58 protein-coding genes, 3 tRNA genes and 1 other annotated feature (1 of these 62 running past the window's edge) are annotated in these 57671 nt (G+C 33.2%); of the genes, 37 read left to right on the forward strand and 24 right to left on the reverse strand.

What is annotated here, in order from left to right:
• Positions 1-25 precede the first annotated feature (25 nt).
• Both PQ462_RS21065 and hpt read right to left on the reverse strand, forming a co-directional pair.
• On the reverse strand, positions 26-598 hold the full coding sequence (locus PQ462_RS21065; protein WP_012022512.1) for an adenylate kinase: 573 nt from the start codon (positions 596-598) through the stop codon (positions 26-28).
• Between the two features lie 71 nt (positions 599-669).
• Positions 670-1200, reverse strand: a complete 531-nt coding sequence (hpt, locus tag PQ462_RS21070) for a hypoxanthine phosphoribosyltransferase (RefSeq protein ID WP_073409078.1) — start codon at positions 1198-1200, stop codon at positions 670-672.
• A 187-nt stretch (positions 1201-1387) separates the two neighbouring features.
• On the opposite strand from hpt, the gene PQ462_RS21075 reads away from it, so the two are divergent.
• The 9 genes from PQ462_RS21075 (at position 1388) to PQ462_RS21115 (ending at position 11061) form a co-directional block, all read left to right on the forward strand.
• Positions 1388-2659, forward strand: a complete 1272-nt coding sequence (locus PQ462_RS21075) for a PQQ-dependent sugar dehydrogenase (RefSeq protein WP_274251453.1) — start codon at positions 1388-1390, stop codon at positions 2657-2659.
• A 200-nt stretch (positions 2660-2859) separates the two neighbouring features.
• Positions 2860-4950: a TonB-dependent receptor gene (locus PQ462_RS21080; RefSeq protein WP_274251454.1), complete on the forward strand. Its 2091-nt coding sequence runs from the start codon at positions 2860-2862 to the stop codon at positions 4948-4950.
• A 24-nt stretch (positions 4951-4974) separates the two neighbouring features.
• The gene (locus PQ462_RS21085; RefSeq protein WP_274251455.1) at positions 4975-5532 is read left to right on the forward strand and encodes a hypothetical protein; all 558 of its coding nucleotides are present in this window, start codon (positions 4975-4977) and stop codon (positions 5530-5532) included.
• Between the two features lie 207 nt (positions 5533-5739).
• The gene (locus tag PQ462_RS21090; protein WP_274251456.1) at positions 5740-6894 is read left to right on the forward strand and encodes a 5-(carboxyamino)imidazole ribonucleotide synthase; all 1155 of its coding nucleotides are present in this window, start codon (positions 5740-5742) and stop codon (positions 6892-6894) included.
• Positions 6895-7010: 116 nt separating this feature from the next.
• Positions 7011-7496, forward strand: a complete 486-nt coding sequence (gene purE, locus PQ462_RS21095; protein WP_073418297.1) for a 5-(carboxyamino)imidazole ribonucleotide mutase — start codon at positions 7011-7013, stop codon at positions 7494-7496.
• Positions 7497-7657: 161 nt separating this feature from the next.
• Complete coding sequence (locus PQ462_RS21100) at positions 7658-7885, forward strand: hypothetical protein (RefSeq protein ID WP_274251457.1); 228 nt, start codon at positions 7658-7660, stop codon at positions 7883-7885.
• On the forward strand, positions 7885-8172 hold the full coding sequence (locus PQ462_RS21105; RefSeq protein WP_274251458.1) for a type II toxin-antitoxin system RelE/ParE family toxin: 288 nt from the start codon (positions 7885-7887) through the stop codon (positions 8170-8172). Before PQ462_RS21100 ends, PQ462_RS21105 begins: the two co-directional genes overlap by 1 nt.
• A 36-nt stretch (positions 8173-8208) precedes the next feature.
• Positions 8209-10236 (forward strand): M3 family metallopeptidase, encoded by a 2028-nt coding sequence (locus PQ462_RS21110; protein ID WP_274251459.1) that lies wholly within the window; start codon positions 8209-8211, stop codon positions 10234-10236.
• 165 nt (positions 10237-10401) lie between these two features.
• On the forward strand, positions 10402-11061 hold the full coding sequence (locus tag PQ462_RS21115; protein WP_274251460.1) for a SanA/YdcF family protein: 660 nt from the start codon (positions 10402-10404) through the stop codon (positions 11059-11061).
• A gap of 185 nt (positions 11062-11246) precedes the next feature.
• Here the strand turns inward: PQ462_RS21115 and PQ462_RS21120 are convergent, their stop codons facing one another.
• From PQ462_RS21120 to PQ462_RS21145, 6 genes are all read right to left on the reverse strand, one after another.
• Positions 11247-12509 (reverse strand): cation:proton antiporter, encoded by a 1263-nt coding sequence (locus PQ462_RS21120; protein ID WP_012022525.1) that lies wholly within the window; start codon positions 12507-12509, stop codon positions 11247-11249.
• 202 nt (positions 12510-12711) lie between these two features.
• Positions 12712-14184: a hypothetical protein gene (locus PQ462_RS21125; protein ID WP_274251461.1), complete on the reverse strand. Its 1473-nt coding sequence runs from the start codon at positions 14182-14184 to the stop codon at positions 12712-12714.
• A 156-nt stretch (positions 14185-14340) separates the two neighbouring features.
• Positions 14341-14754 carry a DUF1842 domain-containing protein gene (locus PQ462_RS21130; RefSeq protein ID WP_149206197.1) on the reverse strand — a complete coding sequence of 138 codons (414 nt, stop codon included), beginning with the start codon at positions 14752-14754 and terminating at the stop codon, positions 14341-14343.
• Between the two features lie 320 nt (positions 14755-15074).
• Positions 15075-15530 carry a hypothetical protein gene (locus tag PQ462_RS21135; protein WP_274251462.1) on the reverse strand — a complete coding sequence of 152 codons (456 nt, stop codon included), beginning with the start codon at positions 15528-15530 and terminating at the stop codon, positions 15075-15077.
• A gap of 135 nt (positions 15531-15665) precedes the next feature.
• Positions 15666-16136 (reverse strand): hypothetical protein, encoded by a 471-nt coding sequence (locus PQ462_RS21140; RefSeq protein ID WP_012022529.1) that lies wholly within the window; start codon positions 16134-16136, stop codon positions 15666-15668.
• Between the two features lie 22 nt (positions 16137-16158).
• Positions 16159-16575: a hypothetical protein gene (locus tag PQ462_RS21145; protein WP_274251463.1), complete on the reverse strand. Its 417-nt coding sequence runs from the start codon at positions 16573-16575 to the stop codon at positions 16159-16161.
• A gap of 304 nt (positions 16576-16879) precedes the next feature.
• Here PQ462_RS21145 and PQ462_RS21150 point away from each other — a divergent pair, with 304 nt between their 5' ends.
• From PQ462_RS21150 to PQ462_RS21180, 7 genes are all read left to right on the forward strand, one after another.
• Positions 16880-17383, forward strand: coding sequence for a GbsR/MarR family transcriptional regulator (locus PQ462_RS21150; protein WP_274251465.1), 504 nt, complete (start codon positions 16880-16882; stop codon positions 17381-17383).
• 59 nt (positions 17384-17442) lie between these two features.
• Positions 17443-18180 carry a YqjF family protein gene (locus PQ462_RS21155; protein ID WP_274251466.1) on the forward strand — a complete coding sequence of 246 codons (738 nt, stop codon included), beginning with the start codon at positions 17443-17445 and terminating at the stop codon, positions 18178-18180.
• Between the two features lie 20 nt (positions 18181-18200).
• Complete coding sequence (locus PQ462_RS21160) at positions 18201-18560, forward strand: hypothetical protein (RefSeq protein WP_073409088.1); 360 nt, start codon at positions 18201-18203, stop codon at positions 18558-18560.
• A gap of 5 nt (positions 18561-18565) precedes the next feature.
• Positions 18566-18952 (forward strand): hypothetical protein, encoded by a 387-nt coding sequence (locus PQ462_RS21165; protein WP_012022534.1) that lies wholly within the window; start codon positions 18566-18568, stop codon positions 18950-18952.
• Positions 18953-19032: 80 nt separating this feature from the next.
• Positions 19033-19938 (forward strand): TIGR01777 family oxidoreductase, encoded by a 906-nt coding sequence (locus tag PQ462_RS21170; RefSeq protein ID WP_274251468.1) that lies wholly within the window; start codon positions 19033-19035, stop codon positions 19936-19938.
• Between the two features lie 68 nt (positions 19939-20006).
• Entirely contained in the window at positions 20007-20462 is a 456-nt protein-coding gene (locus PQ462_RS21175) for an SRPBCC family protein (protein ID WP_274251469.1), read from the forward strand.
• A gap of 70 nt (positions 20463-20532) precedes the next feature.
• A complete protein-coding gene (locus PQ462_RS21180) occupies positions 20533-20928 on the forward strand; it encodes a DUF1090 family protein (RefSeq protein WP_274251470.1) in 396 nt (131 codons plus the stop codon).
• Between the two features lie 189 nt (positions 20929-21117).
• On the opposite strand, the gene PQ462_RS21185 is transcribed toward PQ462_RS21180, so the two are convergent.
• Positions 21118-21930: a hypothetical protein gene (locus PQ462_RS21185; protein ID WP_274251471.1), complete on the reverse strand. Its 813-nt coding sequence runs from the start codon at positions 21928-21930 to the stop codon at positions 21118-21120.
• A 223-nt stretch (positions 21931-22153) separates the two neighbouring features.
• Between PQ462_RS21185 and gcvP the strand changes: the two genes are divergently transcribed.
• The 6 genes from gcvP to PQ462_RS21215 all read left to right on the forward strand — a co-directional run bounded on the left by gcvP (position 22154) and on the right by PQ462_RS21215 (position 29677).
• A complete protein-coding gene (gene gcvP, locus PQ462_RS21190) occupies positions 22154-25003 on the forward strand; it encodes an aminomethyl-transferring glycine dehydrogenase (RefSeq protein ID WP_274251473.1) in 2850 nt (949 codons plus the stop codon).
• Positions 25004-25390: 387 nt separating this feature from the next.
• On the forward strand, positions 25391-26449 hold the full coding sequence (locus tag PQ462_RS21195) for a 3-oxoacyl-ACP synthase III family protein (protein WP_274251474.1): 1059 nt from the start codon (positions 25391-25393) through the stop codon (positions 26447-26449).
• Positions 26447-26558: a sequence feature (Thr leader region), on the forward strand. Its footprint overlaps the gene before it by 3 nt.
• A 58-nt stretch (positions 26559-26616) precedes the next feature.
• Positions 26617-27144, forward strand: a complete 528-nt coding sequence (locus PQ462_RS21200; protein ID WP_121360057.1) for a methyltransferase — start codon at positions 26617-26619, stop codon at positions 27142-27144.
• 94 nt (positions 27145-27238) lie between these two features.
• Complete coding sequence (locus PQ462_RS21205; RefSeq protein ID WP_274251475.1) at positions 27239-28087, forward strand: glycosyltransferase; 849 nt, start codon at positions 27239-27241, stop codon at positions 28085-28087.
• Between the two features lie 79 nt (positions 28088-28166).
• A complete protein-coding gene (locus tag PQ462_RS21210) occupies positions 28167-28913 on the forward strand; it encodes an MlaE family ABC transporter permease (RefSeq protein ID WP_012022541.1) in 747 nt (248 codons plus the stop codon).
• Entirely contained in the window at positions 28913-29677 is a 765-nt protein-coding gene (locus PQ462_RS21215) for an ABC transporter ATP-binding protein (RefSeq protein ID WP_274251476.1), read from the forward strand. Before PQ462_RS21210 ends, PQ462_RS21215 begins: the two co-directional genes overlap by 1 nt.
• Positions 29678-29773: 96 nt before the next feature.
• Here the strand turns inward: PQ462_RS21215 and PQ462_RS21220 are convergent, their stop codons facing one another.
• The 5 genes from PQ462_RS21220 to PQ462_RS21240 form a co-directional block, all read right to left on the reverse strand.
• On the reverse strand, positions 29774-30370 hold the full coding sequence (locus PQ462_RS21220; protein ID WP_274251477.1) for a SprT-like domain-containing protein: 597 nt from the start codon (positions 30368-30370) through the stop codon (positions 29774-29776).
• A 12-nt stretch (positions 30371-30382) separates the two neighbouring features.
• Positions 30383-30751, reverse strand: coding sequence for a four helix bundle protein (locus tag PQ462_RS21225; protein WP_274251478.1), 369 nt, complete (start codon positions 30749-30751; stop codon positions 30383-30385).
• Positions 30752-30778: 27 nt separating this feature from the next.
• Entirely contained in the window at positions 30779-31456 is a 678-nt protein-coding gene (locus PQ462_RS21230) for an SDR family NAD(P)-dependent oxidoreductase (RefSeq protein ID WP_274251479.1), read from the reverse strand.
• 38 nt (positions 31457-31494) lie between these two features.
• Positions 31495-32469, reverse strand: coding sequence for a M20/M25/M40 family metallo-hydrolase (locus PQ462_RS21235; RefSeq protein WP_274251480.1), 975 nt, complete (start codon positions 32467-32469; stop codon positions 31495-31497).
• Between the two features lie 141 nt (positions 32470-32610).
• Complete coding sequence (locus tag PQ462_RS21240) at positions 32611-33753, reverse strand: acyl-CoA dehydrogenase (RefSeq protein WP_121360051.1); 1143 nt, start codon at positions 33751-33753, stop codon at positions 32611-32613.
• A gap of 474 nt (positions 33754-34227) precedes the next feature.
• Here PQ462_RS21240 and PQ462_RS21245 point away from each other — a divergent pair, with 474 nt between their 5' ends.
• The 3 genes from PQ462_RS21245 to PQ462_RS21255 all read left to right on the forward strand — a co-directional run bounded on the left by PQ462_RS21245 (position 34228) and on the right by PQ462_RS21255 (position 37389).
• Complete coding sequence (locus PQ462_RS21245) at positions 34228-34803, forward strand: chalcone isomerase family protein (protein ID WP_274251481.1); 576 nt, start codon at positions 34228-34230, stop codon at positions 34801-34803.
• A gap of 143 nt (positions 34804-34946) precedes the next feature.
• Complete coding sequence (locus tag PQ462_RS21250; protein WP_121360049.1) at positions 34947-36173, forward strand: Glu/Leu/Phe/Val dehydrogenase dimerization domain-containing protein; 1227 nt, start codon at positions 34947-34949, stop codon at positions 36171-36173.
• 313 nt (positions 36174-36486) lie between these two features.
• The gene (locus tag PQ462_RS21255) at positions 36487-37389 is read left to right on the forward strand and encodes a hypothetical protein (protein ID WP_012022550.1); all 903 of its coding nucleotides are present in this window, start codon (positions 36487-36489) and stop codon (positions 37387-37389) included.
• Between the two features lie 182 nt (positions 37390-37571).
• Here the strand turns inward: PQ462_RS21255 and PQ462_RS21260 are convergent, their stop codons facing one another.
• The gene (locus PQ462_RS21260) at positions 37572-37967 is read right to left on the reverse strand and encodes an ExbD/TolR family protein (RefSeq protein ID WP_044047417.1); all 396 of its coding nucleotides are present in this window, start codon (positions 37965-37967) and stop codon (positions 37572-37574) included.
• Between the two features lie 3 nt (positions 37968-37970).
• Positions 37971-38663, reverse strand: coding sequence for a MotA/TolQ/ExbB proton channel family protein (locus PQ462_RS21265; protein ID WP_012022552.1), 693 nt, complete (start codon positions 38661-38663; stop codon positions 37971-37973).
• A gap of 131 nt (positions 38664-38794) precedes the next feature.
• Between PQ462_RS21265 and PQ462_RS21270 the strand changes: the two genes are divergently transcribed.
• From PQ462_RS21270 to PQ462_RS21310, 9 genes are all read left to right on the forward strand, one after another.
• On the forward strand, positions 38795-40021 hold the full coding sequence (locus PQ462_RS21270) for a bifunctional folylpolyglutamate synthase/dihydrofolate synthase (RefSeq protein WP_274251483.1): 1227 nt from the start codon (positions 38795-38797) through the stop codon (positions 40019-40021).
• A 178-nt stretch (positions 40022-40199) separates the two neighbouring features.
• Positions 40200-40274, forward strand: a tRNA-Val gene (locus tag PQ462_RS21275).
• Between the two features lie 60 nt (positions 40275-40334).
• Positions 40335-40586, forward strand: a complete 252-nt coding sequence (locus PQ462_RS21280; protein ID WP_274251484.1) for a GIY-YIG nuclease family protein — start codon at positions 40335-40337, stop codon at positions 40584-40586.
• A tRNA-Lys gene (locus tag PQ462_RS21285) sits at positions 40585-40646 on the forward strand. The genes PQ462_RS21280 and PQ462_RS21285 overlap by 2 nt, the downstream gene beginning before the upstream one ends.
• A gap of 113 nt (positions 40647-40759) precedes the next feature.
• A tRNA-Tyr gene (locus PQ462_RS21290) sits at positions 40760-40839 on the forward strand.
• A gap of 258 nt (positions 40840-41097) precedes the next feature.
• Positions 41098-41676, forward strand: a complete 579-nt coding sequence (locus PQ462_RS21295; protein WP_274251485.1) for a hypothetical protein — start codon at positions 41098-41100, stop codon at positions 41674-41676.
• 362 nt (positions 41677-42038) lie between these two features.
• Positions 42039-42398, forward strand: coding sequence for a VOC family protein (locus tag PQ462_RS21300; protein WP_274251486.1), 360 nt, complete (start codon positions 42039-42041; stop codon positions 42396-42398).
• 90 nt (positions 42399-42488) lie between these two features.
• The gene (locus tag PQ462_RS21305; RefSeq protein WP_012022556.1) at positions 42489-42950 is read left to right on the forward strand and encodes a MarR family winged helix-turn-helix transcriptional regulator; all 462 of its coding nucleotides are present in this window, start codon (positions 42489-42491) and stop codon (positions 42948-42950) included.
• A 135-nt stretch (positions 42951-43085) separates the two neighbouring features.
• Complete coding sequence (locus tag PQ462_RS21310) at positions 43086-43502, forward strand: helix-turn-helix domain-containing protein (RefSeq protein WP_274251488.1); 417 nt, start codon at positions 43086-43088, stop codon at positions 43500-43502.
• 60 nt (positions 43503-43562) lie between these two features.
• Here PQ462_RS21310 and PQ462_RS21315 read toward each other — a convergent pair whose 3' ends face one another.
• The 6 genes from PQ462_RS21315 to PQ462_RS21340 all read right to left on the reverse strand — a co-directional run bounded on the left by PQ462_RS21315 (position 43563) and on the right by PQ462_RS21340 (position 50690).
• Positions 43563-44270, reverse strand: a complete 708-nt coding sequence (locus PQ462_RS21315) for a DUF6090 family protein (RefSeq protein ID WP_274251489.1) — start codon at positions 44268-44270, stop codon at positions 43563-43565.
• A gap of 215 nt (positions 44271-44485) precedes the next feature.
• Positions 44486-44848, reverse strand: a complete 363-nt coding sequence (locus PQ462_RS21320) for a MerR family transcriptional regulator (RefSeq protein WP_274251490.1) — start codon at positions 44846-44848, stop codon at positions 44486-44488.
• A 94-nt stretch (positions 44849-44942) separates the two neighbouring features.
• Positions 44943-46505: a serine hydrolase gene (locus PQ462_RS21325; RefSeq protein ID WP_274251491.1), complete on the reverse strand. Its 1563-nt coding sequence runs from the start codon at positions 46503-46505 to the stop codon at positions 44943-44945.
• On the reverse strand, positions 46502-47872 hold the full coding sequence (locus tag PQ462_RS21330; RefSeq protein ID WP_274251492.1) for a hypothetical protein: 1371 nt from the start codon (positions 47870-47872) through the stop codon (positions 46502-46504). Before PQ462_RS21330 ends, PQ462_RS21325 begins: the two co-directional genes overlap by 4 nt.
• Positions 47873-48004: 132 nt before the next feature.
• Positions 48005-49339 carry a sensor histidine kinase gene (locus PQ462_RS21335; protein ID WP_274251493.1) on the reverse strand — a complete coding sequence of 445 codons (1335 nt, stop codon included), beginning with the start codon at positions 49337-49339 and terminating at the stop codon, positions 48005-48007.
• A gap of 1 nt (position 49340) precedes the next feature.
• On the reverse strand, positions 49341-50690 hold the full coding sequence (locus PQ462_RS21340) for a sigma-54-dependent transcriptional regulator (RefSeq protein WP_121360039.1): 1350 nt from the start codon (positions 50688-50690) through the stop codon (positions 49341-49343).
• 278 nt (positions 50691-50968) lie between these two features.
• On the opposite strand from PQ462_RS21340, the gene PQ462_RS21345 reads away from it, so the two are divergent.
• From PQ462_RS21345 to PQ462_RS21355, 3 genes are read left to right on the forward strand one after another with little or no spacing between them, the layout of a single operon-like run.
• Positions 50969-51679, forward strand: coding sequence for an ABC transporter ATP-binding protein (locus tag PQ462_RS21345; protein WP_274251495.1), 711 nt, complete (start codon positions 50969-50971; stop codon positions 51677-51679).
• A gap of 5 nt (positions 51680-51684) precedes the next feature.
• A complete protein-coding gene (locus PQ462_RS21350; protein ID WP_274251496.1) occupies positions 51685-54108 on the forward strand; it encodes an ABC transporter permease in 2424 nt (807 codons plus the stop codon).
• Between the two features lie 47 nt (positions 54109-54155).
• A complete protein-coding gene (locus tag PQ462_RS21355) occupies positions 54156-56579 on the forward strand; it encodes an ABC transporter permease (RefSeq protein WP_274251497.1) in 2424 nt (807 codons plus the stop codon).
• Positions 56580-56683: 104 nt separating this feature from the next.
• Here PQ462_RS21355 and PQ462_RS21360 read toward each other — a convergent pair whose 3' ends face one another.
• A complete protein-coding gene (locus tag PQ462_RS21360) occupies positions 56684-57424 on the reverse strand; it encodes an SDR family oxidoreductase (RefSeq protein WP_274251499.1) in 741 nt (246 codons plus the stop codon).
• Between the two features lie 78 nt (positions 57425-57502).
• Positions 57503-57671 carry the 3' end of a Crp/Fnr family transcriptional regulator gene (locus PQ462_RS21365; protein WP_012022567.1) on the reverse strand. 401 nt of this gene lie beyond the right edge of the window, so 169 of the gene's 570 nt are visible here — the last part of the coding sequence; its start codon lies off the right edge, out of view; its stop codon occupies positions 57503-57505.

The raw sequence follows: 57671 nt of genomic DNA on the forward strand, positions 1-57671 counted from the left end.
CAACAGGGCTATTTTAATCCGTTTGTTACAAATTATCTATAACTGATGTTAAACGCTCTGTGATTTGTTCGATAGTTCCGATACCATCAACTGCGTAAAATTTGTTTTGATCTTTGTAATATCCAATTAAAGGAGCTGTTTTTTCGTTGTATTCCTGATATCTCACACGAATTTTTTCTTCGTCCTGATCGTCAGCTCTTCCGCTTGTTTTTCCTCTTTCAAGTAAGCGTTTTACCAAAATTTCGTCATCAGCTTCTAAAGCAATTGTAGCTGTTACGCTGGAACCAATTGTTGGTAAAAATTTATCTAATGCTTCTGCCTGATCTAAAGTTCTTGGATATCCGTCGAATAAAAATCCTGCACTATCCGGGTGTTTTTTTACTTCGTCAATTAACATTGCAGTTGTTACTTCACAAGGAACTAATTCTCCATTGTCCATAAAAACTCTTGCTTGTTTTCCTAGTTCAGTATCATTTTTTAAATTGAAACGAAAAATATCTCCTGTAGAAAGGTGAGTTAGATTGTATTTTTCTTTTAAAAATTCTGCCTGAGTTCCTTTTCCTGCACCAGGCTTTCCAAATAAAACGATGTTAATCATAATGAATGTACGTGTTGTTACTTCTTATTTTTCAAGAAGTTTTAAATGAATATATAGTTGTGTTTTGTTTATTATTCTGCTAATTTGTAAACTTCAGTCAGGTTTCTTCCTAAACCGTCATAGTCAAGTCCGTAACCTACAATGAATTTATTTGGGATTCTGATTCCCACATAATCAATTTTCATGTCTTTTTTATAAGCCTCTGGTTTAAAGAACAAAGCTGCTACTTTAAAATGCTTTACATTTTGTGCTTTAAATAAATGCTTCAACTCTTCGATTGTATTTCCTGTATCGACAATATCTTCTATAATGACAACACTTCGGCCTGACAAATCCTGATTAATTCCAATTAATTCTTTAACTGAATTTGTTGTTTCAGTTCCTTCATAAGAAGCCATTTTTATAAATGAAACTTCGCATGGTTTTTTATACTTTTTTAAAAAATCGGAAACCACCATAAAGGCACCGTTTAAAACTCCAATAAAAATAGGAGTATCATCTCCAAAATCATCTTCTACCTGAGCCGCTAATTTGGTTAAAGCAAAATCAATTTCTTTAGCCGAAATAAACGGAACAAATTGTTTATCGTGAAGTTGTATCATTATTTTTCTTTTTAAAATAATGGACAAAGATACAGAATTAGAACTTAACAGTTTATATCAAAATAAGCAGTCCAAGTATATTTTTTTACGAATGTTAAAGATCAGTTAATATTTACAAATCCCTTCTTGTCGCTATTTTTAATTTTATTAAATTGTTCTTATATAATTATTTAACTCCAAAAAACCAATGAAAAAATCCTTAATATTATTTTCAATACAACTATTGGCACTAATGACTGCCTGCAACGGGCAGGTGAAAAAAGAAGAAAAAGAAGCTTTAGCGAAACAGCCGGGCAATGTTGTTAAAACCGCGGTTGGAGACATTACGCTTCCTCCTCCTTATGCAACCGAATCTAAAACAAACAACAGCAAAGTTATTGGCTGGCCAAAAGATAAAACTCCTAAAGCACCGGAAGGTTTTACAGTAACAAAATTCGCAGATGGATTCGAAAATCCGCGTTGGACTTATATTGCTCCTAATCAGGATATTTTTGTAGTTGAAAGCGGAACAAGATCCAGTAAAAATCAAATTACGGTTTTACGCGATAAAGACAAAGATGGAAAATTTGAAACTCGTGAGGTTTTTATTTCTGGTTTAAACAAACCTTTTGGAATGCTGGTTTTAAAAGACTTTTTCTACATCGCAAATACTGACGGATTATACCGTTATCCTTATAAAAACAACCAGCTGAAATTAGAAACAAAAGGCGAAAAAATACTTGAACTTCCTGCCGGAGGTTATAACAATCACTGGACACGAAATTTATTAGCAAGTCCAGACGGAAGCAAAATTTATGTTTCTGTAGGTTCAGGAAGTAATAATGCTGAACATGGTGTAGACAAAGAAGTTCGCCGAGCCGGTATTTTGGAAATTAACCCTGACGGAACTGGTGAAAAAATCTACGCTTCGGGACTTCGAAATCCGGTTGGAATGGACTGGAATCCTGTTAATAAAGAACTTTGGACTGCGGTAAACGAACGTGATGAATTAGGCGATGACTTAGTTCCGGATTATATTACAAGTGTAAAAAGAGATGGCTTTTATGGATGGCCTTATTCTTATTTTGGAAGTATTCCTGATCCAAGAATGAAAGGCGAAAGAAAAGATTTAGTTGAAAAAGCAATTGTTCCGGATGTTCCGGTTGGTGCTCATACAGCATCGTTAGGATTAGCTTTTTACACAAAAGATGCTTTTCCTGCAAAATATAAAAATGGTGTTTTCGTTGGACAGCACGGATCTTGGAACCGCTCCAAAATTTCGGGTTACAAAGTTTTATTCGTTCCTTTTAAAGATGGAAAACCTTCGGGAAAACCAGAAGATTTTTTAACAGGTTTTATTTCTGATGAAAATAAAGCAGAAGTTTACGGGCGTCCGGTTGCCGTGACGGTTATGAACGATGGGACGCTTTTAGTAAATGACGACAGCAGTAACACCATTTGGAAAGTGACAGCCAAATAAATATTTTAAATTCCAAATTCTAAAACCCAAATTCAAATCTGGATAGGGATTAGAACCAACTATAAAGAAAATTTTAAACACATAGAGACATAGATTTTTGCTTAAAAAGAAGTTGTTAAATACATGAAACGCCTTTTTTGCCTCAATCAATGCTGTGTTTCTATGTGTTTTAAAAAAACGCTGCCCTTTAATTTTATCTTATGATTTTAAAAAAATATTGTTTTCTTCTTTTTGTTCTTTTTGTTTTTCAAAACATAGCAGCACAAAAAAAGGGAAGCAAAACTATTGATTCTCTTAAAACTGAAAAGCTTAAAGAAGTTGTTATCAGTTCACTGCACATTAATAATAGTTTATTAAATACTCCCGCTTCGATAGGTGTTCTTTCAAAAAAAGATTTACTGCAAAATAATACCACAGATATTACAACGGTAATCAATACAATTCCAGGTGTATTTATGCAGTCTTCTAATTTTACAACAAGCCGAATTTCCATTCGCGGTATTGGTGCAAGAACTACCTACGGAACCAATAAAATCAGAGCTTTTTATGGCAGTATTCCATTAACATCCGGAAACAGCGAAACGGTTATTGATGATATTGATCTCGAAAACCTTAATCAAATCGAAATTATTAAAGGACCGCTTTCGAGTGTTTATGGCGCAGGTTTGGGCGGTGCAATTTTAATTTCACCTCAACTTTCTAACAACGGAAATCAAAGTGCCGGAATAAGTACTGTTTTCGGTTCTTTTGGATTATTAAAAAACAGCCTGAATTTTGGTTCAGATGAAAAATCAGGAAGTTTGAACATCAGCTACCACAATTTAAAAACGGATGGCTGGCGGGAAAACAGCTCCTATAATCGCGAAGGAATTACACTTGCCGGAGAATTATTCCGAAAAGAAAACAGCAAACTTACCTACTTTTCAAATTATACTTATTTAAAGGCTTTTATTCCGAGTTCGATTAGTAAAGAAGTTTTTAATACAAATCCAAAAGCCGGAGCGCCAACCTGGGTTGCCTCAAAAGGATATAAAGAATACAAATCGGTTTTGGGCGGACTTGCTTATGATTTTAAGATTAATGAAAATTTGAAGAATTCAACTTCAGTTTTTATCAATTATAAAGACAGCAACGAACCTCGTCCGTTTGATATTCTTCGTCAATATACATTTGCTACAGGTGCAAGAACTCAGTTTTCAGGAAATTTTAAAATTGGAAGAGTCGAAAATCAGTTTATTGCCGGTGCAGAATATTTTACAGATACTTATAATGGGAATACTTTTCAAAATCTTTATCAGCAAAATAATGGTTTAGGAAGTCTGCAGGGAAATCAACTTACAGAAACGGATCAAAAAAGACATTTCTACAATATATTTTCCCAATTAAGAACTTTATTATCTGATCAATTAGAAATTCAGGCAGGTTTAAATTATAATAAAACCAGATTTGACCTCAACAATTATACAGAAAACATCAATGAAGAATATAGTTATGATGGCATTTTCTCGCCGCAAATTTCATTTCTATACAAACCAAATTCTTTAAAAACACTTTATTTTTCTGTAAGCCGGGGATTTTCACTTCCTGCAACAGAAGAAACACTTACAAGTGAAGGCAAAATCAATCCTGACATAAAACCTGAAAACGGATATAATTTTGAAGTCGGTGGAAAATTCTACTTTTTCAACAAAAGACTTTATACCGAAATGTCTTTGTACCGAATGGAGATTAAAGACTTACTAGTTGCCAAAAGAGTCGGCGATGACCAATATGTGGGCACAAATGCGGGAAAAACATTTCATGAAGGAATCGAAATTACTTTAAATCACAATTGGCCCATTAATCGTTTTTTGGCGTTGAACTCTTATTTAGCAGGATCTATAGGGAATTACAAATTCAAGGAATTTATTGACAGCGGTAATGATTTTTCTGGAAACAAACTAACAGGAGTTGCCCCTCAAAAAATTAATGCAGGCATAACATTAAATACCAATATTGGCGTTTACTTTAGTACTGATTATCAATTTGTGGGAGAAATTCAGTTAAATGATGCCAACACAGCATATTCAGATTCATACACTATTCTAAATTTAAAAACAGGTTATCGATTTGAAATTTTACGAGATTTAACGAGCCATATTTCTGCCGGGGTAAACAATGTAACCAATGAGAAATATGCTTCGCTGATTCTGCCAAATGCAGTGCCTACAGGAAACTCATCTCCACGATATTATTATCCGGGACTTCCTGTAAATTATTACGGAGCCGTATCCTTAAATTATTTATTTTAGATGCTTGAAACCAAAACAAATTCAATGACCGTACTTTCTGAATTACAGGAAAAACTGGATTATGTAAGCGCTTATCGGGAAAACCGTTTAAAGTGCGCACAGGATGTTCTCGAAAATCCATATTTGTTTAATGAATTAATTTCGATTTGTTTTTCTCCCGAAGACAAAAACAATCACAAAGCCTGCTGGATTTTAGAATTTGTATCGTATGAAGAATTGCTTTGGCTGCAGCCTCATCTCGATTTTTTCTTTTCGAATCTAAAAGTTTTAAAAGATGAAAGTTCTATTCGCCCTATTGCAAAAGTCGTACAGCTCTTAGTAAAATCGCATTATAAAAAAGACGAAAATAGTATTCATCTATCAGAAAAAAATCTTCAGGACTGCATAGAGACAAGTTTTGACTGGCTTATTAACGACGTAAAAGTTGCGACAAAAGCGTATTCTATAAGAACATTATATGTTTTAGGAAACCACTACGACTGGATTCATCCAGAATTACAAATCATCCTGAATAAAGATTACGGAGATCATTCGGCAGCTTACAAAGCCGTTGCACGTGAAGTTTTAAAAAAAATTGAATAGTTTTAATAGCCACGAATTCACGAATTATTTTTAAACATAGATTTAATAAAAATTCGAGAATTCGTGGCAAAAACAAAAAGTAGAAAATCATTTTAATCCTTTTAATCTGTGGCGAGACTTAAAAATAATTCGTGCAGTTCGGGGCAGAAAAACTAAATTTTGGCTGAAAAAAGATTAAAAAGTATCTTTGCAAAAACACAACTCAAAATGAATTATTTTTCTTCTGATTTTAAATTAGGAATATTAGGCGGCGGACAATTAGGCAAAATGCTTTTGTTCGACACCAGAAAATTTGACATACAAACTTACGTTCTGGATCCAAGTGACGAAGCGCCAAGTAAAATTGCCTGCAACAAATTCTTTAAAGGCGATTTAATGGATTATGAAACGGTTTACAACTTTGGAAAACAAGTCGATGTTCTGACTTTTGAAATCGAATTGGTAAACCTTGAAGCTTTAACGCAGTTAGAAAACGAAGGCGTAAAAGTATATCCGTCTCCTAAAACTTTAAAAGGAATTCAGAATAAAGGAACTCAAAAAGATTTTTATACTCAAAGTAATATCCCAACTGCATCGTATTTACGTTTTGAAAGTCCTGCACATTTGCAAAAATCTGTTGGAAACAACGAAATCACCATTCCGTTTGTATGGAAATGCACAGAGTTTGGTTACGACGGAAATGGCGTAAAAGTAATTCGTCAGATTTCTGATATGGACGATTTACCAAATGTAGAATGTATTGCAGAAATGATGGTACCGTTCAAAAACGAATTGGCGGTAATTGTAGTAAGAAATCCATCTGGAGAAATTAAAACATATCCAGTTGTAGAAATGGAATTTCACCCAGAAGCCAATCAGGTTGAATACGTAATCTGCCCGGCAAGAATCGACGAAAAAGTAGCTGAAAAAGCCAGAGCAATTGCTTTGAATGTTTCGGAGAAATTTAATCATGTTGGACTTTTGGCTGTTGAAATGTTCCAGACTCAGGACGATGAAATTTTGGTGAATGAAGTAGCGCCGCGTCCGCACAATTCAGGACATTATTCAATCGAAGCAAGCTACACTTCACAATTCGAAAATCATTTACGTGCTATTTTAGATCTTCCGTTAGGAAACACAGACAGTAAAGTTGCCGGAATTATGGTAAATTTAGTGGGTGCCGAAGGTCATTCTGGAAATGTAGTATATGAAAACATCGAAACCATTTTAGGATGGGATGGCGTTACGCCGCATATTTACGGTAAAAAAGAAACTCGCCCTTTCAGAAAAATGGGACACGTTACAATCGTAAATGAAAACATGCAGGAAGCCAGAAGAATTGCACAAGAAGTTAAGAATACTATTAAAGTGATTAGTGAATAGTAATTAGTGATTAGTCACTGTTTATAACTTAAAACAAAATAAACAGTTTTCAGTATCGGTTTTCAGTTTCCAAAAACTTGAAACCTGAAACCTGAAACAAAACAAACAAAAACACAATGAGCAAAGTAGCCATTATAATGGGAAGCATCTCAGACATGCCAGTTATGCAGGATGCAATCGACATATTAAAACAATTTAATGTAGAAGTTGAAGTAGATATCGTTTCGGCACACAGAACGCCGGAGAAATTATTCGATTTCAGCAAAAATGCACACAACCGCGGTATTTCGGTAATTATTGCCGGAGCGGGCGGTGCAGCGCATTTACCAGGAATGGTGGCTTCAATGTCTCCGCTTCCAGTAATTGGAGTTCCAGTAAAATCAAGCAATTCGATTGATGGCTGGGATTCAGTATTATCAATCCTGCAAATGCCAGGCGGCGTTCCTGTTGCAACTGTAGCTTTAAACGGTGCAAAAAATGCTGGGATCTTAGCAGCACAAATCATTGGAAGCCATGACAAAAAAGTTTTAGATACTATCATTTCTTATAAAGAAGAATTGAAAGCTGCGGTTAATAAAGCGGCTGAAGGTTTGAAGAAGTAATTTCTCAGAGATATATAAAAGAAGACACAGAGGCGCACAATTTTTTTGTGAATCTCTGTGTTTTTTTCTTAGTGAATCTTTGCGAAACAAGCTGCTTCAAGAATTAACTAATCATTATAAAAATTTCTAAAAGAAAAACTTAACTTTGAGAAAAAAGCAAAATGAACATTCAAACTTCTAAAATAGAGCTCGCTAAAATTGTTTTAGACATTGATAATCCTGATTTAATTCAGGAAATTGTTGACTTAATTCAATCTAAAGAAAGCCTTTCCAAAGAGCAAAAAAGCAATATAAATGAGGCTATTTATTCTTTAGATAATAATGAAGGAATTCAGCATGATGTTGTTATGGAAGAAACCAAAAATCGTTATTCAAAATATTTTAAATAATGAATGTAACTTGGGCTCCACAAGCTAAAAAAGACTTTTGGAACAACATCGATTATTTAGAAGGCGAATGGTCTGAAAAAGCTGCTCAAAATTTCATCGACAAAGTAAATACCACAATAGAGCTTTTAAAAAATGACAATGTTTTATTTATAAAAACAAACTTCAAAAGCGTTTATAAAATTGTCATTACCAAACATATTTCACTTTATTATCGTATCGAAAACACTAATTTAGAGTTACTTCGATTTTGGAATACTTTTCAGGATACGGAGAAATTCAAATTATGATTTTCTAATTTTATATTTTTAAACAGCATACACAATATGAGCGTTTTAACACAATACTTTAACACCAAACATAACACCGCGCCTTTTTCGCAAATTAAAATCGAAGATTATGTTCCTGCTTTTAACGAAGGAATTGCATTGGCTAAAGCCGAAATTGATGCGATCGTAAATAATCCGGATGCACCCACTTTTGAAAACACAATTGTGGCAATGGATTATTCTGGCGACATTTTAGATCGTCTTTCTAGTATTTTCTTCAATTTAAATTCGGCTGAAACGAATGACGAAATGCAGAAAATTGCGCAGGAAGTTTCGCCTCTACTTTCAGAATTTGGAAATGACATTCGCTTAAATGCTGAATTATTTGCGAAAGTAAAAGCGGTTTATGATCAAAAAGAAAGTTTAAATCTGAATCCAGAGCAAACTACTTTATTAGACAAAAAGTACAAAAGCTTTTCGAGAAACGGAGCTAATCTGCCAGAAGACAAGAAAAACCAGTTAAGAGAAATTGACAAAGAATTATCGAAATTGAGCTTGCAGTTTGGCGAAAATGTTTTAGCAGAAACCAACAACTTCGAACTGCATTTAACTGATGAAAAAGATTTATCTGGCTTACCAGAGGGAACAATCGAAGCTGCTAGATTATTAGCTAAAAATCAGGAAAAAGAAGGCTGGATTTTCACATTAGATCATCCAAGTTACATTCCGTTTTTAACTTATGCTGATAATCGCGAACTGCGTAAAAAAATGGCGATTGCTTTTGGCGCAAAAGCATTTCAGAATAACGAATTCAACAATGAAGAAAACGTACTAAAAATTGCCAAACTTCGTCATGAAAGAGCCAATTTATTAGGTTATAAAACACATGCGCATTTTGTTCTCGAAGAAAGAATGGCCGAAAGTCCAGAGAAAGTTTTCTCTTTTTTAAATGATTTATTGGCAAAAGCAAAACCAGCTGCTCAAAAAGAATTTGCTGAATTAACCGCTTTTGCGAAAGAATTAGACGGAATAGAACAATTAGAAAAATGGGACGGCGCTTATTATTCTGAAAAATTAAAACAACAGCTTTTTAATTTAGATGATGAAAAGCTGAAACCTTATTTTCAATTAGAAAAAGTTTTAGACGGTGCATTTATAGTTGCCAAAAAATTATACGGTTTAACTTTTACTGAGGTTTTTGATATTGATAAATACCACGAAGAAGTTACCACTTATGAAGTAAGAGATGCTGATAATAATTTAGTTTCTATTTTCTATGCTGATTTCTTCCCAAGAAAAGGAAAAAGAAACGGTGCTTGGATGACTTCATTCAAATCGCAATATGTAAAAGACGGCGTAAACGAAAGACCACATATTTCTAACGTTTGTAATTTTACAAAACCAACAGAAACAAAACCTTCATTATTAACTTTTAATGAAGTAACGACTTTATTCCACGAATTCGGACACGGATTACACGGAATGCTGGCTGATACAGTTTACCCAAGTTTGTCCGGAACTTCTGTTTACTGGGATTTCGTAGAATTACCAAGTCAGATTATGGAAAACTGGTGTTACGAGCCGGAAGCTTTGGCTTTGTTTGCGAATCACTATGAAACGGGAGAAATTATTCCGATTGAGTACGTTCAGAAAATTAAAGAAAGTGCAAGTTTCCAAGAAGGTTTAGCAACTTTACGCCAATTAAGTTTTGGATTATTAGATATGGCTTGGCACGGACAAGATCCAACTAATATTACTGATCTTAAAGCTTTCGAAACAGAACAATTTGCTAACACACAATTGTATCCTGATGTAAAAGAAAATGCCATGAGTACCGCTTTCTCTCATATTTTTCAAGGCGGGTATTCTTCTGGATATTACAGCTACAAATGGGCTGAAGTTCTCGATGCAGATGCTTTCGAATATTTCCATGAAAATGGAATTTTCAACGAAGAAATTGCTAAGAAATTTAAAGATAACGTTCTTTCAAAAGGAGGAACAGAACATCCAATGACTTTATACAAACGTTTTAGAGGTCAGGAACCAAAACCGGAAGCTTTATTGAAAAGAGCGGGATTGTTATAGAGATACTAAGTTTCTAAGATACTATCCCGATAGCTATCGGGACTAAGTTGCGGAGTTTTTTAGATAATTAAATTTTGAAACCGAAGTAGAAATGCTTCGGTTTTTTATTTGTTTTACTTTAACTATCTTCGCATTTTTTAAATCTTAATCTTACAAAAATAAGTCGTGAAAAAATATATTAAAATAGCGTTTTATCTTTCCATCATTGGGTTAATTGCGGTTGTTACAGTAAATTATTGGGTAAAATCCTCAACCGAAACCAAGATTTATTACTCAATTAAAAAGTTACCTAAAAATGATGTGGGAATTATTTTTGGAGCAGGAATTAACGGAGATCAGCCAAGCAAATATTTAAAAGATCGTTTGGATGCAGGGATTATGCTTTGGAAAGCAAAACGTATCAATAAAATTTTACTTTCGGGAGATAATGGCCGTGATGAATATGATGAATTAACTGTAATGAAAAATTACTGTTACAATCAAGGCGTTGATACAACCAAAATATTTGTTGATTATGCAGGTTTTGATACTTACTCAACAATGTATCGTGCTAAACATATTTTCAAAATTAAGAAAGCCACTTTAATCTCTCAGGAATATCATTTAAACCGCGCGGTTTATATTGGTAACAAATTAGAAATAAAGTCAGTTGGTTTTTCTGCTAATAATGGAGAATATTTAGGATACAAATATGTTACTTTTAGAGAATACCTTTCTGTTTTTAAATCTTTCTTTGATGTTCTAAGAAATCGCGAACCTCGTTTTTTAGGCGGAGAGATTAATATTAACGGAGAATCGAACTATTCTAAAGAAGATAAACGATAAATAAAATATTGTGTCGCTCCGCTGGAGCTTTTGATATTTGGAATCGCATTTTCTATAATCATTACGCTCCTCTGGAGCTATAAAAAAAGGACTGACTCACTTTGAGACAGTCCTTTTTTAGTTTTAAAATAAAATCTTTATTCTAGCATTTATTTTCTTTGCTCTTTATTCTTAACTCTATTTTCTTACTCTTTCTCCAAAACTCTTTTAGCTAATTTTCCAACTGTAAGTCCTTGTACAACAATTGAAAATAAGACTACGATATAAGTTACTTCAAGTAAAAGGTTTTTATATTCTCCTTCAGGCATAGAAAGTACCAAAGCAATCGAAACTCCGCCGCGAATTCCGCCCCAAACCAAAACCATCAACGAACCTTTATTATAAGCAGATTTAATTCCGAAGAACTTAAAAATATCAAAGAATTTCCAAGGCAGAACTATAGAAGTCAATCTTGAGAAAAGAACGATAAAAATAGCTACAAATCCTGTTAGCAATTGTTTGTTTAAATCTGGAAGTAATAACAATTCAAAACCGATAAATAAGAATAGAACCGCATTTAAGATTTCGTCGATAAGTTCCCAAAACTTTCCTAAGTAATCTTTAGTTACTTCGCTCATCGCAACTTTTTTACCATAGTTTCCAATAATTAATCCGGCAACAACCATCGCCAGCGGACTTGAAACGTGTAAACTCTGTGCAACTAAAAATCCGCCAGTTACAATTGAAAGTGTTATTAAAACCGAAACTTTATAATCGTCGATTTTCTTCATGACTTTTGATGCTGTAAATCCAAAAACAGCTCCTAATAAAAGTCCGCCAATTCCTTCTTTTGCAAAAAGCCAAGCGATAGAACTAAAACTCACATCAAATGTTGGGTCAGTTGCCATTTTAAGAACAACAGCAAACATAACTACCGCTACTCCATCATTAAACAAAGATTCTCCAACAATTTTAGTTTCTATTCTTTTAGGAACTTTGGCTTCTTTTAAAACACCCAGCACCACGATTGGATCGGTTGGAGAAATCAGGGTTCCAAAAACCAAACAGAATACATAAGGAATATTGATTCCTAAAAACGGTGCGATATAATATAAGAGCATCGAAATAATTAAAGCAGATAATACAACGCTTACTGTAGAATAAATCATGATAGGCACTTTCTGTTCTTTCAAATCAGCCATATTTACGTGCAGTGCTCCAGCAAATAAAAGAAAATTCAACATTGCTCCCATTAAGATTTCATTGAAATCAAATTCTTTTATTAAATCAAAAAAATGTCTTGTAGTAGCAGGAAAATAAGAATCTCCCAGTAAGCGAATTCCAACTGAAACCAACATGGCAATAATCATGATTCCTATAGTTCCCGGAAGTTTTAAAAATCTTAAATTCAAATAGGCGAAGAAAGAGGCTAGTACAATAAGTACTGAAAAAGTGTAGTATAATTCCATAAATTGTGATTTTTACAAAAATATCTTTCTCATTATTTAATTTAAAATTTCAAGTATTGAATTAACATAACTTTATAATTTTCAGAAAAACATTCTTAAAACCCCTAACTTCTCAAAAGAAAACAAACAATAAATCGAAAAACCGAAGCAATGCTTCGGTTTTTCATCTTTTGGAGCAAAATCAATAAAACACCTTTGTGTATTATTTATTGTTACGAACAAACTCATCAAACTGTTTTAGTTTAAGTGATTCTGTTTCTTCTATACGTTGTACTTTCAGGTTAGTATTACTTGCATTTTTCCCTGTTACCGGTTTAGGTTTTGTTGTGTATAAGTAAGACTCGAAAATGTGGCTTAAATACAAAGGCGATTTTCCTATACCGCGGGTTTTATCAAAATTTTGAGATTGATGACAAGTAAAGCAGTTTACCAAATTGCCGGCATTAATTTTATGAATGCTGTCTTTAAATGTCTGCGTATAAGTTTCCATTGTAATATTGGCCAAGTTTGAAGAACCTCTCGCCAATGAATCTGGAAGTACACTTGATATTTGTCTTTTTACAATTGCTTTCGCCTGATCTGAAGGAGACATTCCATCAGTATCCAGCCAGATTGAGCCGTTATAAAAGTAATTTTTAAAAACATCTTTTAGTTTTGAAGCTACACATTTATTAATGAAATCAATATTATTAAAATTAACTGGCTCTGACTGGCTTGTTTTCATGTAATCATTAGTTTCAACAACTTTTGGAACTCCATATTCATAAAGAACAAATGCTTTACCCGGCACTAATGGTTTCTTATTAGTTCTATCCCAGGTAATACCTTTTAAGCCCGAATCTGTACCGCTTTCATAAAGCAGTTTTTCATCATTTGCTGTTACAGAATTATTTGTCCAGTCATAAATTGGAGCCATCTCTTTATGCTCAAAAGTAGCCCAGATAAATTCAGGATGATTTTTTACAACTCCAACAACATGCATTCCCAGTAATGCTACCGATTTTGCTTCATATTGTCCGGCTTTATTTTTAACTGCAGCTTTAGTAATAAAGTAATCTCCCAGTTTTTCTTTTGGAATTGAAGCTGTGCTGATCCATGAAACTTTTAATTCAAGCGAACCAACCGGAAATGTCTCCAGATTTGAATAAGGTGTTTTTCCGCTGTTAATTTCTGAAGCTGCAATAATCGCCTTATCAAATAATATTTTGTTTACGTGTATAGAATAAAAGACAGTATCGCCAGCAGTTTTTCCCGGAACGACCTTTGGATTAGAGACTAAAACACCAGCCGGACCTGCCTGAGCAATTGAGGTTAAAACCAATTTTACGCCTAACTGCGGACTAACACGTTCCATTTCTGGAGTAACAATATCTAAAGAATCTAAAAACAGCGGATTGCCGCTTGGCAGAGGTTTTGTTGCCCATAAAAATTTTTGCCATGACCATTGATGAAAAATACAATTGGTAGTGCTTGAAGAATCAAATGGACTTCCGTCGCCTTCTGCTGGCGCGGGAGTCTGCTCATGCGGAAACCAGCCGGCTTCGCAATTGCAAGATTCAGCTGCATTATCGGCATACGCGGTTTTATCCATTATTTTTTCTTTATTCAAAAAAAATAATGACCCCGCTGCTGCTGTAAGAGCAACTGCTGTGGTTATAATTGTTTTCTTTTTCATTTTTGAGATTTATTTTTTTGAGATTTATTTTTTGGGTAATAAAAAAGGGCCGTCTAAAACAGACGACCCTTTAAATCAAAACAGTAACCAAATCAGGAAATCTATTAAATTCCTAATCATATCGTTTTTGGAGTTGTTAAAATTTGGGGTCTTTTTTTATGCCAACTCAGCTTGTAAATTTGCAGCAGCTTTTACTGGTACATTTTCAACATCATGTTGATAATATGAAAAACCTCCTGTTCCATTCCATGAACCATCAATAGCTAAATGAGCATCAAAATCTGCTAAAAAAGCACCAATTGCAGGAGGAGGAAAAGTGTGAACATACTGTCCTTTTAAACTCACAACTTGTGTAAATTGTCCAAATCCAGTTGCATATATTTTTCCAGTTACCGGAACAACAATATGGCTATCAGGACCATGTACAGCCTGAGTAATTACTACTGTACCAGAAACAGAATTTTGTGATGGTACAACAACTAAACTAAATGATGCGATTGGAGCACCTGGTGTTCCAACATTTCCAATTGTGCCTTTTGCTAAGTAAGCACCTGCTAATAAATCTGACATAACTTTTCGTTTTTGGTTTCCTACTCGTATGGCTTTTCGGATCCGCCTCGTTTTTTCTAGTGGGTTCTGCTCCACCTATTTGATTTGTTTTTATTATTTAATTGCTTTTAACCAACATTTTAAATAATAGGATCGGGTTTATTTCTATACCAAAACTATATTAGATTGATAGACATAATTAAAAAAATGTTATGAAATGAGAATTTTGAGTCATAAAACTCGAAAAAGATGACACAAGAAAAAATAAGCAGTTTTTATTTTTTTCAATTATCTTAAAATGACTTTCAAAAACACCGTAAAACGAGTCCTTCAGATAGTCCTCAGCATCCGCTAGTAGAAGGTCTTACACAAATAGGCAATACAACTGTACGGCTCAAGGAACTATCATTGTAACTAAAAGTTAAATTACCAGGAATACTTTTAAGTGTAAGAGTAACCGCAGCAATTCCAGTCCAAATATTTAAATTATCATCGTAAGGCAAAGGCGGGTCATTATAGGCAAATTCTACATTAATTGAAGTTATAATTAGCTTGCCGTTATATTGCGGATCAACAGGCAGTATACTCCAGCAGATTTTACTGCCAGACACAACGCAAGTCTGTAATTGATCAGTGCCTTCAAATTCAGAATATTTACTTCTGTTATCAACTACATAACAGCCTTTTTCTGGATTGTTTGTATACAACATATTAACATCAACCCATACTTGGATAAAGACAGTACATGTTGACGGAGCAATTTTAGATTTTCTTATTTCTTTATTACTTTCAATCACAGTATTAATTTATTGAGTTTAACCAACTGCTGTCAATTTTATTCTTAATGAATGACATATAAAATATTTTCAATAATAAAGAATTAGTACCTCCGAGGAAACTAGGAGGTACTAATTTGTAATACACTTAAAATATTATGCGGTGCATGTTAAAAATGGGTCCCACCAGTAATACTGCATAGGTGCCCCCCCAACAGATACTCCTATTTTAATTTGATATGTACATTGTCCTTGAACCATGGCAGTTCCTAACCACTGATATGATCCTGTCGCCTGTGGTGCCGGCCATCCCCAATTTCCAAAAATATTTGTACCATTAGAAATCTCAAGACCCACAATTTGAACAGTATCTCCCTGTTGTCCAGCGGCATCAATAGGAAAAACATTAAATGCGATTCCAAAACCTGCTGTAACTTGTGAAGACAGCTCAAGTCCTCCTTCTCCTGTACTGCCGCCAACTGCATTATTATCCATCATATAAATACCAGTTCCTGCGTATGGACCAGAAGTCTGGCTATATAAAAAGACTGTATCAACTGCAATATTGATTACTCTTGCAGGAATTACAGAGCTTGCGCTAAAAGCTAAATTTGTTCTATTATTCATAGTTTTATTTTTTAATTAATTATTAAGCAGTAACAGGTATAATAGTTACAGGCAGAGTTACTGTTATAGATTGCCCTCCTCCAATATAGCTGAATACTATATTTGAATTAACATTTCCTCCAACAGTTGATGTTGTAAGCTGTCCTGTAAACATATTAGGAGATCCTGGAACTGGAGCCGGCGGAGTCGCCCATCCAGATTGAGCTCCAACCTGAGTAATTGCAAATTCATTAGCAAACTGAGGATCGATTGGTAAAACCGACCAGCATACATTACTACCAGTGATTACTTTAGTAGTTAAGTTTGCCGAACCTTCACCAGTTGATTGCTGGCTTTTGTTACTAACAGCATAACATCCGTTAGTACTTCCTTGTTTTAGTGAATTGACATCTGCCCACACTTGAACAAAGACCGTGCATTGATTTGTAGGTATTGACATTGTTTTTTGGTTTATTTTCCTTACTCATAAGGCTTTTCGGGTTCCGCCTCGTTTTTTATAGTGGGTTCTGCTCCACATTTAAATCAAGTAGAAAATAGATCTTGGGCTAGCTTAATTATATTTCCACGAACGAAATTATATTACAATTCTTACACACTAAGAAAGAATGTAATAAAACACAAAATATTATGTATGAACCACTTAAAACAACAACACTAAAACTATTCTTACACATAACGAAGTAAAAACTTTCAAACTTTCAATTATTTTTGAAAGTTTAAAAACTTTTATATACATTTGTCTCATGGAATTCAAAGAAGCAAAAAATAAGTTTGTACAAACCTGGGGAGCATTAGGTTCTCAATGGGGAATTAATAAAACTATGGCACAAATCCATGCTTTATTAATGGTTTCGAATGAACCTGTTTCTATGGAAGAAATTATGGAAGAACTGCAAATTTCCCGCGGAAACGCCAGTATGAATCTTAGAGGATTAATGGATTGGGGAATAGTTTATAAAGAATATAAAGCCGGAGAAAGAAAAGAATTTTTTACCGCAGAAAAAGATTTGGATGAACTAGCAGTAAAAATCTCCAGAGAAAGAAGTAAAAGAGAAATTAAACCTACTCTTAAAATCTTAAAAGAAGTTTCGACAATAGAACCAAAAGATTCTGCTGAAGAAAAACACTTTGTAGATCAAACAGAAAAACTATATGCCTTCGTTTTAAAAGTTGACAACATGCTTGACAAAGTAACAGAAATGAATGAAAACTGGCTGGGCCGTATGGTCATCAAATTACTCAAATAAAAAATTTAATTCAAACTTTCACTTTTTTCTGAAAGTTTAAAAATTTAAAAACAATTAAAATGGATTTCTTAAAAGCAGAATGGAAAAATTTAGCCTTATATAATTATGAGGTTGATAAAGAAATTTTAGAAAAATACCTTCCCGAAGGAATAGAAATCGACATTTGGAACAACAAATGTTATGTCAGTCTGGTTGGTTTTATGTTTAAAAACACCAAAGTTTTAGGTATTAAAGTTCCTTTTCATGTTGATTTTGAAGAAGTCAATCTGCGATTTTATGTAAAAAGTTTTGAAAACGCCGAATGGAAACGCGGAGTGGTTTTCATAAAAGAGATTGTTCCTAAAAAAGCAATCACATTTATTGCCAATACTTTGTATCAGGAACATTATGAAACTCAGAAAATGAGACATGAAATTATTGAAAGTAACAATACCAATACTTTTATTTATCAATGGAAAAATGACAAAGAGTGGAATACAATTGAATTAGAAACTAAAAATGTATTGACACAAATTGAAACTGATTCTGAAGCTGAATTTATTACTGAACATTATTTTGGGTATACAAAAATTGATCAAGAAACTACTTTTGAATACGAAGTTACACATCCAAGATGGGAACAATATGAAGTCTTAAATCATCGCATTGATATTGATTTTGAAAAAAATTATGGAAGTGATTTCGGATTTCTTCAAACTCAAAAACCAACTTCTGTTTTTCTGGCTAAAGGATCAAAAATTACGGTAAAAAATAAAAGAAAACTGCAGGTTATTCCTGTTCTGGAAGAAATGTATTAAACCTTGTAAACCTGGAAATCATGAATTTTAATATTATTGGTTATTTTATTTATCTCATCATAACTATTTTCATTATCCTAAAAGTTGGAAAAATCTGTTACAAAAACGGAAATGTTTTTGTTTTAGAGCTAATTCCAAACCATGCCGATCTCTGCCAGAAAATAAATCAGGTTTTACTTCTCGCCTATTATCTTTTAAATATTGGCTATTGTGCTATGACTTTAATTTCCTGGCAAAAAATTATTTCATCCACTCAATTAATTGAAACCATCTGCATAAAAACAGCTGTTATAATTTTTATTATTTCAATTCTGCATTACCTCAACATTTTAATTATAACTAAATACGCTCAAAAACTAATTCATAACAATAAAAACTAAATATTATGGAAACTACAAAAATTTTAATCGGTTACGGAATCTATTTACCAGTCGCTTTATTATTAACATATTACGTTTCTAAAACTCTTTTTAAAAACGGAAAAATCTTTATGCTTGATATATTTAAAGGCCGTGAAGATATTGCTCAGGCAACCAACAAACTTTTTGAAACCGGATTTTATCTTTTAAACATTGGTTTTGCCTTAATGATTTTGGAAATGCAGTTAAACCGTGACAGTTATCAGGAATTAATTGAAAATTTAAGTTACAAAATTGGAGGATTTTCTATTTATCTTGGCATCATGTTATTCTTCAATTTATATTTCTTTTTTAGAGGAAAAAGAAAAGCAAAAGAAGCTCAAAGGGAAGAAAGATTGGTTTTTAAAGCTTAATTCGTAACTAAACCCGGCAGGTTTTCTCCCGAGGCTTCGGGACTGTCGGGTTTGATTCGACACAAAACAAAACTCAACAAATGAACAAACTTATTATAGCTGCCGGAACAGGTTTTCTCGGACAAGTTTTAGTCCATCATTTTAAAAATAAATTTGAAGAAATTGTAATTCTAACACGCGGAAAATCTCAGACAATTGACGGAATAAAATATGTAAACTGGAATGCCAGAACTCTTTCCGGCTGGGAAAAGGAATTAGAAAATGCAACGGTTTTAATCAATCTTGCCGGAAAATCAGTTGACTATCGTTATACGAAAAAGAATAAAAAAGAGATTCTTTTATCCCGAATTGAAAGCACCAAAATTCTAAATAAAGCCGTTTTAAATTGTCAAAATCCGCCGAAACATTGGCTGAATTCATCAACGGCAACCATTTATCGATATTCTCTTGACAAACAAATGAATGAAGCTGATGGTGAAATTGGAAATGACTTTTCTATAAATGTTGCACTTTCATGGGAAAAAGCATTCTTTAAAACCGAAACTCCAAAAACTTTAAAAACGGCTTTGCGAACTTCAATTGTTTTAGGAAAAAATGGCGGTGCTTTTGTTCCTTTAAAGACTTTGGCAAAAATTGGTTTTGGAGGAAAACAGGGAAATGGAAATCAGTTTGTAAGCTGGATTCATGAAGACGATTTTGCCAATGCTGTTGATTTTATTATTGAAAAAGAAATGACCGGCGTTATTAATATTGTTTCTCCTGAACCTATTCGCAATGTCAATTTTATGCAGAAACTTCGAAAAGCGGTTGGTTTTCCTTTCGGAATTCCGCTGAATAAATTCTTTCTGGAAATTGGATCTTTTATTATTCGAACAGAAACAGAATTGGTTTTAAAAAGTCGAAATGTAGTTCCGAAACATCTTTTAGAAAATGGGTTTCGATTTAAGTTTGGGAATATTGATGAGGCTTTTCGAGATTTAATTTAGAACCCAAATTCACATAGTTTGTCATTTCGTCGAAATGACAAGAGTAAGTAAAAAACAGACTTAAACCAATGACAACAATAAACCTCGAAACCAAAATAAAAGCCTCAAAACAAATCGTTTTTGACGCCGCAAGAAATATCGACATTCACCAGCAATCGGCAAGTCCGTCAAAAGAAAAAGCAATTGCGGGTGTAACATCTGGTTTAATTAATTTAAACGAAACCGTAACTTGGCGAGGTAAACATTTTGGGCTTTACCTTACTCACAAAAGTCGAATTACGGCAATGAATCTCTATGATTATTTTGTGGATGAAATGGAGAAAGGCAAATTCAAATCGTTTAAACACGAACATATTTTTGAAGAGGAAAATGGCTTTACAATTATGAAAGACAAATTGCAATACGAAACTCCGTTTGGAATATTCGGAGAACTTTTTGATATTTTGTTGTTGAAAAAGCATCTTACTAATTTTCTTTTGGAAAGAAATAAGATTTTGAAAGAAGTGTCGGAAAAACTCGGTTAAGATAAATTCCTTACTTTTATAAGTAATTTAATCCTTTTTGATAGCTAATTACTAATATAAAAATATACTTATGAAATTAAAAACAATATTAACCTTATTCCTTTTTACCGTTTCTTTTATCGGATTTTCTCAAAGCAATTGTACAAATTTAAAAGGATGTGAAAGAAAGCTTTGTGAATTAAACACAAAATTGGTTGCTGCGAAAAAAGCTGGAAATCAAAATCAGATTAAAGGTGTTGAAGAAGCTATTGCGCAAACCAAAAAAAACTGCACCACCAAAACAGTTAACAAAGATCTTGACAAAAAGGTAAAAGAGAAACAGCAAGAAGTCAACGAAAGAACTGCCGATTTGAACGAAGCGATTAAAGACAAGGAAAGCAAAGAAAAAATCGACAAGAAAAGAAAAAAACTAAATGAAGCAAAAGCTGAATTGAGTAAAGCTTTGGCGGAACAGAAAGCGAAGTAATTTTTTCTCTCGCAGATTTTAACAAATTAATTTGGCAAAGCCCAATATTTAAACGCAATCTTCTTTTAAAAATGAATTTCCTCGTTTTACGTTTTGCGTGAGGGATAGAGGCGGTATCCTTTTATGCAGCGGAGCGGAATAAAAGATATAGCCGAAAGCCCGACCCGGAGGGTCACGCCCAAATTATTTTTATAAAAACACAATCATCAGCCACCAAAAAATGGGTACACTTTCAACCCAAAAGGAAGTGTAATATTTAGAACGGTTTGAGTTGGCAAAAAAGATAAATAACATCAGCATAGTCACCATGATAAGATTTATAATAGCATCGTGGTAATTGAATGTTGAAATAAAAACTTCTAAAAACCAAAACGGAATCAGAAGTAAAAAGCCTAACAGTTTTGTTTTCTTAACGCCAATTGTCTGCGGCACGGTTTGCAAATGCGGATCGTCATTTGCCAAATCGATAATTTCGAAAACCAATATCAAAACAAAAACCAATACAAAACGCTGAATGCATTTGATGAAGAAATCTGTTGTAAACAGAATTTCGGCATTTATTAAAGGTAAAACCAAAGTCGCACCAACCCAGCAAAGTGCTACAATATAAATTTTAACTCCTGCCCAGTTTCGGGCATTTCTTCGGTTTGGGAAAAACGGAAGCGTATAAAGTGCCGTTATCAAAAAAATCACTACAGAGACAATTTGAGTAATCCGCTTTAAATGAAAAAAATAATAACCAACCAAAATCAAAGAAATAAAACTTAAAACGGCGATAATTTTTAATTGAGTCCCAATTGGATTTTTCTTTACGCGGACTAATGCGTCATATTTTACGAAATTATATCCTACAATTGTTCCAAAGAAAACAAATAACGCCATTGGCGCATCGTATTGAATATGAAATACATGAAACGTAATTCGAACTAAAGCATAACACGATAAAGCCACGTGAATACTGCTGTTTAAATAAAAATTAAATATTTGTTTTAGAAGTTTCATATCCCGAAATCTAATCAATTGGTAACAAATCAACTCTTTAGTTAGAAAATTGACAAAAATTGAAGTTAAAAATACCCATTAAATTATTAATAATACTTAATTTTGCGCCACAAAAAAACAACACATTTACTATAAAATGTAATAAACCTTGTGTAGCATGAGATTACGTCAAATAAAACACCCGGCAAATTACTTTTGATCTTTAAAAAATAGACTGCTACAAATGAAAACAGATGCTTTTGCTTTAAGACACATTGGTCCAAGAGAAACAGATCTTCAACACATGTTACAAACAATTGGTGTTGACTCGATTGAACAACTTGTTTATGAAACCCTTCCGGACGATATTCGTTTAAAAGCTCCTTTGAATTTAGATCCTGCTATGACAGAATATGAATTCGCAAACCACATTCAGGAATTAGGAAAGAAAAATAAAGTATTCAAATCCTATATTGGTTTGGGTTATCATCCAACTATCGTTCCGGCTCCAATTCAAAGAAACATTTTTGAAAACCCGGGATGGTATACAGCTTACACACCTTATCAGGCAGAAATTGCTCAAGGTCGTCTTGAAGCTATCTTAAATTTCCAGACTACTGTTATTGAGTTAACAGGAATGGAAATTGCTAACGCTTCTTTATTAGATGAAGGAACTGCAGCTGCAGAAGCTATGGCGTTATTATTTGACGTTCGTACGAGAGATCAAAAGAAAAATAATACACACAAATTCTTCGTTTCTGAAGAAATTTTACCTCAGACTTTATCTGTACTTCAAACGCGTTCAACTCCAATTGGAATTGAATTAGTTGTTGGAAACCACGAAACATTTGATTTTTCAACTGAGTTTTTCGGAGCTATTTTACAATACCCAGGAAAATACGGTCAGGTAAACGATTATGGTGCTTTTGTTGCTAAAGCAAAAGAAAATGAAATCAAAGTTGCCTTTGCTGCTGATATTTTATCACTTGCTGCCTTAACTTCTCCGGGAGAAATGGGAGCTGCAGTAGTAGTTGGAACAACTCAGCGTTTTGGTGTACCAATGGGTTACGGTGGTCCTCACGCAGCATATTTTGCAACTAAAGATGAGTACAAACGTTCAATGCCGGGCCGTATCATTGGAGTTTCTGTTGATGCAAACGGAAACCGCGCTTTACGTATGGCTTTAGGAACTCGTGAACAGCACATTAAACGTGAAAAAGCAACTTCTAATATTTGTACTGCTCAGGTTTTACTAGCAGTTATGGCCGGAATGTACGCTGTTTACCACGGACCAAAAGGATTGAAATATATTGCAAACAAAGTTCACGCATCTGCAGTTACTACTGCTGAAGCTTTAAATAAATTAGGAGTTTTCCAAACAAACACAGCTTTCTTTGATACAATTTTAGTAAAAGCTGATGCGCAAAAAGTAAAAGCGATTGCTGAGAAAAACGAAGTTAACTTCTTTTATCCTGATGCTGAATCAGTTTCGATTTCATTAAACGAAACAACTTCTGTTGCAGACATCAACCAAATCATTGCAATTTTTGCTGAAGCTTTAGGTAAAGAAGCTGTTACGGTTTCTGAATTAACTACAGCTAGTCAATTACCAGCTTCATTAGAAAGAACATCTTCTTTCTTGACACATGATGTTTTCAACAATCATCATTCTGAAAGCCAATTAATGCGTTACATCAAAAAATTAGAGCGTAAAGATTTATCGTTGAATCATTCGATGATTTCATTAGGTTCTTGTACGATGAAATTAAATGCTGCTTCTGAAATGCTGCCTCTTTCAATGCCAAACTGGAACAGCATTCACCCGTTTGCACCAGTTGAGCAAGCAGAAGGTTATATCACAATGCTTAAAAAATTAGAGCAGCAATTAAATGTAATTACTGGTTTTGCCGGAACAACATTACAGCCAAACTCTGGAGCTCAGGGAGAATATGCTGGTTTAATGGCTATTCGTGCTTACCATTTATCAAGAAACGAAGGTCACCGTAATGTATGTTTGATTCCTTCATCGGCTCACGGAACAAATCCTGCTTCTGCAGCTATGGCCGGAATGAAAATCATCGTTACAAAAACTACTCCGGAAGGAAATATTGACGTAGAAGATTTAAGAGAAAAAGCAATTGAACACAAAGATGATTTATCTTGTTTAATGGTAACATATCCTTCTACTCACGGAGTTTTTGAATCTTCGATTATTGAAATCACTAAATTAATCCACGACAATGGCGGATTAGTATATATGGATGGTGCAAACATGAACGCTCAGGTTGGATTAACAAATCCTGCTACAATTGGTGCTGACGTTTGTCACTTAAACTTACACAAAACATTTGCTATTCCTCACGGCGGCGGCGGGCCTGGAGTTGGACCAATTTGTGTGAACGAAAAATTAGTTCCGTTCTTGCCAACAAACCCAATCTTAAAAGTAGGCGGCGAACAAGCAATTACTGCTATTTCATCTGCTCCTTACGGATCTGCTTTAGTATGTTTGATCTCTTACGGTTACATCACAATGATGGGAGCTGAAGGATTAAAAAGCGCTACAGAACACGCAATCTTGAATGCGAACTATATGAAATCTCGTTTTGAAGGACACTACCCAATTCTTTATACTGGAGAATGCGGAAGAGCTGCTCACGAAATGATTTTAGATTGCCGTTCATTTAAAGAAAACGGAATTGAAGTGGGTGATATCGCAAAACGTTTAATGGATTACGGTTTCCACGCTCCAACGGTTTCTTTCCCTGTTGCTGGAACTTTAATGATCGAACCAACAGAATCTGAAGATTTAGCTGAATTAGATCGTTTTTGTGATGCACTTATCTCAATCAGAAAAGAGATTGAAGCAGCAACTGCTGATGACAAAAACAATGTATTGAAAAATGCACCTCATACATTAGCAATGTTAACTTCTGATTCTTGGGATTTCCCTTATTCTAGAGAAAAAGCAGCTTATCCATTAGAGTATATTGCTGACAATAAATTCTGGCCATCTGTTCGCCGCGTAGACGACGCTTATGGTGACAGAAACTTAGTTTGCAGCTGTGCTCCTATTGAAGCTTACATGGAAAACTAAGAAATAGTTTTTTATACATATTCAAACCCGACAGATTTTAAAACTTGTCGGGTTTTGTTTTATATCGAAGTTTTACAAAACTGATAAACTACCAACTTCTGCTTTATCTTGACTTAAAAAAATCAATTTTCGTTTTTTATAACATTCTAAAAAATATCACCCGGTTTTATAACACTTCAAAATATTTTAATAAATAAAATTTAAATTTTAGAATTAATCTCAAACGTTTGAAATCTCGGAAAAAGCAAAAAATCATTAAAAAATAAACAATATATCTTCTAAAAAATCGTTATTTCATAATTATATGCATGCATAGTATTTTTTATGATAGTTATCATATTTTTATTTATACTTTAGCATGAAATTTATCGGATAATTAAGGGAAAAATGAAAATAAAAATTATTGGTATTGGGAGTTATATTCCTAATTTAGAAGTAAAAAACACAGATTTTGACAAACATGTTTTTTTAAATGAGGACGGAACTCCTTTTGGTTACCCGAATGAAGTTGTAATTAAAAAATTTAAAGGCATTACCGGAATTCAAAACCGCCGTTATGCCGAACCTCAATATACTGCATCTGATTTAGCATTTTTCGCAGCTCAAAAAGCTATTGCAAATGCCGAAATCGATGCTGAAACTTTAGATTATATTATTTTCGCTCACAATTTTGGCGATGTAAAAACAGGAACTCATCAAACTGATATCCTGCCAAGTCTAGCAACACGTGTAAAAAACAAATTAGGAATCAAAAATCCTAAATGTGTGGCTTATGATATTCTTTTTGGATGTCCGGGCTGGATTGAAGGCGTGCTTCAGGCCAATGCTTTTATTAAATCCGGAATGGCCAAAAGAGTAATGGTAATTGGAGCCGAAACCTTATCAAGAGTTGTTGATGATCATGACCGCGATTCGATGATTTATTCTGATGGAGCCGGAGTTTCTATTTTAGAAGCATCAACAGATGAAGCAGGATTATTATCTTACGAAAGTGCCACTTATGCCAATGATGAAGCGAATTATCTTTTCTTCGGAAAATCATATAATCCAGATTTAGATCCGGATATCAAATACATTAAAATGTATGGACGTAAAATTTACGAATTTGCTTTGAGCAATGTTCCGTGCGCGATGAAAAGCTGTTTAGATAAAAGTGGTATTGCCATTGACGAAGTAAAAAAAATCTTAATCCATCAGGCAAACGAAAAAATGGACGAAGCAATTATCGAGCGTTTCTACAAACTTTACGATAAAACGCCGCCAAAAGACATCATGCCAATGAGTATTCATGATCTGGGAAACAGCAGTGTTGCAACTGTCCCTACTTTATTCGATTTGATTTTACAAGGAAAAATTGAAAACCAGAAAATCAACAAAGGCGATGTTATTATTTTTGCTTCAGTTGGAGCCGGAATGAATATTAATGCTTTTGTTTACCGATACTAGTATTCAGTCGCAGTTTACAGTTTCAGTGACCAGTTCTACAAACTGAAAACTGCGACTGTAAACTGAAAACTTAAAAAAGTCCGCATCTTATAGTGCGGACTTTTTTAGTATATTTGCGACCTAATTAAAATCAAGAACGAGAGCTTGTTTCGTTCCTCACAATAACTATGTACGAAAAAACGTTTCCGAATAAAAGATTCAAACTTACCTTAGAGTTTTTACAAAAGCACGTTAGCACATCAGAAACCATTTTTGATTTTGGCGTACCAAATCCATTTTCTAAAATAATGGAAGAAAACGGATATACCGTTAAAAACACAAAAGGCGAAGATTTAGATAACGATCATACTGCTTTACAAACAGAAGAATATACCGTTTTTACAGCATTTGAAATTTTCGAACATTTACTAAATCCATACACAATTTTAGAAAACGTAAAATGCGACAAATTGTTAATCTCAATTCCGTTACGTTTATGGTTCTCACCTGCTTATCGATCTAAAACTGATATGTGGGACAGACATTACCACGAATTTGAAGACTGGCAATTGGACTGGCTTTTAGAAAAAACAGGATGGAAAATAACAGACCGTCTTCAATTTACACATCCGGTAAAAAAACTTGGAATCAGACCTTTATTACGATATTTTACTCCAAGATACTATATTGTTGCAGCTGAAAAAGTTAAGAACTAAGATTGCAGATTAACCGTTTTTTATTTTTAGATGACTTTCACAGAATCTAAAGTCTAAAATCTAATCCCGAGGCTTCGGGACTAAAATTCTTAAAATGAAATATTACATCGTCATTCCCGCTCATAACGAACAAGATTTAATTGGCCTGACTCTACAATCTCTGGTTACTCAAACTGTTCTGCCTGCAAAAGTTGTAGTTGTAAACGACAATTCTACAGATAAAACGGAAGAAGTTGTATTAAGTTTTGCAAAAGAAAATCCGTATATTTCTGTTGTAAACAAAACTTCAGATGCGATTCATTTACCGGGAAGCAAAGTAATACAGGCTTTTCAAAAAGGTTTTGAAACTCTGGATTCTGATTACGATATTATTGTAAAAATAGACGGTGACTTAATTTTCCCGCCAAATTATTTCGAAACTATAATCAAACATTTCGAATCTGATCCAAAAATTGGGATGGCCGGCGGATTCTGCTATATTGATAAAAACGGCGAATGGGTTTTAGAAAACCTTACGGATAAAGACCATATTCGCGGAGCTTTAAAAGCGTACCGAAAAGAGACTTTCCAGCAAATTGGAGGTTTACGACCAGCAATGGGCTGGGACACTGTAGATGAATTACTTTGTAAATATTACGATTGGAAAATTGTTACCGATGATTCTTTACATGTAAAACATCTAAAACCAACTGGTGCAAATTACAACAAAACTGCCCGCTACAAACAAGGCGAAGCTTTTTACACTTTAGGTTATGGTTTTTGGATTACGGCAATTGCTTCGGCAAAACTGGCAATGATGAAGAAAAAACCGTTTCTCTTTTTAGATTATATCAAAGGATTTTTGAAAGCAAAAAAAGCAAAAACTCCTTTATTAGTTACCCCTGAACAAGCTAAATTTATTAGAAATTATCGTTTAAAAAAGATGAAAGAAAAGCTTTTTTAATCTTAAAAAAAATTAAAAAACTGCAAACTGAAACGGTAAACTGTAAACTAATCCTTAATTTAGCCAATATTTAAAACTTATGATGCTAATTCGTTATTTATCCCAAATAGGAAAATATTTTTTAATGCTGAAGGAAATTTTCAATAAACAGACCAAATGGCCTGTTATGAAAAATTTAATTTTCAAAGAGATTGATGATTTGATTATTGATTCACTTGGAATTGTCTGCTTTATATCATTCTTTATTGGAGGAGTTGTTGCCATTCAAACGGCATTAAATTTAACCAATCCCTTAATTCCAAAATACCTAATTGGTTTTGCTACACGTCAATCTGTGGTTTTAGAGTTTGCCCCTACTTTTATTTCGGTTATTATGGCCGGAAAAATGGGATCTTACATTACTTCAAGTATTGGAACAATGCGTGTTACAGAACAAATTGATGCGTTAGAAGTTATGGGAGTTAACTCAGTAAACTACCTTGTTTTCCCAAAAATTATAGCTTTATTAATGTACCCTTTTGTTATTGGGATTAGTATGTTTTTAGGAATTTTTGGAGGATGGCTTGCTTGCGCTTACGGAGGATTTTCAACCGGAGCAGATTTTATTATGGGAGCCCAGAAAGATTTCATACCATTTCATATTACGTATGCATTTATCAAAACTTTAATATTTGCAATGTTATTGGCAACAATTCCGTCTTTTCATGGATATTACATGAAAGGTGGTGCATTAGAAGTTGGTAAGGCTAGTACAACGTCATTTGTATGGACATCAGTTACTATTATCCTTCTAAATTATATATTAACTCAATTATTACTAGGATAATGATAGAAGTAAAAAATATAGAAAAATCATTTGGTGACAGTAAAGTTTTAAAAGGCGTTTCGACGGTATTTGAAACTGGAAAAACCAACTTGATTATCGGACAAAGTGGATCTGGAAAAACAGTATTATTAAAAACGCTTTTAGGAATTCACACACCAGACGCAGGAACAATTGAATTTGATGGAAGAGTTTATTCTGATTTAGATAAAGACGAAAAACGTGAATTAAGAACCGAAATCGGGATGGTATTTCAAGGTTCTGCATTATTTGACTCAATGACAGTTGAAGAAAATGTGGCTTTCCCGTTAAAAATGTTCACCAAAAACAACAAAGCACAAATTCAGGAACGCGTAGATTTTGTTTTAGAAAGAGTAAATCTGATAGATGCTCATAAAAAATTACCTTCTGAAATTTCCGGAGGTATGCAGAAACGTGTTGCGATTGCGCGTGCCATTGTAAACAATCCGAAATATTTGTTTTGTGATGAACCAAACTCAGGTCTGGACCCGAATACTTCAACTTTGATTGACAATCTGATTCAGGAAATCACGAAAGAATACAATATCACTACCGTAATTAATACTCACGACATGAACTCTGTGATGGAAATTGGTGAAAATATTGTTTTCCTAAAAAAAGGATTAAAAGCCTGGCAGGGAACTAAAGAGGAAATCTTTAAAACCGACAATAAAGATATTGTTAAGTTCGTATACTCTTCTAACCTGTTTAAGAAAGTACGTGAAGCATATTTAAGAGGACTATAAACTTTTAAATTTACAATAATATAAAATCCCAAATTCCAAGTTGTTTAAATTGGAATTTGGGATTTCTTTTTTAGATATATTTATGAATTGAATTTTCTAATCCATCAATTCAACTTCGGCATTTGGATTAAAAAGATATGTTTTTCCAGAGCTTATTTCAATGCATTCAAAACGTTTGGTACGAACTGCTAGTTTCTTGAATACTTTTCCGTTTTTGATCCTAAAAACGCTTCCAAACGGGATTTCAAAAACATAACTTTTGTCGTTGTCTGTATCAAATTGTTTTAGTGCCAAAGATAAGGTTGTATCTGTATCACTGCTCGCCGATGGATTCTTAAAATGTCTTGCTAATAAAGGTAATATCTGACTCGGAAATATCTCCGGACGAATAAACGGAACCATTAATCTTTGAAAAGTAAATTTCCATTCATTTCCATGTGGTTTTATATTTCGTCCGAATTTTTCAAAAGCAACTAAATGTGCAATTTCATGAATCAGCGTAATCATAAACCTGTATTTATTCAAACTCGCATTAACCGTAATTTCATGTTTACCACTAGGTCCGCGCCTGTAATCTCCATGACGTGTCTGACGTTCGTTTACGATCTTCAAATGCACCTGATTGGCTACAATCAAATCAAAAACAGGCTTTACGGCATGTTGGGGAATATATTTTGCTAATGTATCGCTCAAAATAATTACAAATTATGAGTTATAAGTTATGTGTTTTTTCTTGGTTGTGATTATTATACTTCTTATAATCTTCAATACTTCATTGCACTGATTATGTATTGAATCGAATTCAATCGTAGAAATAAAATCTGTTTCTTTCAAAATTTCAAGCCAATACATTGATTCATCACATTCTTTCTGAGCGATTGACAATTTATGAATAAAATCAGGCTTACTTTGGGCATTGACAGCTTCTCTAACATTTGCACCAACAGAAGTAATTGAACGTAAAAATTGTTTACTCATTACAAATTCTTTTCTCTCTGCAACCAGCCATTTATAAAAATTAACTCCTCTTACGGCTAACTCAAAACTTTTAGTTTTTACAATACTCTCACTCATAATTCATAAAGTGTAATTCAAAACTTTTTACGGATTTGTTGAAGAAACTTCAAGAACTTTTCCGTTAAAATATTTATTTCCGTTAAGAGTAAAATCATAAATATATGCCGCCATTCCTTCAGCAGAAATTGGAGCCTGATAACCTGGGAAAGCTTCATTAAGCATTTCTGTTTGAACCGAGCCCAAAGCCAGAACATTAAATGAAATGCCTTGATCTTTATATTCTTCTGCTAATAATTCGGTTAAAGTAATTACAGCGCCTTTACTTGAACTGTATGCTGCTAATCCGGCAAACTTAAGACTGCCGCGTACACCGCCAATAGAACTAATCGTTACGACATGGCTTCCTTTTTGTAAATAAGGCAGACAGATTCTGGTAAGATTAGCTACAGCAAAAACATTTACTTTATAAATACTTTCAAAATCGGCTTGGGTTGTTTCAGCAAAAGGTTTTAAAAGTAAGGTTCCGGCATTATGAACTAACGCATCTACCTTTTTCCAGCTTGAAGAAAGAAATTTTTCTACTTCCTCCAAAGCGGTTTCATCTGCCAGATCAATTGCCAGGCAGGTAACATTTTGATGTTCTAAAAGTAATTTTGGAGTTTTTCTTGAAATCGCTAAAACCTGATTTCCGGCGTTGGCAAACTGCAAAGCCAATTCGTAGCCAATACCTCTACTCGTTCCGGTAACAATAATATTTTTCATGAAGCAAAAATAAGGAAAACCAAAATAAAGAACTGTTATTAATTCATTACAATTTCCTGAGTCGGCGAAGTGCTTATTTTGGTTACAGCCGGAAGTAACTCCTGAATAAAGTTAGTAATATGCGGAATATCCATTACTTTAAATTCATCTGAAACATGGTGATAAAAATCAAAATTTTCAAAATCGAAAGTACTTAAAGACTGACATGGCTTTTTGAAAACATCATAAAACGAATAATTATCAGATCTGTAAAACAATTTGTATTCGGCTTCTTTTGGTAAAAATCCAATTGTCTTTTTTCCTGTATACTCATTTATTTTTTCGGCCATATTCGATTTATCAAAACCGGTAATATAAGCCAGATAATCACGTTTCATAGGAACGCCTATCATTTCGATATTCAGCTGTGTATATAAATTAAAATTTTGTGCTTTGAGTTTCTGAACCATACTTTTAGAACCTAGAAGTCCTTTTTCTTCTCCGGCAAAAAACACAAAAAGAATGCTTCGTTTATTCGATTTGGTTTTGCTGAAATATTTCGCCATCTGCGCTACAGCCGTAACTCCGGATGCATCGTCATTTGCTCCATTGTAAATTTGATCTGGCTGCTGTTTCTTTTCAATTCCAATATGATCGTAATGTGCACTTAAAACTACATATTCATTTTTTAGAACCGGATCTGTCCCTTCTAAAACTCCAACTATATTAAAAGCCGGAAGTTTAAAATTGGTTAAAGTATCGCGATAGGTCTTAAAATAAGGTTTGACGTTGTTCTTTTTAAAAAAATCTTCTAAAAAAACAGCTGCTTTTTCTATTCCTTTTGTTCCCGTGTCGCGGCCTTCTAATTCATCCGAAGAAAGGTATTTTAAAAAATCTGACACTTCAGATTCTTCGACTTTATAACTAATCTCAACAGATTTTGTTTCTGTTTTTGATTCTTTTTCATTTACAGTTGAAGTTCCTGATTTACAAGCTAAAAAAACAAACGGAAGTAAAAAGTATAGTTTTTTCATGGTTTTTGTGGTTAGTTTAATGATTGATTGAAAGTATTATTTTACTTGAAACTATAAACTTATGAAAAGTAATAGAATATTCATAAAAAAACCCTTTCAAACTAAAAGTTGAAAGGGTTTAAAATATATTTTAAAGATAATTTATCCTGCGATAACGGCTCTTGAAATTACAATTTTCTGGATTTCTGAAGTCCCTTCATAAATCTGAGTAATTTTTGCATCACGCATTAAACGTTCAACATGGTATTCTTTTACATATCCGTTTCCTCCATGAATCTGAACTGCTTCAACCGCAGTATCCATGGCAACCTGAGAAGCGAATAATTTTGCCATTGCACCGCTCACGTCATAATTTTTCTGATTGTCTTTATCCCAAGCCGCTTTCATACATAAGTGACGCGCTGCTTCGATATTAACCGCCATATCTGCCAATTTAAAAGCAATTGCCTGATGGTTGCAGATTTCAGTTCCAAAAGCTTTACGCTCTTTAGAATATTTTAGCGCCAATTCATAAGCTCCGGAAGCAATTCCTAAAGCCTGAGATGCAATACCAATTCTACCTCCTGCTAAAGTTTTCATTGCAAATTTAAACCCAAAACCATCTTCGCCAATTCTGTTTTCTTTTGGAACTTTAACATCCGTAAACATTAAAGAGTGCGTATCAGAACCACGAATTCCCATTTTTTGCTCTTTTGGACCAACAGAAAAACCAGGCATATCTTTAGTCATAATCAACGCATTGATTCCTTTATGTTTTAATTCAGGATGCGTTTGTGCAATTACCAAATATACAGAAGCTGTGTTTCCGTTAGTAATCCAGTTTTTAGTTCCGTTTACCAAATAATGATCGCCCATATCAATCGCAGTTGTTTTTTGCGAAGTGGCATCACTTCCCGCTTCCGGCTCACTTAAACAAAAAGCGCCATGAATTTGACCTGAAGCCAATCCCGGTAAATATTTTTGTTTTTGTTCTTCGGTTCCAAATTCCTGTAAACCCCAGCAGACTAAAGAATTATTTACCGACATTACTACAGAAGCCGAAGCATCAATTTTAGAAATTTCTTCCATAGCAATTACATAAGAGATTGCATCAAGTCCGCTTCCGCCGTATTTTGGATCAACCATCATTCCCATAAATCCAAGTTCTCCCATTTTTTTAACTTGTTCAGTTGGAAAAATTTGTTTTTCGTCGCGTTCAATAACTCCTGGCAATAATTCATTTTGAGCAAAATCTCTAGCAGCTTGCTGAATCATTAAATGTTCTTCGGTAAGATTAAAATCCATAGTTTTTATTTTATTGTTTTTCTAAACCAAATGAAAATTCAGTTTATGCGGTTTTTTATTTTTTTTGAAATACCTTTTTATAAAACAGGCTTTCAAAGATAATTTTTAAATGCGTAATTTACAATGCATGCATATAAATTTAATAGATCAGCAGCGATAACGATAACGTTTTCGTAAATATTCACTATTTATAATACAGAAGCAATAATTCTGCAGCGAATTTTCTAAAATTCAGGATCAAAAAAATTAAAAAATTGTGCAAAAAAATTTCTTTTTTTAAGACAATTCTTATCAGTAAAAGATTAAACAATTCATAAAGCATGCAAATCTACGTAAAACAAGTCTTACTAATTTGATTATTAAAGCAATAGAACAAAAAAATTAAAAAACCTAAGAAAAAAAACTTCTTCAAAATATCAATAAAATTGATAAATTAACATTATTTTTGACCAAAAATTAAATAATTGATAGAGTATGAGAAAGATTTTACTAGTACTTACACTCCTTTTAAGTCTGCTGTTTTCCGAAGTTTCTGCGCAAACTCACTTAGAAGTAAATGGTGTTACTGTTCCACGAAAAATTGAATTTCAAAGCAAAACTTTACAACTTAACGGCGCTGGCGGAAGATCGAAAATGTGGTTAGAAGTTTATGTTCAGGCATTGTACTTATCGCAGTTAAGTCAGGATCCGCAATTTATTATCGACAGCGATACAGAGATGGCCATTCGCATTGAAATCACCTCATCAATGGTATCATCAAGTAAATTAACAAAAGCAATGAATACCGGTTTTGAGAAATCGGCAGGAAGTAATCTTGAAGAATTACGACCTAGAATCGAGCAGTTAAAAAGCTATTTAAGCGATGCTATTACAGAAAAAGATGTGTTTGTTTTAGCATACAACCCCCTTGATCAAAATGTTTATGTTACTAAAAACGAAATTCTGAAAGGAAAAATTCAGGGATTTGATTTCAAAAAAGCATTATTCGGAATCTGGCTTTCTGACAAACCAGTTGACGAAACTTTGAAAAAACATTTATTAGGACAATAATTCTTAATTTTTTAAATATTCGAAAAGCCGTCCCGAAAAATTTCGGGACGGCTTTTCTTTTTTGTTTTATAAATTTGATGCAAATACATTATTCGCATTATTCTATTTTATACATTTACGCAAAATAAACATATCACAACAAAATGAAAGATTTATTACAACAATTTGAAAACAAAGCACCTGAAATTGTTTTCAATTGGAAAGATTCAGAAACAGAAGCCGAAGGGTGGACTGTTATTAATTCACTTCGCGGAGGAGCTGCAGGTGGAGGAACAAGAATGAGAAAAGGCTTAGACATGAACGAAGTTTTGTCATTGGCAAAAACTATGGAAGTTAAATTCTCAGTTTCTGGTCCCGCAATTGGAGGAGCTAAATCTGGAATTAATTTTGACCCAAACGATCCTCGCAAAAAAGGTGTTTTGCAGCGTTGGTACAAAGCCGTTTCTCCTTTATTAAAAAGTTATTACGGAACCGGAGGAGATTTAAATGTTGATGAAATCCACGAAGTAATTCCAATGACCGAAGAATGTGGTGTATGGCATCCGCAGGAAGGTGTTTTTAACGGACACTTTAAACCTACCGAAGCTGATAAAATAAACAGAATCGGTCAATTGCGTCAAGGTGTTATTAAGGTAATTGAAAACCCGAAATTCTCTCCAGACGTAACTAGAAAATATACAGTTGCCGACATGATAACTGGTTTTGGTGTTGCAGAAGCAGTTCGTCATTTTTACGCAACTTACGGCGGCGATATTAAAGGTAAAAAAGCAATCGTACAAGGTTTTGGAAACGTAGGTTCTGCCGCTGCTTTTTATTTAGCCGAAATGGGAGCAAAAGTTATCGGAATTATTGATCGCGACGGTGGATTAATTAAAGAAGATGGTTTTTCTTTTGAAGAAATCAGAACATTGTTTTTAAACAAAGACGGAAATAAGTTAGTTGCAGATAATATGATTCCGTTTGAAGAAATCAATTCTAAAATCTGGACTATTGGTGCTGAGATTTTCACGCCTTGCGCTGCATCAAGATTAGTAACTCAGGGACAAATCGATAATTTAATTGCAAACGGATTAGAAGTAATTTCTTGCGGTGCAAATGTTCCTTTTGCTGACAAAGAAATTTTCTTTGGTTCTATTATGGAAGAAGTAGACCGCAAAGTGAGCTTGATTCCTGATTTTATTTCAAACTGCGGAATGGCAAGAGTTTTTGCTTATTTTATGGAGAAAAAAGTTCAAATGACAGATGAGGCTATTTTTAATGATACTTCAGAAACTATAAAAAATGCGATTGTTAAGGCTCATGCTTTAAATTCGTCTAAAACAAATATCAGCGCAACTGCTTTTGAAATTGCATTGAAACAATTAGTATAATTTATTTATATCTCAATCTGAACGAGCCGCATTATTGTTGGCTCGTTTTTTTTTATCTAAGTTAACCACAAGGAACGCAAAGATTTGCGCAAGGAACGCTAGTTTATTTGTCGTAAAGTCGCGAAGTCGCAAAGAAACTAAAAAAAAGAAAAACTTTGCGACTTCGTGACTTTGCGAGATTTAAAAACAAACTGCTTTGCGAACCTTGCGTAAACCTTTGCGAACTTAGCGGTTAAATTCTCTCTTTCATTCTAAACAATTTTTAGTACTTTTAAACGTTTTTAATAATACAATTTCAAAATTCAGAATTACAATGAGTTTCACCATTTCTTCAGATAAAAAGAAATCATTACTATTCACTACTGCAATATATGCGGTAATCATACTATTGTTGTTTTTTATCCGTTTTTGGCCTCCTTATAATCCAGAGAACAACTCTGCACTTGCTGAAGGCGGAGGTGGCGGCGGTGTAACGGTAAATTTTGGTGACAGCGATGTAGGTTCTGGAGCGAATTATAAAAGCGAAGTTCTGGATGTAAAAAATAACGCCAAACAAGCTCCGGCAAAAGCAACGCCTGATGAATCTATTCTTTCTCAGGAAAATGCCGAGACTGACGAAACGGATGTTGTTATTCCAACAAAAGAAAAACCTAAAAAAAATACTCCAGTTGTAAAACCAGAAACTAAAGTAGTTCCTGAAAAACCAAAAGTTTCAAATTCTACAAACGACGCATTGGCAAGTATCATGAAAGGATCAAACAAAGGCGGAGACGGAGACGATAAAGCAGCGGGAAATAAAGGGAAATCAAACGGAAGTTTAGGTTCAAGCGGTTATTACGGATCTGGAGGTTCTGGCGGAGGAACCGGAGGCGGTAATGGAACCGGAAATGGTATTGGAACAGGAAGTGGTTACGGAGCCGGAAGCGGCGGTGGTTCTGGAGGCGGATCTGGATATTCTTTAGGAAACAGAAAAGCATTATCTAAACCAGCACCAAAATACACCTGCAACGAAGAAGGAAAAGTTGTGGTTGAAGTTACGGTTGATCAAAACGGAAAAACCATAAGCGCGACTCCAGGAATAAAAGGAACTACCAATACGGCAAGCTGTTTACTAGAGCAGGCAAAAATTGCTGCAATGAATACTAAATGGCAGTCTGACGATAATGCACCTGTAAAACAAGTTGGAAAGATTATTTATAATTTCAGCTTGAATTAAAATACGAATTACATAGATTTTCACGAATCTGTTTCTCATAAAAAAAGGCTTTCAGAAATTCTGAAAGCCTTTTTTTATATCATTGCGAGGAACGAAGCAATCACACGGCTGTAAGTAATACAAAGATATACCTTAGTGAGATTGCTTCGTTCCTCGCAATGACTTTGATTGTGTATGTTTTTTTACTTCGGACTTGTAGCAATTACAAATTTCAAATTGTTCTTCACTCCTATCTGCAATACATCAACTAAGTCTTGTACCTGCAGATTAAACGGAATTCTAACTACGACAGTCTGTGTTTTATCAGCACCTATTTTATTCATTAAAGTAGTTTCCAGTTCTTCAAAAGGAACGGGCTGTTTGTCGATATAAAACTGTTTGTCTTCTGTAACTGATAAACTAATTAATTGTTTATTCGTTTTTTCATTTGATTTCGCTTTTGGCAGCGTCATCTTAATAACATTCGGATTTGCCAGTGTTGAGATAATAAGGAAAAACAACAACAGGAAAAACATAATGTCACTCAAAGATGAAGTCGCAACCTCAGCGTGAAATCTTCTTTTTCTCTTAATTGACATACCTTATGATCTTTGAATTATGTTTACAAATTCTAATATCTGTTTCTGGATTTTTAAAGCAAAATCATCAATTTTTCCGTTCAGTAAGTGGTAAGCGCTATACGCGATAATTCCCACGATAAGTCCTGAACCAGAGCTAATCATTTTTTCGTATAAACCACCGGAGATATTTCCGATACTGATATTTTCTGTAACCGAGATACTGTAGAAAATTTTAATTACCCCAGAAATTGTTCCAATAAAACCAAGCGTTGGCGCAATACCAGCGATAAGTCCTAAGTGGCCTAAACGTCTTTCCATTTCACCAATTTCAATATCAGCGGCGCGGTCCATGTTAGATTCAATTTCGGCAATTGGTCTTCCAATTACTAAAACACCTTCTTTTAGAATATTTCCAACAGCTGTATCATTTCTTTCTACAATTGTTCTGGCTAATTCAATATTTCCGGCATGTAATTTATCGCCCACATCCTGCATTAATCTAGAATCGATTCTTGACGCTTTTTGAATATATAAGTAACGTTCAAAAATTACGTAAATCGTATAAAATAATAAAAGTGCGATTGGTATTAGGAAAAAACCTCCTTTTAAGATAAAGCCTAAAACAGAGATTTCGGTTTCTGGTGCAATTTTTTCGATCACTACGTTTGATGCGTTTGCGAGAGTATCAGCTTGTAATTGAATGTAGCTAAACATATTTTAATTCTGGTTTTTAATAATTAATTCTAAAAAATATTTCAATTTTGCAATAAAGATAATTTTCATTGTAATATTAAACTAAAAAAACTGAAAATTATTTCAATTACACACTATTTTATCCAAATAAAATGAACTATCAGGAAACAACAAACTGGATGTTTAATCAATTACCAATGTATCAGCTTCAGGGTGCTTCGGCATACAAAGAAGACCTGACTAACATCAAGTTACTGGCAGAGCATCTTGGTAATCCGGAAAAGAAATTACAAACGATTCATGTTGCGGGAACAAACGGAAAAGGATCAACATCGCACATGCTGGCTTCGGTTTTGCAGGAAGCGGGTTATAAAGTAGGTTTGTACACGTCGCCGCACTTAAAAGATTTCAGAGAAAGAATCAAAATAAACGGTCAGGAAATCATCGAAGATTTTGTGTGTGAATTTATCGCAAAACACAAAGATTTCTTTGAAGCCAATGATATGAGCTTTTTCGAAATGTCCGTTGGTTTGGCGTTTGATTATTTTGCTACAGAAAAAACAGATATCGCGATTATTGAAGTTGGTTTGGGCGGAAGACTCGACGCAACTAATATTATTACGCCATTGGTTTCGGTAATTACCAATATTGGTTTAGACCATACTCAGTTTTTAGGAAATACGCTTGAAGCCATTGCAGGCGAAAAAGCCGGAATTATTAAACCAAATGTTCCAGTTGTAATTGGCGAATATACTCCGGAAACACAGCCTGTATTTTTGGCTAAAGCCGAAGTAAACAAAGCGCCTATATATTTTGCTTCAGATTTAATTTCAGAAGTTTTTCCATCAGACTTAATTGGCGATTATCAGTTTCATAATAAAAAGACGGTTCAGCAGACTATTAAAATCGTAAATGAAACAACTGATTTCAAAATTTCAGATGAAAGCCTGAAATCAGGATTATTGAATACGGTTAAAAATACAGGGTTGCAGGGAAGATGGCAGCAATTGGGAGAAAACCCAAAAATTGTCTGCGATACGGCGCACAACAAACACGGATTATCGGTGGTAATGAATCAGCTTCGAAATGAAAAATATGAAAAACTTCATATTGTTTTGGGTGTTGTAAACGATAAAGATCTGGATTCTATTTTACCGCTTTTCCCAAAAGAGGCGCAATATTATTTCTGTAGTCCAAATTCATCTCGTGGTTTACCGACTGAAACATTGCAAAACGCAGCTAAAAACTTCGGTTTAATTGGAGAAAAATACGATTCAGTTGAAAGCGCTTTCGCGAAAGCCAAACAAAATGCCTCAAAAAATGATTTTATTTACGTTGGCGGAAGTACTTTTGTTGTTGCCGAATTGCCATTGTCTTAAGTAAAGACCAACCTCAGCAAAAAAATAGAAAAAAATCTATTTTTTAACAAATTCATAAACAACGAAATAGAACTTATTTTAAAAAAAGTTTTATTTTTTATTCGAATTTCTTTGCAGAACTCAAAAACTAGCGTATATTTGCACTCGCAATCACAAACGATAGCAACCTAGTAAAATAGGGCGATTAGCTCAGCTGGTTCAGAGCACCTCGTTTACACCGAGGGGGTCGGGGGTTCGAACCCCTCATCGCCCACAGAAATTCCAAAACTCCAAAGTCTTATGATTTTGGAGTTTTTTGCTTTATATACATTTCATGAATTTTATTGTTTATATCTTATTTAGCGAAAGCAAGAATAAATTTTATATTGGATTTACTTCTAATTTAGAAAAAAGGCTTATTCGTCATAATCAAAAAAGCAAAGGTTTTTCTGGAAATGTAAATGACTGGAGAGTTATTTATACTGAAAATTACGAAAAAAAAGAACCTGCACATAAAAGAGAATTACAAATTAAATCTTGGAAAAGCAGAATTCAAATTCAGAAATTAATTGATGATAAAGATTAGCTCAGCTGGTTCAGAGCATTCCGATTTTTCATCAGAAGTGGCCGGGGGTTCGAACCTTCCGATGAAAAATCGGAACAAGCTATCATCGCCCACCAAGAAACTCCTTAAGAAATTAAGGAGTTTTTTTTACGCTTTTGCGAATGTTCAAGGATTATAAATCCAACCTCATATTTGGGGAGATACTCAAGCGCCAACGAGGGCAGACTGTAAATCTGCTGTGTGAACTTCGCAGGTTCGAATCCTGCTCTCCCCACAAAAAAGTCCTAATGAAAATTAGGACTTTTTTTTATGCTTATTCAAAAAACATCTAAAACCTTAAAATCATGCGATTCCTCTTTTATGCGCGAGCAGGAAAAAGCATTAAACAGATAAGAGACACGCTTGAAGTTTTATCAAATAAAAGTTCTATTTTTAAAACAAAAAATACCAACATTATTTAGACTTACCAACCCAATTTTGATGAAAATAAGTCTAACATCATTAAACACATATCCTATTTAAGAGTTATTTTATGAAAAAAACATTCTATTCTGTATTGATATTAATTATAAGTCTTTCTTGTACAGAAAAAAAGACAAAAACAGAAAATGTTATAATTAAAAATATTAAATCCGATTCGGTTGTTAAAATAGATGATGATGAATTAGAAAACGATTCTGATTGTGTATTTGATGACAATTACAAAAAAATAACAGAAGAATGGCTGAGTGAACTTGAAATCAAAAAATATGTTTGGGATTCAAAAACTAACAAAGCAACATTAATATATAATAATGATACTCTAACTGTGTATAAAGGCGGTTGTACCCATTTTGTCAGTTCAGTAGAAATCAAAACCAATATCTACCAAAATAAAGAATTAGACAGTACTTTGATAAGAAAAATTAACGATGTAGCCTGTAAATTTAAATTTAATAATTATTGCAACAAGCTTATTGAAGGTCAATTTAAAAAAATTGATAATAGTAAATCATCATTTTTTTTGGAATTTGAAGATGATGATCCAGAAGATAATTTAATTTCTGAAAGGATAGAAATTTCAGAAAAAGAAAAAAGCACAATTATTACAATATCAGAGTATTATAATTAAAACTACTATTAACAGTGATTTACTATAGTAGCTGCAAATCAGCAAGAAACATGTTCGATTTGTAGCTTTACGATCTACTTTTTATAAAGCTCAATTTTTCTTCTCCTGCTGGCACGAGCGAGACGCTCGCGCCAGCAGGAGAATATAGAAAATCAGAAACCGAAGTTGACATTCATACAATATTAACTGCAAGAAAAAGGCATAATATCACTTTATAAAATTCTTATGAGAATCGGCTGATATTGTGCGATTTCTCCCTTCATTCGGAATAACAAGATTGTGTAATTTCTAAAAAAATCAAAATTATTTGCATATTGTTGTCACGTATACTATATTTGCGACAACAATTTAATTTTAAGAAAATGAAAGAACTTACATTTGCATCATTACAAGTAAAAAATTTAGAAGCATCAAAAGACTTCTACGAAAAGAAATTAGGGTTTGAAGTTGGAAATACTAATCCGCAGGCTTGTATTTTTAAATACAACGAAGGAAGAGCAAGTTTTGCTATTCGTACTCCGCTTGAACCTTTAGAAGATCGAGAATTAGGAATTGGCGTAGCACTTTGGTTTGCTGTTAACGAAAATGTAGACGAACTAAAAGAGAAATTCATCGAAAACGGAATAACAACGGCGGGACCAATTATAGATACTCCGTTTGGAAGAGCTTTTCATGTAAAAGATCTCGACGGTTATAAACTTACTTTTTTAGAGACAAAATAAAAGCAAATAATCCGTAATTTGGTTCTGATGGCTATCTTTGAAACCAATAAACTTGATTTTTAATATTGACAAAAATGCTTCAACATTATTATGGCTAAGGAAATTAATTTTCATTTTAAAAGTCCAAAAGACAGTCCCGGATATTTACTTGGACAGCTAACCATGCTTTGGCAGCGCAAACTAAAAAAAGTTTTAGATCCGCTGGATTTAACGCAGACTCAATTTGTGCTGCTGGCTGCTTTGGGCTGGCTTTCAAAAAAAAGCGATTCTGTAACGCAAATTGATATTGCGAACCAAAGTAATGCCGACAGAATGATGGTTTCAAAAGTATTGCGAACGCTTGAAGAAAAAGGTTTTATTACAAGACACGAACATGAAACTGATACAAGAGCAAAAACCATTCGATTAACGAATACAGGCGAAACAATTTTGCAAAAAGGTCTTATTGAAGTAGAAAACGCCGATCTTGATTTCTTTTCTTCTTTAGATGAAAATCTTCCGCTGTTTAATTCTAATATGGCAAATCTTATTGACAGAAATAAGACAGAGTAAAAGTGTTTCAGTTTAAAAATACTTATCAGAAAAATTGTATTTTTGTTTACCGCTCCCAAAGAACAACTGTAACATACATTTAAAACCTGTTTTTTACAGTTCCTGTTTATTATACTTAATTATTATCTTTGAATTATGAGCACACTATCAAGACCAAAACACATTGGAAGAAACATCAGTCGCATACGCGAACTTCGTGATATGAAACAGGAAGCTTTGGCACAAGCTTTAGGAACAAATCAACAAGCTATTTCTGCTATGGAAAACAGCGAAACTATTGATGAAGAAAAGCTTACGGCAGTTGCAAAAGCACTTGGCGTTACAGCTGAAGGTATTAAAAATTACAGCGACGAAAACATACTAAGCATCATTAATAATACATTTAATAGTCACGACAGTTCAACATTAAATGCAGTCAATTTTCAACCTACTTTTAATCCGCTTGATAAAGTTGTAGAACTTTATCAAGAAAAAGAAAAACTTTATGAACGTTTGATCCAGACAGAAAAAGATAAAGTTGAATATCTTGAAAAAATAGTAAAAGGAAAATAACCTTTTAAAACATAAAAAAACTCCATTATTTCTAATGGAGTTTTTTTATGCTTCAACTTTTTATTTATTCAACTCTTTGTCAATTTCTTTAATAAGTTCAACTGCAAGTGGTTTTGTATTTTCGTTATAAACCCTAAGATTATTGTTTCCTAGTTTAACAAGATACTCAAGCGTTTTTTTATATTTCGGATCTGAATATAATTCTTTTTCAGATTTATCTGCATTTTCTATTTCTTTATCAAAACACTTAAACAGATAATCATTGTACATTTTATTAACTTCATTAACAGCTGGTACAAATATTTGGTAATAGTTTAAAATTTTCTGTTTTAATTCTTCATTTTCAATGTAACCAATTTTACCACTTGATTTAAAACCTTCATAATTACCTATATTCAATATTTGCCCATGCGAATGAATAGGAAAACTAACTTTATTTTTAGACTTATAAATACTATCCAGCTGGGAAGTCGTTAATGCCAAAATCTTCTCATAGCTTTTGTTTGTTTTTTGATATGCTTCCATTTCATTGTCGATACTTTTTACGTCATTTTGCAAATCATTCTTTAAAGTAGAAAGAAACACAGATACTTCTTCTTGTTGGTGGCTATGCTCACTCCAACTGTGCAGCCATATTGAAAGTGTTACGGCAAAAACGATTATAAATATTTCTATTATTATTTCTTTTACTTTTTCTCCCAATGTATGTTCTGAATTTTTCACAGTTTTATAAATTTTGTTTGAATGTTTGGTTATTTCTTCTTGCATAATTAGTGTTATAATTTAACTCTGGTCCTTGTTTTTAGTTTATTTTACTTCTCTGTTAATTCTATGAGTTCAAAAGCGAATATAAGACTATTTGTAAAATCTCTTATTAATTTCTTAAATTCCGTATAAAACTTTTCTTAAATAGCTAAAATAATAACCATAAAAAACTCCTTAATTTTTTAAGGAGTTCTTTACACGCTTTTAAACTTTAATAATCAATCATTATTACTTTGTATTTTCTCGCATACTTTTTCAAGAAGACTTTTGGTTTGTTTAAAATATTTCATTTTATCATCAATCTCTTTTATTTTGGCTTGAAAAAGCTCAAGTGTTTCCGGTTTCGAATCTATTGTTTCGAACCAGCTGGTCAATATTTTTTTTATTTCTGCTAAAGTAAATCCAACTTCTCTTGCTTCTATAATGATTTCTAATCGCTGAATAGTATTGGCATCGTAATGTTTATAATTATTCGACACCACCTTTTCATCAGTCAATCCTTTGATCATTCCTAAATTCTCGTAATATCTAATTGTATGAATTGACAATCCTGTTCTTTTTGATAATTCGTTTATAAGCATAGTTTTATTTTTTAATAAAAAACAATAAAGCATAGAGTATAGTCTATACTTCATTGTTGCAAATATACCAGCTTTTTTATCTTATCTAATATATTTATCTAACTCTTATTAAATCCAAATCCTGAAAGTCAAAACTAAAATCGATGTTTGGAGAAATCCCTTTCATTTTAATAGATTGAGCTTTGCCGTTTTCATCCAGAGAAAACATGGCTAATGCATCGCAATTCATAGCTTGATATTCCCATTTTACAGCAAATGTATTGGCATTATAAAAAGCCATCGGGCCATTTAATTTAGGCGAACGGCAGGATTTAAACCATAATTGTTTGTTCTTTTCAAATACTTCAATTTCGCCAAACCATTTGTCTGCATAAACACCTATAAAGTCTTCGTTTTTTATTTTTACATTTTTTGAAAGCTTAACTTTTTCCCATACTTTTTTGGTTACATCATCACCCGTATTTCTATCCTCTTTCATCCATTCGACTAATTTATCTGTCCAGCCAAAATCGTCTAAACCCAAATAACTGTCTGAAATTGTATTAGAAACTGCGGAAAAAAGTCCGCCTCCGCCATTTTCAGTATTGGTTAAAACTACAATCCCTAAATTGAGATCCGGATACATGGTTACAATAGAAAGCATTCCCGGCAGACCTCCGGTATGCGATACTTTTAAATTTCCTTTTTCATCAGATACTTGCCAGCCTAAACCATAGCCGTTAAAATGAAAATTATATCTTGAGTTTTCATCTGATTCCTGAACCGTGTGGATTCTCCACATTTCTTTATGGTTTTTTAAAGAAAAAAGTGTTGTTTTTGGATCTTCTCCATATTGGCCTTTATTCAAACGAACAATCATCCATTTTGCCATATCTGAAGCATTAGAAAATATACCGCCCGCAGCCGCATTCATTTGATCTCCAAAAGCGTCAATTGTTTTTATAGTTCCGGATTCAGACGAATGCGAAACCGCAAAATTAGATTTGTCCTTTATCAAACTGCTTCCCACAAACGTATTATTCATTTGCAAAGGAATAATGATTCTTTTTTGTACAAATTCTTCATAACTCATACCGCTTACCCGTGCAATTACTTCTCCGGCTACAATATAAAGCAAATTATCATAATCAAATTTGGTTCTAAAAGCCGAAACGGGTTTAAAATACTGAAAACTCGTCAAGACATCTTTAATGGTAAAATTAGAACCATCGGGAAAAAACATCAAATCGCCCACTCCTAAACCTAGTCCGCTCCGATGAGTCAATAAATCCTGTATGTTGAAATTTTCGGTTACATAATCGTTATACATTTTAAACTCCGGGAGATAATCTCTTACTTTATCGGTCCATTTTATTTTTCCTTCATCTTCTAAAATAGAAAGCGCTGCCGTGGTAAATGCTTTACTGTTTGAGGCAATTTGAAAATTAGTATTTTCATTTACTGCTTTTTTTGTTTCTACAGAACCAACTCCATATCCTTTTAAGTGAATTATTTTTCCATCTTTAACAACAGCAATTGATGCGCCTGCCACTTTAAACTTTGTCAGGGCAGATTCCATTAACACATCAATTTGCTGCGATGTTAATTGAGCAAATGCCGGTGCAGATGAAAAGCAAATGCAGATCACTGATACTAAAAAACTATTTACTTTTTTCATTTTATGGTTTTAATAAGAGATTCAATTGTAGATTCTTTTTGATTTATTACAATCAACTGGCTTTTGTCATCGAGAAGGATTTTTTCTGCAAACTCCTTGTCTGCTTTAAACTGCCATTTTTTTAATTCCTTAAATTTACTTTTTATCAGTTTTAGCTTTTGAGAATTGTTTTTAGAAATGATGATGACTTTTGTCAACGGTGTTTCTTTCATTTTTTCAATGCTTGTTCCTGTAATCTCAGAATCATATTGTGTTCTGGAACGATAACGAAACATTCTTCCTATTGCAGTAAAATCATTTTCATTTTCTGAAAGTACATATCTATAAGTCATAATATTATCCAGTTCATTGATCCAATCTGGAAAATTTACCTCATAAGTCTGGATATATTTATCGATAAAATTTTTATCCATTGGCTTTTTCTCATCAATATATTCTTTAACCAATGGATAAATCTGCTTGGCCATAAGGTTTATATATTTTCTGTTATACCAATCGTATGTATCTGTTTTACCGTCTAGTTGTTCATAAACATAACCATTTCCCAGATCTGTTGCCAAAACTTCATTCATTAATTGATAAGCATAATTACTGCATTTCGATTTATTTTCTTTAAAATAAGTATCGATTTGAGTTTTTACTTCCAGCGATTGTTCGTCATAAATAATGTGATAAATCTCGTGCATCATAACACTAAACAAATCCTTATATGATTTTAGATCTGTTTGTATTGCACTTATAGCATTATTGCAAAACGCCTGCGCTGTGAAACCTTTAGAATTTGGCAGCGGATAAAAAGCGATTTCAAAAGGAATTACATTATCCCAGCTTGAGTTATAAAATACCAACCCTGTATTAAAGTAGTTTCCTATATGATGTTCATTGGAATATTTTGTAATTTCTTCCAATTGTTTTTCAAACTTTTCTTTATTCGGATTATAAATGAGTTCATTGTAAATTGGCGTAAATTCTGAAATGCTTTCTGCCAAATCAATCAAAGTTTTACTTGGAATAATACCTACAGAACGAATTTTAAAACTTCCTAAATCTCGAGTCTCAATTAGATTTTTTTTGAGGATATCTTCTGTCTGCATTGTTTTCTTTGATCCATAAGGAAACTCTTCAAACCTGCAGCTATAGTCTAAAATTAATTTATCAAATTTTGAAATTACATTTTTGTATTTTTCAAAATTATATTTCGATTTCTGGAACTCTGTTTTAAAAACATTATCAGGATAATTTTCAGAGAGATTCTGCAAGAAAACAAAAACCGCTAATTGTTCAGAATATTTAATTTTAAAAGTTGTTTTTTGCCCAAATGCAAAAAATGTCAAAAATAAGAATGCAAGTAAAAGTCTGTTCTTCATCCTGTTTATACGGCTGTTAAATGGTGGTTTATTTGTTTTTGGTTGTTTTTATACTTTTCTTATCTCATAAAAGAAGTATTTATCCTGCTAATATATAAGAAATATCTTTATTAAAAATTAAACTCAAAAATCTTATCCCTCAACCAAACAAATCTCAAAAACCGTTTTTTCATTCTCGGTTTTAAATGAAATATAACCGCCGTGTGCTTCTATGATGTTTTTGGAAAGCGTTAAACCAATTCCGGCACCTTCATTTCGGGTAGTAAAAAAAGGCAGGAAAATTTTATTTTCAATTTCTTTTTCAATCCCATTACCGTTATCGGTTATTTTAATGAAGATTCTGTTTTCTTTGGCTTCCGCCGAAATTAAAATCTTTTTCTTGCTGGTATTTTTTAAAGCGTTTATCGAATTTGTCAAAAGGTTAATAATGACTTGTTCGGTTTGCTGCGCATCAACATTTATCAGGCGTTTTAAAGAAATCGAATTCTCTACTTCAATGCCGTCTTTTTTAAACAACGGATTCATGATTTGAAGACAATTATCGATCAAATCCTTTAATTCTGTTTTTTCTTTTTTGGGAGAAGGAAGCATCGCCAGTTTTCGATAACCTTCAACAAATTTCTGTAAATGGTCACTTCGCCTTAACATGGTTTCGACGCTGTTTTTAATATCTTCCAGATCTTCTGCCGAAAGCGAATCTTGTTCTACCAAATCCTGCAGGTTTTGACAAATAGAACGAATGGGCGTTATAGAATTTAAAAGCTCATGCGAAATTACTTTCATCAAATTTACCCAGGCATCTTTTTCTTTTTTCTCGACAACATTCTGGATCGAATCTAACAAAACGATATAATAATCGTGTTCGAAAATCTCGGTTCTTGAAGCCTGTAGAACAAAAGTCTGGTTATTTTGTTCGTTGATGCTGATTTCTACAGAAGTTTTTATTTCATGAAAATCATCAACTTCAATAATTTCACAAAGAGACGGCAGCTGATTTTTAAGATATTTCCATTTTGATACTTTGGGCACATTAAAATGAGAAGAAAAATAATCGTTCATCAAAAATATATCCCAGTCATTATCGTGTTTTTGTAAAATGATAATTCCGGTTTCGATGTTGTTTAAAATAGAACGGTAAATAATATCTTTTGAAATTTGTTCGTTCTGCCTGCTCTTCAAAGTATCGTACAATTGAAACAAATCATCGTAATTACCATTTTCTTTATGCTTTTTAAAATCTGATGAAAAATCATCCTGAAGTATCGACGCAATAGTTTTATTGTAAATCAAGACAAAATTCCGAACATAAAAATACATTTCGCGAATAAGAAGAAAAACAATAAAAAAGCCAAATATGCCTGTAAAAAGCAAATTAATTTTAAAGAAATAAATCGAAATTTCGATTGCCGCAATAATAGCCAGCAATCGAAAAAAAAGCAGTTTATAGGTTTGCAGCGTTTTAAACATACTAATTAATATTGATATTATATTTCTCTAAACGTCTGTACAAAGAACCTCTTGACAAACCCAGCTCTTCGGCAGTTTTGCTGATATTATTATTGTGTTTAAGCAGTGCTTTTTCGATCGCCGCTTTTTCTACAGACGAAAGCTGAATATCGTCCGGGTTTTCATCATAAGGCGTTATGATTTCTAAATCCAGATCTGAAACGGTGATTTTATTGTTTTCGCAAAGAATAACGGCGCGTTCAATTTTATTTTCCATTTCGCGAATGTTTCCGTTCCAGGCATGATTTTCAATTTGTTCTAATACCTTTTTGTCAAAAGTAATTTCACCTCTTCCGTATTTATCCCTCATTTTTTCCAAGAGATATTCTGCCAGCGGAATTTTGTCTTCGTTTCTTTCTCTTAGCGGAGGCAGCACAATTTCCATTGTATTGATTCGGTAATACAAATCTTCCCTGAAATTTTTATCGGCAACTTCCAGTTTCAAATTCAAATTGGTCGCTGTAATAATTCGCACATTTAAAGGTCTTGCTTTTGTTTCGCCTAGTCTGGTTACGGTTTTGGTTTGAATAACCTGTAATAATTTTGACTGCAAATGCAGGGGCACATTTCCTATTTCATCTAAAAAAATAGTGCCGTTCTGCGCCATTTCAAAACGTCCCGGCGTATCTATTTTGGCATCGGTAAAAGCGCCTTTTGCATAACCAAACAATTCGCTTTCGAAAATATTCGAATTCAAAGAACCCAAATCGACGGCAATAAACGGATTGTTTTTTCTTTCGGACTGACTGTAAATATGATGTGCCAAAACAAATTTTCCGGTTCCGTTTTCTCCCAAAATCAAAACATTGGCATCGGTTTTGGCAACTTTATCGGCAAGTGAATAGGCTTTTTTTATAATTTCAGAAGTTCCAACAAAAAAGTCGTTTTCGTTTTCAATCTCTTTGTTCTTTTTTTGTTCTTTGCGGGATTTGTCTACCGCCTGTTTTACAGATTCTAATAGTTTTTTGTTTTCCCAGGGTTTTAAGATATAATCAAAAGCGCCCGCTTTTAATCCTTCAACTGCGGTTTCTACTTTTCCAAAAGCGGTCATTAAAATTACAACTGTTTTTGGCGAAAGCGTTTTTATTTCTTTTAATAAATAGAGTCCTTCTCTTCCATCTTCAAAACCTATCCGGTAATTCATGTCGAGCAAAACAACATCAATGCTGTTTTGAGATAGTAATTCGACTATTTTTTTCGGATTATTTAAGGTATGAATGTTCTCAAAATACTTTTTCAGGTATACTTTTGAAGCAAAAAGGATATCTTCCTGATCGTCGATGATTAAAATTGAAGCGTTTGTTTTTTTCATTATTGTTCAGTTTTGGACAAAAAGTGTCCAATTATGGACATTGTGATTTTTTTTGAAAAAATAAAAATTTAAAAATTAAGCAGTTACAAGATTTAATTTCTTGGCACGAAAATCACATTTCTACTCGTAAATCATTAATTATTAAAGTCTTTCAGAGGTAAAAATAACAAAATAAATATCTATCAGCCGTATTATTAATTATCTTAATTTTCCGACTGTGTTTCTTTTACTTCTGAAGATCAAAAAACGAACATCAATCAAATTTTAAAAAATCAATTATGATTACCATCAAAAATCTTTCAAAAATTTTTAGAACAGAAGAAGTAGAAACAAAAGCTTTAAGTGAAGTTTCATTAACCATAAATGAAGGCGATTTTGTATCGATAATGGGGCCGTCGGGAAGCGGGAAATCTACTTTATTAAATATTATAGGACTTTTAGACAGTGCTACTGACGGAAGTTATACCTTACTCGATCAGGAAATGGTTGGACTAAAAGAGAACCTGAAATCAAAAGCCAGAAAAAAGAATATCGGTTTTATATTCCAGAATTTTAATCTAATAGATGAATTATCGGTTTATGATAATATCGAATTACCATTGCTTTACAATAAAATTCATGCTTTTGAAAGAAAGAAAAAAGTAGAAGATATTGCCAATATATTGGGTATTTCACATCGTTTGAAACATTTTCCGCAGCAGCTTTCTGGAGGTCAGCAGCAACGTGTGGCCGTTGCAAGGGCTTTAATCACTAGCCCTAAAATTATTCTTGCTGATGAGCCTACAGGAAATCTGGATAGTAAAAACGGAAATGAGGTAATGGAATTATTGACAGATCTTCATGCAAGCGGTTCTACAATTTTGATGGTTACGCATTCTGAATACGACGCTTCATTTTCTCAGAAAACAATTTTAATGAAAGACGGTGTTATTCTTTCAGAGAAATTAAATCATAAAAATGTTGATGTTTTGGTAACTTCTAAAAATTAAGGATCATGCTTAAAAACTGGATCAACATATTTATTTACCACATCAAAAACAATAAGGTTTTTACAGCTTTGAATGTTTTAGGTTTGAGTATTGGAATCGCAGGTTTAATTTTTGCGATTTTATATTGGAACGATGAACAAAGTTACGATCAATGGAATCCTAACAAAGACAATATCTTTTTAGTCGCTAACCAAATGGACGCGACTACATACTGGGCATCAAGTTCGGCACCAATAGGGCCTGCCATAAAAGAGATAAATCCTGAAGTAGCATCTTACTGCTATTTGAGCGGTGATTACGACAATGAAATCATTCGTTTTAATAACAAAAAAGTACAGTCAGATAAAATAATTGCGGCGCAAAAAAACTTCTTTGAGTATTTCCCTTATTCATTTATCGAAGGAAATTCAAAAACTGCATTACCAGATATAAACAGCATTTGTTTATCTCAAGATTTGGCGGCTCAGCTTTTTGGAAACGAAACTGCTTTGAGTAAACAAGTTGTGCTGAAAGGTAAAAACCTAATCGTAACTGGTGTTTACAAACTCGATAAAAAATCAGCTTATAACCCGTCCTGCGTGGTTAACTTTATGGATGAACGATTAAAAGGAAACGCTCAGGCATGGGGTGATTTTCAATTTGTGCTGTTATTAAAACTAAAAAATCCGAATGAGCAAAAACGAGTGACTCAAAATCTTCAAAAAATATATTTTGAGAATATGACATCTCGTTATGCTAAAAATCAAGGTATTTCACCAGAAGAATTTATTAAGAAATATGGCGAAGTAAAACCATGTTTAGAATCGTTGTCGTCTATTCGTCTGCATACCAAAACCGGCGGGTTGGCAGAACCTAAAGGTAATTATCAATTTCTGCTTATTATGGTTGGGTTATCGGTTTTAATTCTAATCTTATCCATTGTAAATTATGTCAATTCGGCTACGGCAAATGCTGTAAAAAGAGCCAAAGAAGTTGGAGTGCGCAAAATTATCGGTGCTTCAAAAACAGCTATTGTCAAACAATTTATTTTTGAAACCGCAGTAATCGCTTTGCTTTCCATTTTAATATCGCTTGTTATTGTAGAACTTTCTCTGCCTTATTACAATGCTTTTTTAGAAAAATCTCTTGCATTGCAAAGCAGTCAGTTTTATTTACAGCTTGTCGTTATCTTTATTATTACCGTAATACTTGCAGGGATATTTCCGGCTGTTTATGTTTCTAATTTTGAATCGCTAAAAGTATTAAAAGGGAATTTTGGAAGAAGCAAAAGCGGTGTCTGGCTTAGAAACGGCATGCTTATTTTTCAATTTGCAGTAGCTGCTTTCTTTATTGTTGGATCTTATGTTGTATACGAACAAATAGATCTTATGAACTCGAAAGATTTGGGCTTTAACGGCAAACAGATTCTTAATATTTCATACCGAAATATCTATGGCGAAGGAATAACTAATAAAGACCGTTTTGAACGATACACTATTATTAAAAACCAATTGCAGCATATAAAAGGAGTTAAGCAGGTTTCGAGCGCTGGTTTTGTTTTAGGAAATGGAGCAAGATCTGTAATTTCTTATCACTATAAAGATCTAAATATTGACGGAAGTAATATGCCCATCGATTTTGGCTTGCTGGAAATGATGAAAATTAAAATTGTAAAAGGACGTTCTTTCAATCCAAAATTTGCACAGGATACCATTTCTTCAATGCTAATTAATGAAACGGCTCTAAAATTATTAAATGAAAAAGATCCGATAGGCAAAAAAGTACACTGGAACGGACTAGATGCCATTATTGTTGGAGTTGTAAAAGATTTTAATGTAGGAAACCCTGGAGAGCCAATTCCTCCAATGTCTTTTTTCCATTTTAAAACTGTGCCTTGGTTTACAGCAAACTTAAATAATATTTACATCACTGCCGATCCTAAAACTATGCAGCAAACTATAGCTGGTATAGAAAATCTTTGGATCAAAAAAGTAGATCCGGATTATCCTTTTGTATACGATTTTGTTGATAAACAATACAAAAGATCATTCAGCAGTTATGTAAAACAAAAAAATCTTTTTTCTTTATTGAATATCATTGTTATCACAATTGCGCTTTTAGGATTATTTGCTCTTGCATCTTATTCTATAGAAAGACGAATGAAAGAAATCGCAATTCGAAAAACACTGGGTGCAGAAACCAATGTATTACTAAAGGAACTCTGTAAACAATATATTCTTTTTAGTGTAGTTGGTTTTTTAATTGCTTTATTTCCTGCTTATTATCTGCTAAACAAATGGCTGGAAAATTTCTCGTACAGAATTACGATTTCTATTTATCCGTTTTTAATTGGATTTACTGCATTACTGATTTTGACTTTATTGGTAGTTCTGTCCAGAGCGTATCAGGCAACTAAAGTTGATGTTTTGAAATATCTTAAATATGAATAATCATTACTGCTTTTGATTTTTCAACAAACTAACTTCCACAAAAAACTATGATACTAAACTATATCAATATATTTATTTACCAGTTAAAACACAATAAACTATTCTCAACATTAAATATTTTAGGATTATCAATAGGAATTGCAGGGCTTATTTTTGCCCTGCTCTATTGGAACGACGAGCATAGTTACAATAAATGGAATCCTGAAAAAGATAATGTTTATCAGGTTTTGGTTCAATTGAGTGATATGCCCGCCGTAGCTGAAAATTCAGTTCGGTTAAAAGCATATTTAGAAAATGATCCTAATGTTGAAAATATTGTTTATGCTGATAATTGGTATAAAAAAGACAAAATCACTTATAAAGGAAAAAAAGAGACGGTAAATAAAATTATCAATGTCGAAAGTGATTTCTTTTCTCTTTTTCCTTTTGAAATAATTCATGGCAATGCCGCTTCAGCATTAAAAGATGGTTCGAGTATCGCAATTTCTGAAGACATTTCAAAAAGAGTATTTGGCAATGAAAATCCAATTGGAAAACAAATCAATTGCCTTTCTGCTATGTATACAGTTCGTGCTGTTTATCGAGTTCCTGATAATTCTTCAATTATGCCTAATGTGGTTGTCAATACCATGAAGGATTTAGTTGATATTAATAAAAACCGAGGTCTTTTTGTTTTAAAAATTCTTTTAAAAATTAAAGATCCTTCGAAAATTGATGTGACTAAAAGAATGTTAGAAAAGGTATATTATGATGAAATCATTGTAAAAAGCTCAAAAGAAGCGGGAATGTCACCTGCCGAAATGGAGAAAAAGATTGGTCATTTTAAAATTTTTCTAGAGCCGCTTTCTGATGCAAGACTACATTCAATCGCTGACGGCTATCCAGAAGGAAGGGGAAATTACCAGTTTTTATGGATAATGGCAGGATTATCTGTGCTTATTCTTATTTTATCAATAGTGAATTACATTAACATGGCAACCGCAAATGCCATTAAACGAGCCAAAGAAGTTGGAGTTAGAAAAATTCTTGGAGCATCAAAAAACGATATTGTACTACAATTTATTTTTGAAACAGTTTTAATTTGCAGTTTCTCTATTTTGCTTGCTTTGGTAATTGTAGAACTTACTCTGCCTTATTACAATAATTTTCTGGATAAGAATTTAATGATCATTGGCAGTCAGTTTTATCTGCAGTTGATTATTATTTTTATTCTCACCATTTTAACCGCTGGTATATTCCCGGCACTGTATGTATCTAATTTTGAAACTATAAAAGTATTAAAAGGCAATTTTGAAAGAAGTAAAAATGGTATTTGGCTTCGCAACGGAATGTTGATTTTTCAATTTGCAATTGCGGCCTTCTTTATTATTGGCTCCAATATCGTCTATGAACAAATACAATATTTAACTAATAAAGATTTAGGTTTTAAAGGCAGTCAGGTATTAGCCGTTTCATTAAATTTTCCATCATCTTATTATGAAGGAGATGAAATTGGCAAAAAGATTTTCAGCCGATACACTGCCATCAAAGAAGAACTATCTAAGATAAAAGGGGTTGATAAAGTTTCTACGGGTTTAGTTTCCTTTGACGGAAATGATACTTCTTTAGCGCCAATTTGGTATAAAGACGAACTTTTTAAACAAAAAGCAATTGGATTAGATTATGGAATGCTGGATTTAATGAAAATAAAAATAATAAAAGGAAGGGATTTCGATAAAAAAATAGCTTCTGACACTACCAGTTCTGTTTTAATAAATGAGACAGCCTTAAAACTGATGAATATTAAAGATCCCATTAATACTGAAATTAGAATTGGTAATCAGCCCATGAAAATTATTGGTATTGTTAAGGATTTCAATTTGCTAAGTCCTGAATCTGCCGTTTTGCCAATGACTTTTTATCATATCAAAAGTTTGGATATGGCGGGAGAAATCAATACGGTTTATATAAAATTAAAATCAGATAACATCCAAAATACGATTTCTTCTATTGAGGATTTCTGGAAAACAAAAGTAGATACTGAATATCCTTTTCAATATGATTTTGTAGACAAACAATATGCAAGAACTTATGAAACTTACACCAAGCAAAAGAATTTGTTTTCACTGCTTAACATTGTAGTAATTCTAATTGCACTATTTGGTTTATTTTCTCTTGCATCATATTCTATACAAAGACGAATGAAAGAAATTGCGATTAGAAAAACACTAGGTGCCGAAACGAATACTTTGCTTAAAGAATTATCTAAACAGTATGTCTTTTACTGCGTAATTGGATTTTTAACTGCGTTGTTTCCCGTTTACTATTTTCTAAAAAAATGGCTTGACAACTTTGCATTCAGAATTGAGATAAGCGTATTTCCGTTTATTCTTGGGTTTACAATTTTAATGGTTCTGACTTTATTAATTGTATTATCAAGAGCTTATGCAGCAGCCAAAACGGATGTTTTGAAATACTTAAAATATGAGTAAAAAGTTCATTTAATTATTTTATAAAAGATATTAATTCAGATTTAAAACAAAAAAGACTCCAATAGATTATTGGAGTCTTTTTTGTTTTTATCAATTAGAACTTTTTACCAAGGACTTACTCCTGTTTCATCTTCAATATCATTGCTGAAAAATTGTCCCGTTGGTCCGTTTTCATCAGTCAATGTATGTTTGATAATAAAAGATGCTGCACTTTCTACAGTCCCGGGACCGCTATGATGATTGAAGTCTGTTGCCGTATAACCCGGATCGATTGCATTTATTTTAAAAGATAAATCTTTTAGTTCATAAGCCAGTACAATGGTATATGCATTTAATGCTGTTTTTGAAGTTCCATAAGCCGCCGATTTAAAATCGTAATATTTCCATGATGGATCACTATGCAGAGTCAAGGAACCAAGCCCTGAAGTAATATTACTGATTCTTGGACTGTCTGATTTTTTAAGTAATTCCAAAAAAGCCTGAGTAACGCTTATAACACCAAAAAAGTTAGTTTCAAATACATTTTTAATGTCTTTAACACTGGTGTCTGAAGCAGTTTGAGGAAACTGGCCACCGCTTATTCCTGCATTGTTGATTAGGATATCTAATTTTCCCTGCTCACTTTCTATAATATTTTTTGCTGCTAAAATTGAATCCGGATTGGTAACATCAATTTGAATCGCTTTGATATTTTGAAAACCATCTTTGTTTAATTCTTTTACAATTTCGTTTCCTTTTTCAAGATCGCGGCTTCCTAAATACACAAACAATCCCTGTTTTGAAAGCTGTTTTGTTATTTCTAATCCTATGCTTCTATTTGCTCCTGTTATTAATACTGATTTCATTTTTAAATTGTTTTAAAATTATAATACAAAGTTGGTTACTTTAAAAATGGAATCATTTGCCATTTGGCAAAAAGCTGTTTAACGAATGTTTTTTCTAATTCTGCTCAAAGACGATTGTGTAATTCCTAAATAAGATGCCACATAAGATAACGGAATGCGATTGATAACGTTGGGATAGATTTTTAAAAACATTAAATAACGCGTAGTAGCATCTTCTGAAACCAGCGGACTTCTTCTTTCTACTTTT

Origin of the sequence: Flavobacterium sp. KACC 22758 (assembly GCF_028736135.1) — a bacterium.
Classification (GTDB): domain Bacteria; phylum Bacteroidota; class Bacteroidia; order Flavobacteriales; family Flavobacteriaceae; genus Flavobacterium; species Flavobacterium johnsoniae.

What these genes read in the sequence shown, in the direction of transcription:
- PQ462_RS21315 (WP_274251489.1), bottom strand. Translation starts at nt 44,270, where the DNA reads ATGCAAGAAGAAATAACCAAACATTCAAACAAAATTTATAAAACTGTG.
- PQ462_RS21355 (WP_274251497.1), top strand. Translation starts at nt 54,156, where the DNA reads ATGATACTAAACTATATCAATATATTTATTTACCAGTTAAAACACAAT.
- PQ462_RS21110 (WP_274251459.1), top strand. Translation starts at nt 8,209, where the DNA reads ATGAGCGTTTTAACACAATACTTTAACACCAAACATAACACCGCGCCT.
- PQ462_RS21085 (WP_274251455.1), top strand. Translation starts at nt 4,975, where the DNA reads ATGACCGTACTTTCTGAATTACAGGAAAAACTGGATTATGTAAGCGCT.
- PQ462_RS21170 (WP_274251468.1), top strand. Translation starts at nt 19,033, where the DNA reads ATGAACAAACTTATTATAGCTGCCGGAACAGGTTTTCTCGGACAAGTT.
- PQ462_RS21200 (WP_121360057.1), top strand. Translation starts at nt 26,617, where the DNA reads ATGTACGAAAAAACGTTTCCGAATAAAAGATTCAAACTTACCTTAGAG.
- PQ462_RS21250 (WP_121360049.1), top strand. Translation starts at nt 34,947, where the DNA reads ATGAAAGATTTATTACAACAATTTGAAAACAAAGCACCTGAAATTGTT.
- PQ462_RS21180 (WP_274251470.1), top strand. Translation starts at nt 20,533, where the DNA reads ATGAAATTAAAAACAATATTAACCTTATTCCTTTTTACCGTTTCTTTT.
- PQ462_RS21330 (WP_274251492.1), bottom strand. Translation starts at nt 47,872, where the DNA reads ATGAAGAACAGACTTTTACTTGCATTCTTATTTTTGACATTTTTTGCA.
- PQ462_RS21150 (WP_274251465.1), top strand. Translation starts at nt 16,880, where the DNA reads ATGGAATTCAAAGAAGCAAAAAATAAGTTTGTACAAACCTGGGGAGCA.
- PQ462_RS21335 (WP_274251493.1), bottom strand. Translation starts at nt 49,339, where the DNA reads ATGTTTAAAACGCTGCAAACCTATAAACTGCTTTTTTTTCGATTGCTG.
- PQ462_RS21295 (WP_274251485.1), top strand. Translation starts at nt 41,098, where the DNA reads ATGAAAAAAACATTCTATTCTGTATTGATATTAATTATAAGTCTTTCT.
- PQ462_RS21325 (WP_274251491.1), bottom strand. Translation starts at nt 46,505, where the DNA reads ATGAAAAAAGTAAATAGTTTTTTAGTATCAGTGATCTGCATTTGCTTT.
- PQ462_RS21270 (WP_274251483.1), top strand. Translation starts at nt 38,795, where the DNA reads ATGAACTATCAGGAAACAACAAACTGGATGTTTAATCAATTACCAATG.
- PQ462_RS21195 (WP_274251474.1), top strand. Translation starts at nt 25,391, where the DNA reads ATGAAAATAAAAATTATTGGTATTGGGAGTTATATTCCTAATTTAGAA.
- PQ462_RS21175 (WP_274251469.1), top strand. Translation starts at nt 20,007, where the DNA reads ATGACAACAATAAACCTCGAAACCAAAATAAAAGCCTCAAAACAAATC.
- PQ462_RS21075 (WP_274251453.1), top strand. Translation starts at nt 1,388, where the DNA reads ATGAAAAAATCCTTAATATTATTTTCAATACAACTATTGGCACTAATG.
- PQ462_RS21235 (WP_274251480.1), bottom strand. Translation starts at nt 32,469, where the DNA reads ATGAAAAAACTATACTTTTTACTTCCGTTTGTTTTTTTAGCTTGTAAA.
- PQ462_RS21260 (WP_044047417.1), bottom strand. Translation starts at nt 37,967, where the DNA reads ATGTCAATTAAGAGAAAAAGAAGATTTCACGCTGAGGTTGCGACTTCA.
- PQ462_RS21320 (WP_274251490.1), bottom strand. Translation starts at nt 44,848, where the DNA reads ATGCTTATAAACGAATTATCAAAAAGAACAGGATTGTCAATTCATACA.
- PQ462_RS21080 (WP_274251454.1), top strand. Translation starts at nt 2,860, where the DNA reads ATGATTTTAAAAAAATATTGTTTTCTTCTTTTTGTTCTTTTTGTTTTT.
- PQ462_RS21340 (WP_121360039.1), bottom strand. Translation starts at nt 50,690, where the DNA reads ATGAAAAAAACAAACGCTTCAATTTTAATCATCGACGATCAGGAAGAT.
- PQ462_RS21205 (WP_274251475.1), top strand. Translation starts at nt 27,239, where the DNA reads ATGAAATATTACATCGTCATTCCCGCTCATAACGAACAAGATTTAATT.
- hpt (WP_073409078.1), bottom strand. Translation starts at nt 1,200, where the DNA reads ATGATACAACTTCACGATAAACAATTTGTTCCGTTTATTTCGGCTAAA.
- PQ462_RS21065 (WP_012022512.1), bottom strand. Translation starts at nt 598, where the DNA reads ATGATTAACATCGTTTTATTTGGAAAGCCTGGTGCAGGAAAAGGAACT.
- PQ462_RS21160 (WP_073409088.1), top strand. Translation starts at nt 18,201, where the DNA reads ATGAATTTTAATATTATTGGTTATTTTATTTATCTCATCATAACTATT.
- purE (WP_073418297.1), top strand. Translation starts at nt 7,011, where the DNA reads ATGAGCAAAGTAGCCATTATAATGGGAAGCATCTCAGACATGCCAGTT.
- PQ462_RS21100 (WP_274251457.1), top strand. Translation starts at nt 7,658, where the DNA reads ATGAACATTCAAACTTCTAAAATAGAGCTCGCTAAAATTGTTTTAGAC.
- gcvP (WP_274251473.1), top strand. Translation starts at nt 22,154, where the DNA reads ATGAAAACAGATGCTTTTGCTTTAAGACACATTGGTCCAAGAGAAACA.
- PQ462_RS21105 (WP_274251458.1), top strand. Translation starts at nt 7,885, where the DNA reads ATGAATGTAACTTGGGCTCCACAAGCTAAAAAAGACTTTTGGAACAAC.
- PQ462_RS21140 (WP_012022529.1), bottom strand. Translation starts at nt 16,136, where the DNA reads ATGAATAATAGAACAAATTTAGCTTTTAGCGCAAGCTCTGTAATTCCT.
- PQ462_RS21300 (WP_274251486.1), top strand. Translation starts at nt 42,039, where the DNA reads ATGAAAGAACTTACATTTGCATCATTACAAGTAAAAAATTTAGAAGCA.
- PQ462_RS21090 (WP_274251456.1), top strand. Translation starts at nt 5,740, where the DNA reads ATGAATTATTTTTCTTCTGATTTTAAATTAGGAATATTAGGCGGCGGA.
- PQ462_RS21360 (WP_274251499.1), bottom strand. Translation starts at nt 57,424, where the DNA reads ATGAAATCAGTATTAATAACAGGAGCAAATAGAAGCATAGGATTAGAA.
- PQ462_RS21310 (WP_274251488.1), top strand. Translation starts at nt 43,086, where the DNA reads ATGAGCACACTATCAAGACCAAAACACATTGGAAGAAACATCAGTCGC.
- PQ462_RS21210 (WP_012022541.1), top strand. Translation starts at nt 28,167, where the DNA reads ATGATGCTAATTCGTTATTTATCCCAAATAGGAAAATATTTTTTAATG.
- PQ462_RS21155 (WP_274251466.1), top strand. Translation starts at nt 17,443, where the DNA reads ATGGATTTCTTAAAAGCAGAATGGAAAAATTTAGCCTTATATAATTAT.
- PQ462_RS21245 (WP_274251481.1), top strand. Translation starts at nt 34,228, where the DNA reads ATGAGAAAGATTTTACTAGTACTTACACTCCTTTTAAGTCTGCTGTTT.
- PQ462_RS21165 (WP_012022534.1), top strand. Translation starts at nt 18,566, where the DNA reads ATGGAAACTACAAAAATTTTAATCGGTTACGGAATCTATTTACCAGTC.
- PQ462_RS21350 (WP_274251496.1), top strand. Translation starts at nt 51,685, where the DNA reads ATGCTTAAAAACTGGATCAACATATTTATTTACCACATCAAAAACAAT.
- PQ462_RS21125 (WP_274251461.1), bottom strand. Translation starts at nt 14,184, where the DNA reads ATGAAAAAGAAAACAATTATAACCACAGCAGTTGCTCTTACAGCAGCA.
- PQ462_RS21305 (WP_012022556.1), top strand. Translation starts at nt 42,489, where the DNA reads ATGGCTAAGGAAATTAATTTTCATTTTAAAAGTCCAAAAGACAGTCCC.
- PQ462_RS21185 (WP_274251471.1), bottom strand. Translation starts at nt 21,930, where the DNA reads ATGAAACTTCTAAAACAAATATTTAATTTTTATTTAAACAGCAGTATT.
- PQ462_RS21225 (WP_274251478.1), bottom strand. Translation starts at nt 30,751, where the DNA reads ATGAGTGAGAGTATTGTAAAAACTAAAAGTTTTGAGTTAGCCGTAAGA.
- PQ462_RS21215 (WP_274251476.1), top strand. Translation starts at nt 28,913, where the DNA reads ATGATAGAAGTAAAAAATATAGAAAAATCATTTGGTGACAGTAAAGTT.
- PQ462_RS21265 (WP_012022552.1), bottom strand. Translation starts at nt 38,663, where the DNA reads ATGTTTAGCTACATTCAATTACAAGCTGATACTCTCGCAAACGCATCA.
- PQ462_RS21145 (WP_274251463.1), bottom strand. Translation starts at nt 16,575, where the DNA reads ATGTCAATACCTACAAATCAATGCACGGTCTTTGTTCAAGTGTGGGCA.
- PQ462_RS21255 (WP_012022550.1), top strand. Translation starts at nt 36,487, where the DNA reads ATGAGTTTCACCATTTCTTCAGATAAAAAGAAATCATTACTATTCACT.
- PQ462_RS21230 (WP_274251479.1), bottom strand. Translation starts at nt 31,456, where the DNA reads ATGAAAAATATTATTGTTACCGGAACGAGTAGAGGTATTGGCTACGAA.
- PQ462_RS21280 (WP_274251484.1), top strand. Translation starts at nt 40,335, where the DNA reads ATGAATTTTATTGTTTATATCTTATTTAGCGAAAGCAAGAATAAATTT.
- PQ462_RS21130 (WP_149206197.1), bottom strand. Translation starts at nt 14,754, where the DNA reads ATGTCAGATTTATTAGCAGGTGCTTACTTAGCAAAAGGCACAATTGGA.
- PQ462_RS21240 (WP_121360051.1), bottom strand. Translation starts at nt 33,753, where the DNA reads ATGGATTTTAATCTTACCGAAGAACATTTAATGATTCAGCAAGCTGCT.
- PQ462_RS21120 (WP_012022525.1), bottom strand. Translation starts at nt 12,509, where the DNA reads ATGGAATTATACTACACTTTTTCAGTACTTATTGTACTAGCCTCTTTC.
- PQ462_RS21345 (WP_274251495.1), top strand. Translation starts at nt 50,969, where the DNA reads ATGATTACCATCAAAAATCTTTCAAAAATTTTTAGAACAGAAGAAGTA.